General features: G+C 38.6%; 46 protein-coding genes, 1 pseudogene and 1 riboswitch. Of the genes and pseudogenes, 10 read left to right on the forward strand and 37 right to left on the reverse strand.

Annotation, left to right across the window (positions count from 1 at the left end):
- The first annotated feature begins 81 nt into the window (after positions 1-81).
- Complete coding sequence (gene msrA / locus DO88_RS05880; RefSeq protein ID WP_033040061.1) at positions 82-618, forward strand: peptide-methionine (S)-S-oxide reductase MsrA; 537 nt, start codon at positions 82-84, stop codon at positions 616-618.
- 77 nt (positions 619-695) lie between these two features.
- On the opposite strand, the gene DO88_RS05875 is transcribed toward msrA, so the two are convergent.
- Positions 696-2,525, reverse strand: a complete 1,830-nt coding sequence (locus DO88_RS05875) for a TonB-dependent receptor domain-containing protein (RefSeq protein ID WP_033040063.1) — start codon at positions 2,523-2,525, stop codon at positions 696-698.
- A 37-nt stretch (positions 2,526-2,562) separates the two neighbouring features.
- A riboswitch (cobalamin riboswitch) is annotated at positions 2,563-2,745 on the reverse strand.
- A 164-nt stretch (positions 2,746-2,909) separates the two neighbouring features.
- Positions 2,910-3,392 carry a YajQ family cyclic di-GMP-binding protein gene (locus DO88_RS05870; RefSeq protein WP_007377833.1) on the reverse strand — a complete coding sequence of 161 codons (483 nt, stop codon included), beginning with the start codon at positions 3,390-3,392 and terminating at the stop codon, positions 2,910-2,912.
- A gap of 151 nt (positions 3,393-3,543) precedes the next feature.
- On the opposite strand from DO88_RS05870, the gene DO88_RS05865 reads away from it, so the two are divergent.
- Both DO88_RS05865 and DO88_RS05860 read left to right on the forward strand, forming a co-directional pair.
- A complete protein-coding gene (locus DO88_RS05865) occupies positions 3,544-3,897 on the forward strand; it encodes a VanZ family protein (protein WP_007377834.1) in 354 nt (117 codons plus the stop codon).
- Positions 3,890-4,792 carry a ketopantoate reductase family protein gene (locus DO88_RS05860; RefSeq protein WP_007377835.1) on the forward strand — a complete coding sequence of 301 codons (903 nt, stop codon included), beginning with the start codon at positions 3,890-3,892 and terminating at the stop codon, positions 4,790-4,792. Before DO88_RS05865 ends, DO88_RS05860 begins: the two co-directional genes overlap by 8 nt.
- A 24-nt stretch (positions 4,793-4,816) precedes the next feature.
- Here DO88_RS05860 and thiI read toward each other — a convergent pair whose 3' ends face one another.
- Together thiI and DO88_RS05850 are read right to left on the reverse strand one after the other, a co-directional pair.
- Positions 4,817-6,274: a tRNA uracil 4-sulfurtransferase ThiI gene (thiI, locus tag DO88_RS05855; RefSeq protein ID WP_007377836.1), complete on the reverse strand. Its 1,458-nt coding sequence runs from the start codon at positions 6,272-6,274 to the stop codon at positions 4,817-4,819.
- A 97-nt stretch (positions 6,275-6,371) separates the two neighbouring features.
- Positions 6,372-7,025, reverse strand: a complete 654-nt coding sequence (locus tag DO88_RS05850) for a TetR/AcrR family transcriptional regulator (protein ID WP_008134856.1) — start codon at positions 7,023-7,025, stop codon at positions 6,372-6,374.
- 194 nt (positions 7,026-7,219) lie between these two features.
- Between DO88_RS05850 and coaD the strand changes: the two genes are divergently transcribed.
- Positions 7,220-7,711 (forward strand): pantetheine-phosphate adenylyltransferase, encoded by a 492-nt coding sequence (gene coaD, locus DO88_RS05845; RefSeq protein ID WP_007377838.1) that lies wholly within the window; start codon positions 7,220-7,222, stop codon positions 7,709-7,711.
- Between the two features lie 33 nt (positions 7,712-7,744).
- On the opposite strand, the gene DO88_RS05840 is transcribed toward coaD, so the two are convergent.
- The 10 genes from DO88_RS05840 to argC all read right to left on the reverse strand — a co-directional run bounded on the left by DO88_RS05840 (position 7,745) and on the right by argC (position 16,090).
- The gene (locus DO88_RS05840; RefSeq protein ID WP_033040064.1) at positions 7,745-8,263 is read right to left on the reverse strand and encodes a hypothetical protein; all 519 of its coding nucleotides are present in this window, start codon (positions 8,261-8,263) and stop codon (positions 7,745-7,747) included.
- 1 nt (position 8,264) lies between these two features.
- A complete protein-coding gene (locus tag DO88_RS05835) occupies positions 8,265-8,780 on the reverse strand; it encodes a hypothetical protein (RefSeq protein WP_050482456.1) in 516 nt (171 codons plus the stop codon).
- On the reverse strand, positions 8,773-9,249 hold the full coding sequence (locus DO88_RS05830) for a hypothetical protein (RefSeq protein WP_232224817.1): 477 nt from the start codon (positions 9,247-9,249) through the stop codon (positions 8,773-8,775). Before DO88_RS05830 ends, DO88_RS05835 begins: the two co-directional genes overlap by 8 nt.
- 27 nt (positions 9,250-9,276) lie before the next feature.
- Positions 9,277-9,810 (reverse strand): hypothetical protein, encoded by a 534-nt coding sequence (locus tag DO88_RS05825; protein WP_033040070.1) that lies wholly within the window; start codon positions 9,808-9,810, stop codon positions 9,277-9,279.
- A gap of 14 nt (positions 9,811-9,824) precedes the next feature.
- Positions 9,825-10,028 carry a hypothetical protein gene (locus DO88_RS05820; protein ID WP_033040072.1) on the reverse strand — a complete coding sequence of 68 codons (204 nt, stop codon included), beginning with the start codon at positions 10,026-10,028 and terminating at the stop codon, positions 9,825-9,827.
- Positions 10,029-10,258: 230 nt separating this feature from the next.
- Positions 10,259-12,124 carry an argininosuccinate lyase gene (gene argH, locus DO88_RS05815; RefSeq protein ID WP_007377843.1) on the reverse strand — a complete coding sequence of 622 codons (1,866 nt, stop codon included), beginning with the start codon at positions 12,122-12,124 and terminating at the stop codon, positions 10,259-10,261.
- A 48-nt stretch (positions 12,125-12,172) separates the two neighbouring features.
- Positions 12,173-13,375, reverse strand: coding sequence for an argininosuccinate synthase (locus DO88_RS05810; protein ID WP_033040074.1), 1,203 nt, complete (start codon positions 13,373-13,375; stop codon positions 12,173-12,175).
- Positions 13,372-14,304, reverse strand: a complete 933-nt coding sequence (locus DO88_RS05805) for an ornithine carbamoyltransferase (RefSeq protein ID WP_007377845.1) — start codon at positions 14,302-14,304, stop codon at positions 13,372-13,374. Before DO88_RS05805 ends, DO88_RS05810 begins: the two co-directional genes overlap by 4 nt.
- Before the next feature lie 7 nt (positions 14,305-14,311).
- The gene (gene argB / locus DO88_RS05800; RefSeq protein ID WP_033040076.1) at positions 14,312-15,079 is read right to left on the reverse strand and encodes an acetylglutamate kinase; all 768 of its coding nucleotides are present in this window, start codon (positions 15,077-15,079) and stop codon (positions 14,312-14,314) included.
- Positions 15,080-16,090 carry an N-acetyl-gamma-glutamyl-phosphate reductase gene (argC, locus tag DO88_RS05795; RefSeq protein WP_033040078.1) on the reverse strand — a complete coding sequence of 337 codons (1,011 nt, stop codon included), beginning with the start codon at positions 16,088-16,090 and terminating at the stop codon, positions 15,080-15,082.
- A 221-nt stretch (positions 16,091-16,311) separates the two neighbouring features.
- On the opposite strand from argC, the gene argE reads away from it, so the two are divergent.
- A complete protein-coding gene (gene argE / locus DO88_RS05790; RefSeq protein ID WP_008134870.1) occupies positions 16,312-17,466 on the forward strand; it encodes an acetylornithine deacetylase in 1,155 nt (384 codons plus the stop codon).
- 280 nt (positions 17,467-17,746) lie between these two features.
- Here the strand turns inward: argE and panP are convergent, their stop codons facing one another.
- Positions 17,747-19,372 (reverse strand): pyridoxal-dependent aspartate 1-decarboxylase PanP, encoded by a 1,626-nt coding sequence (gene panP, locus DO88_RS05785; protein ID WP_007377849.1) that lies wholly within the window; start codon positions 19,370-19,372, stop codon positions 17,747-17,749.
- 274 nt (positions 19,373-19,646) lie between these two features.
- On the opposite strand from panP, the gene DO88_RS05780 reads away from it, so the two are divergent.
- Positions 19,647-21,530 (forward strand): bifunctional diguanylate cyclase/phosphodiesterase, encoded by a 1,884-nt coding sequence (locus tag DO88_RS05780; protein WP_007377850.1) that lies wholly within the window; start codon positions 19,647-19,649, stop codon positions 21,528-21,530.
- A gap of 13 nt (positions 21,531-21,543) precedes the next feature.
- On the opposite strand, the gene trmB is transcribed toward DO88_RS05780, so the two are convergent.
- The 8 genes from trmB to folB all read right to left on the reverse strand — a co-directional run bounded on the left by trmB (position 21,544) and on the right by folB (position 27,711).
- Positions 21,544-22,212 (reverse strand): tRNA (guanine(46)-N(7))-methyltransferase TrmB, encoded by a 669-nt coding sequence (gene trmB / locus DO88_RS05775; protein ID WP_007377851.1) that lies wholly within the window; start codon positions 22,210-22,212, stop codon positions 21,544-21,546.
- The gene (locus DO88_RS05770; protein ID WP_033040080.1) at positions 22,212-22,979 is read right to left on the reverse strand and encodes an ABC transporter permease; all 768 of its coding nucleotides are present in this window, start codon (positions 22,977-22,979) and stop codon (positions 22,212-22,214) included. The genes trmB and DO88_RS05770 overlap by 1 nt, the downstream gene beginning before the upstream one ends.
- Positions 22,980-23,909 (reverse strand): ABC transporter ATP-binding protein, encoded by a 930-nt coding sequence (locus DO88_RS05765; protein WP_033040082.1) that lies wholly within the window; start codon positions 23,907-23,909, stop codon positions 22,980-22,982. It abuts the gene before it with no gap.
- Positions 23,909-24,529 carry a flavin prenyltransferase UbiX gene (locus DO88_RS05760; RefSeq protein ID WP_033030926.1) on the reverse strand — a complete coding sequence of 207 codons (621 nt, stop codon included), beginning with the start codon at positions 24,527-24,529 and terminating at the stop codon, positions 23,909-23,911. Before DO88_RS05760 ends, DO88_RS05765 begins: the two co-directional genes overlap by 1 nt.
- Before the next feature lies 1 nt (position 24,530).
- The gene (gene mpl, locus DO88_RS05755; RefSeq protein WP_033040084.1) at positions 24,531-25,886 is read right to left on the reverse strand and encodes a UDP-N-acetylmuramate:L-alanyl-gamma-D-glutamyl-meso-diaminopimelate ligase; all 1,356 of its coding nucleotides are present in this window, start codon (positions 25,884-25,886) and stop codon (positions 24,531-24,533) included.
- Between the two features lie 179 nt (positions 25,887-26,065).
- Entirely contained in the window at positions 26,066-26,866 is an 801-nt protein-coding gene (locus DO88_RS05750) for an undecaprenyl-diphosphate phosphatase (RefSeq protein WP_033040087.1), read from the reverse strand.
- Complete coding sequence (gene folK, locus DO88_RS05745) at positions 26,863-27,351, reverse strand: 2-amino-4-hydroxy-6-hydroxymethyldihydropteridine diphosphokinase (protein WP_033040089.1); 489 nt, start codon at positions 27,349-27,351, stop codon at positions 26,863-26,865. Before folK ends, DO88_RS05750 begins: the two co-directional genes overlap by 4 nt.
- Positions 27,352-27,711 carry a dihydroneopterin aldolase gene (gene folB / locus DO88_RS05740; RefSeq protein WP_033030921.1) on the reverse strand — a complete coding sequence of 120 codons (360 nt, stop codon included), beginning with the start codon at positions 27,709-27,711 and terminating at the stop codon, positions 27,352-27,354.
- Between the two features lie 247 nt (positions 27,712-27,958).
- On the opposite strand from folB, the gene plsY reads away from it, so the two are divergent.
- On the forward strand, positions 27,959-28,570 hold the full coding sequence (plsY, locus tag DO88_RS05735) for a glycerol-3-phosphate 1-O-acyltransferase PlsY (RefSeq protein ID WP_033030919.1): 612 nt from the start codon (positions 27,959-27,961) through the stop codon (positions 28,568-28,570).
- Between the two features lie 11 nt (positions 28,571-28,581).
- Here the strand turns inward: plsY and tsaD are convergent, their stop codons facing one another.
- From tsaD to DO88_RS05720, 3 genes are read right to left on the reverse strand one after another with little or no spacing between them, the layout of a single operon-like run.
- Positions 28,582-29,595: a tRNA (adenosine(37)-N6)-threonylcarbamoyltransferase complex transferase subunit TsaD gene (gene tsaD, locus DO88_RS05730; RefSeq protein ID WP_007377860.1), complete on the reverse strand. Its 1,014-nt coding sequence runs from the start codon at positions 29,593-29,595 to the stop codon at positions 28,582-28,584.
- 40 nt (positions 29,596-29,635) lie between these two features.
- Positions 29,636-30,226 (reverse strand): YjaG family protein, encoded by a 591-nt coding sequence (locus DO88_RS05725; protein WP_008134889.1) that lies wholly within the window; start codon positions 30,224-30,226, stop codon positions 29,636-29,638.
- On the reverse strand, positions 30,219-30,572 hold the full coding sequence (locus DO88_RS05720; RefSeq protein ID WP_033040091.1) for a putative signal transducing protein: 354 nt from the start codon (positions 30,570-30,572) through the stop codon (positions 30,219-30,221). Before DO88_RS05720 ends, DO88_RS05725 begins: the two co-directional genes overlap by 8 nt.
- Positions 30,573-30,656: 84 nt before the next feature.
- Between DO88_RS05720 and DO88_RS05715 the strand changes: the two genes are divergently transcribed.
- From DO88_RS05715 to DO88_RS05705, 3 genes are all read left to right on the forward strand, one after another.
- Positions 30,657-31,079 carry a DUF2721 domain-containing protein gene (locus tag DO88_RS05715; protein ID WP_007377863.1) on the forward strand — a complete coding sequence of 141 codons (423 nt, stop codon included), beginning with the start codon at positions 30,657-30,659 and terminating at the stop codon, positions 31,077-31,079.
- 385 nt (positions 31,080-31,464) lie between these two features.
- Positions 31,465-32,349: a LysR family transcriptional regulator gene (locus DO88_RS05710; RefSeq protein WP_007377864.1), complete on the forward strand. Its 885-nt coding sequence runs from the start codon at positions 31,465-31,467 to the stop codon at positions 32,347-32,349.
- Positions 32,350-32,443: 94 nt separating this feature from the next.
- On the forward strand, positions 32,444-33,064 hold the full coding sequence (locus DO88_RS05705; RefSeq protein ID WP_007377865.1) for a 2OG-Fe(II) oxygenase: 621 nt from the start codon (positions 32,444-32,446) through the stop codon (positions 33,062-33,064).
- A gap of 12 nt (positions 33,065-33,076) precedes the next feature.
- On the opposite strand, the gene ubiA is transcribed toward DO88_RS05705, so the two are convergent.
- The 11 genes and pseudogenes from ubiA to DO88_RS19265 all read right to left on the reverse strand — a co-directional run.
- Positions 33,077-33,955 carry a 4-hydroxybenzoate octaprenyltransferase gene (gene ubiA, locus DO88_RS05700; protein ID WP_008134895.1) on the reverse strand — a complete coding sequence of 293 codons (879 nt, stop codon included), beginning with the start codon at positions 33,953-33,955 and terminating at the stop codon, positions 33,077-33,079.
- On the reverse strand, positions 33,952-34,503 hold the full coding sequence (locus DO88_RS05695) for a chorismate--pyruvate lyase family protein (RefSeq protein ID WP_008134897.1): 552 nt from the start codon (positions 34,501-34,503) through the stop codon (positions 33,952-33,954). Before DO88_RS05695 ends, ubiA begins: the two co-directional genes overlap by 4 nt.
- A 69-nt stretch (positions 34,504-34,572) precedes the next feature.
- Positions 34,573-34,773 (reverse strand): transposase, encoded by a 201-nt coding sequence (locus tag DO88_RS19260; protein ID WP_083829645.1) that lies wholly within the window; start codon positions 34,771-34,773, stop codon positions 34,573-34,575.
- A 241-nt stretch (positions 34,774-35,014) separates the two neighbouring features.
- Positions 35,015-37,183 (reverse strand): PKD domain-containing protein, encoded by a 2,169-nt coding sequence (locus DO88_RS05690; RefSeq protein ID WP_033040094.1) that lies wholly within the window; start codon positions 37,181-37,183, stop codon positions 35,015-35,017.
- A gap of 295 nt (positions 37,184-37,478) precedes the next feature.
- Positions 37,479-38,615: a hypothetical protein gene (locus DO88_RS05685; protein ID WP_033040096.1), complete on the reverse strand. Its 1,137-nt coding sequence runs from the start codon at positions 38,613-38,615 to the stop codon at positions 37,479-37,481.
- Positions 38,616-38,739: 124 nt separating this feature from the next.
- Positions 38,740-40,248 carry a hypothetical protein gene (locus DO88_RS05680; RefSeq protein ID WP_008134907.1) on the reverse strand — a complete coding sequence of 503 codons (1,509 nt, stop codon included), beginning with the start codon at positions 40,246-40,248 and terminating at the stop codon, positions 38,740-38,742.
- Positions 40,249-40,259: 11 nt separating this feature from the next.
- Complete coding sequence (locus tag DO88_RS05675) at positions 40,260-41,087, reverse strand: GEVED domain-containing protein (RefSeq protein WP_232224818.1); 828 nt, start codon at positions 41,085-41,087, stop codon at positions 40,260-40,262.
- 23 nt (positions 41,088-41,110) lie between these two features.
- Positions 41,111-42,358, reverse strand: coding sequence for a hypothetical protein (locus DO88_RS05670; RefSeq protein ID WP_033030905.1), 1,248 nt, complete (start codon positions 42,356-42,358; stop codon positions 41,111-41,113).
- A 56-nt stretch (positions 42,359-42,414) separates the two neighbouring features.
- Complete coding sequence (locus DO88_RS05665) at positions 42,415-44,367, reverse strand: Hint domain-containing protein (RefSeq protein ID WP_033040102.1); 1,953 nt, start codon at positions 44,365-44,367, stop codon at positions 42,415-42,417.
- Positions 44,368-44,377: 10 nt separating this feature from the next.
- The gene (locus DO88_RS05660; protein ID WP_033040104.1) at positions 44,378-48,055 is read right to left on the reverse strand and encodes a PKD domain-containing protein; all 3,678 of its coding nucleotides are present in this window, start codon (positions 48,053-48,055) and stop codon (positions 44,378-44,380) included.
- Positions 48,056-48,694: 639 nt separating this feature from the next.
- Positions 48,695-48,787, reverse strand: a pseudogene (locus DO88_RS19265) (IS5/IS1182 family transposase); the annotation flags it as partial.
- Positions 48,788-48,898: the final 111 nt, after the last annotated feature.

Genomic DNA, 48,898 nt, shown 5'->3' on the forward strand with positions numbered 1-48,898 from the left:
TTAATTGCGCCGTAACCTTGTTGTTGCGGCGCATACAATTTATGCTCGCCCTTAAACCCCATATACATTTTAGGAATACTTATGAGCTCAACAACGCAAGTAGCAACATTTGGTGGCGGCTGTTTTTGGTGTATAGATGCTGCATTTAGACGTGTAAATGGCGTACTAACCGTAAGCTCTGGCTACACCGGCGGTGAAACAAATAACCCAACATATGATTCTGTATGCTCAGGCACAACCGGTCACGCTGAGGTTGTTAAAATTGAATTTGACGCGACTGTAGTTAGCTTTGAAACACTCTTAGCAATGTTTTTCACACTGCATGATGCAACACAATTGAATCGCCAAGGTAACGATATAGGCACACAATATAGAAGTGTGGTTTACTATCGCGATGAAGCTCAACTTAAGCAAACCAACGAAATGATAGCTCAACTGCAAAGCCATGTTGCTGAGCCAATCGTGACAGAAGTCAGCCCTGCCACTACGTATTACCCAGCAGAGCATTATCACCAAGATTACTATAACGAAAACCCACAGCAGGGTTACTGTAGTATTTTAATAGCACCTAAGTTACACAAGTTTGAAACCGTATTTAAAGAGTTCTTAGCTGACTAGCTAATTTGAGTAGTTAAACTTAGCTACACATTAAAAAGCCCGACATATGTCGGGCTTTTTAATATTAATAAATACCGTTAAAACTGGTAGCTTGCGCCTGCAAAAAAGCGACGCTCTGGCGTGTTGTAGTAATACACTTCACCCGTTGTAAAATCAGCGTTTGAATCAACAGCGTTATACTCTTTATCAAATAAGTTTTCTACACGAAGCGAAACTTCAATATGTTCATTTACTTGATAATTACCCGCTAAGTTCCAAAGTGTATAAGAGCCTAAGCGAGTCACAGCACCTTGTCGGTCGCTACGGTATTGCATGTCTAAGCTTGCATCAAACGCACCAAACTGTCTTGCAAGTTCCCAGTTAAAAGTACGTTTAGCAACATTACGCAACTCTGCGCCCGTTTCTTCGTCTTCAGCGCTTAAGTAAGCAAAGTTAAGGTTGCTATCAAAACCAAAAAACTGCTGAGATAAGCTAAATTCAACCCCTTCGTAGCGTGCTTCATTTAAGTTGATAGGAAAAAAGTTAGAATCTAAAGATATCTTATCTTCAATATCATTTCTAAAAATAGCAACGTCAATACTTGCTATATCAAAATCTACATTTAACCCAATCTCTTGATTTAATGATTTCTCAGGCTCTAAATCAGGATTAGATGAAGGTGGAAAACCAGGAAAAGCCGGAAAGTATAAATCGTTAAATGTAGGTGCTTTAAAACCAGTGCTTTGGCTTATGCGGAACGTGGCGTCTTCAGATAAATGATAACCCACAGCAGCTGTATATGTTGTTTCGTCGCCAAATTGTTCATCATCGTCTTGGCGAATTGTTAAATTAGCTAACACTTTTTCAGCGTTGTAATAAGCCCCAACAAATACTGCTAATACATCACGCTCTTGCATATCATACTGCGTTGAACTGTGCGATACATCATCGTTGTACCAGTTAACACCACCGCTAATATTAAGCTCTTCAGATAATATATATTGACCGTTATAATCAAATTGCACACGTTTCGTTATAAAATCATTTACACCAAATGCTGAGGTATCGTGAGAATCATCTGTTGAAAGCGCTAAATCAATACTATGCGTTTGGTTAGTGTAGTTTTTACTCCAACCTGCAGAAAGCTGATAGTTTTTAAAATCACCTGTTTCTATAGTACTTGTGGCTGGACTAAAGCGACTGTCGTAATCTGCATAGCCTTCACTGTATTGGCCTAATAACTTAAAGTCGCCGTAATGTGCATCGGTGTAATTTACTTTAAAACCAAGGTTTTTATTTTCATAGCCATCTTCATCTGGTGCTACGCCTTGCAGTGCATCAAAGTTATCTGTTTTTTCAAAGCCTGCGTTAAATGCTGTTGTTATATCATCTGATTTTACAGAGCCTGCCACTTGATAATTTTGATAAGAGTCAGAACCAAATGTAGCGCTTAGGGATAAGTTATCTGACTCACGCGTAATAATATTAATAACACCAGCGAGTGCATCAGAGCCATAAACAGCCGCGCGAGAGCCTTTAATAATTTCTATGCGTTCAATACTATTTAGAGGGACATTATTTAGTGCTTTTTGACCAAGTGTTGCTGAGCCTGTACGTACACCGTCAATTAAAATCAACGTATCGCCAGAACCCGTACCACGAAGTGACACACCTGTATTTTGACCAAAACCACCGTTTGGATTAACCTGAAAACCCACTCGCGTGCTTAAAAGTGTAGGTAAATCGCGTACGTTACTTGCTTCTATTTCAGCACGTTCAATAACATTTACACTCGCTAAAACGTCGTTAATTGATTGCTCAAACTTATTAGCTGTAACGGTTATTTTTTCAATTGATTGCTCTGCACCAGACACAGAAAATGAAAGCGCAGCAGAAATTGCAACGCCTAGAGTTGTTTTGTTTAACATGATGTCCCCTACCTTTGCCCACCGCAAAGGTTTAAGTAAGTAAGATTGCATCAAGGCCGGTCTCCGGACTCAGCAAGCATATAAAACATGCAATACTTTACCGTTGCGGGGGCAGTGTTGGGCTTGTAGTCATCATGAAAACTCACCAACTTCCCGATTATCCTGCTAAAAAAATCATTACATGAAGTGGCTAGCAAGCACCTTGAAAATATGCCGCTATTGTGGGTATTTTGTTTATAAATGTCAATGGACGTCTATACAGCTAAAGATAGATTCATCTATGATAAATACGAAAAATAACCTCACAAAAAAAGCCAAACATTGCTGCTTAGCTTTTATTAATACATTTTACACACTCGTTAGCTAGGTTCTAGCTGGTGTACTTTAGTCGCGAAAGTTTTTAAACTGAAAAGGCTGACCTAGCTCAGCGCTACGCACTACTTGCATAGCCTCTTGAAGATCGTCACGCTTTTTACCAGTAACGCGTACTTCTTCGCCTTGAATAGCGGCTTGAACTTTAACTTTAGAGTCTTTAATGGCCTTAACTACTTTTTTAGCCATGTCTTTTTCGATACCTTGCTTTAAGCCAACGTTACGAAATACATTTTTACCTGCACGAGTAATATCTTGAAGCTCTAAGCTTGATACATCCATACCACGCTTAGAGATTTTGTTTGCCAAAATATCAAACAATTGCATAACTTGAGAATCAGCTTCAGCTTTTAATTTAATTGTTTTGTCATTTAATTCAATAGATGCATCAACACCTCTAAAATCAAAACGGGTCTCTAGCTCACGGTTGGCGTTATCAACCGCATTTTTAGCTTCGTTCATTTCTACTTCAGATACAATATCAAATGAAGGCATTGGTTTCTCCTAACTATTTAATCTTAATTTTATGTGGCAATTATAACGCTAAAATTATAATTCTTTACATTTTTCTGCACCTTGTTCAGGTGCGATACTAAATTAGTTTGATATACTTCGGTCTCTTTTTTAAGCGATTTTAGGATTTGTCGTGACAAGGCGTGTTTACCAAGCAATTTTTTTAATTAGCATTGTGGCTTTTACCCTTTTATTTGCTAAAGAAATAAAAGGTGGCGTTGTAAATTTATTCCCTCATGTTGATAAAGTCGCTCATTTTGGGATTTTTTTTATACTAGCCATAATAATGGATAAAGCGTTTAAACTTCCTTTATATGCGCAAATACTTTTATTGGCAGGCTATGGCGCATCTATAGAAATAATGCAAGACGCACTCCCGTATAGGCAGGCATCACTCGGTGATTTTTTTGCTGATTTTGCAGGTGCTGCAAGCTACTTTTTACTTAGAGTAATTTTTACATCTCGAAAAAAGAACCCATATGGCTAATATTTTAATCGTTGGCGATGGTGCTATTGGCTTATTACTTAGCCACTTTTTAAGCGCATCGCATAATGTCAGTGTTTTAACTCGTAAAAGCCCAACAAATACCCGCTTTTATAGTCGAGGTAAGGGCACCTCTAAAAAAATTGACGCTCAATTTATTTCATTAAATCAGCTAAATAAAGCTGCTGAATTTGATGTTGTTTTATTTACTGTTAAAGCTTTTCAAGTACTTGATGCGTTTTCACAAATAAAGCCATTTTTACCAATTCATTGCTCTATTGTACTTTCGCATAACGGAATGGGTAATGTTGATGAGGTAAATAGCCAACTAAACACCCATCAAGCACTCTACTTTTTAACGACAAGCATAGCGGGCTTTAAATCAAACCAATATATTGTGCAACACACTGGTGAAGGACAAAGCGTTATTGGTGGCTGTAATGAGCTAGCACTTCAAAATAGTGCGCCAATAGCTGATATTTTTAAAGTAATACCCAACCTAACATTTACTAATAATATTCAGCAGCTTCGTTTTGAAAAACTACTCGTAAATATTGCCATTAACCCATTAAGCGCTTTAAGTAATGTAAGAAATGGCGAATTACGTGCACCTAAATACAATACAATAATTTTTAATGCACTCACTGAAGCATGTAATATTGCAAAGGCTCAAGGGCTTAATATTCCATTAATTAAAGCACTCAATACCGCTTATAAAATAATGGAGTTAACCGCAAATAATTACTCATCCATGCAGCAAGATCTAACGTATAACAGAGAAACTGAAATCTCAGCTATATGCGGCTATATTAACCAGCAAGGTAAACTTCACGGTATTCCAACGCCTTACAACGATGAGTTACTTGTCAAAATTAAGGCAAAAAAAAGCGTGGTATAAACCACGCTTACATAAGCTTTAACTTTACGGGCGATAAACTTTTACAGTTTCGAAGCCCTGTTCGTGCAGCATAAGTGCCTGTAGTTGGCTCATTACGCCTCTGTCACAATATAAATAGTAGTCGGTGTCTTTTGGTAAATCACCAAACTTAGTCGCCAGACGAAAGAACGGTAAATGCACCACTTCAACACCGTCGATTTCTAGCGGTGCAGCTTCTTCTTCTTCTGGTGAGCGAATATCAACTACCACAGAGCCTAAAGGTAAATCAGCAACCGATTCCGCTTCTTTAAGTTCTTGTTTGGCTTCAACGTCAATATCACGCACATCCATTATACGTGCGTTATTTACTACGGTATCTAGCACATCAAAATCGAACTTTTCTTCTTCGGCTTCTATTACTTCAATCTTGGCTTTAACTGTCGGTTTTTTAGAAATAACACCACAGTATTCAGGCATTGTTTCTGCCATTTCAGCTGTACCAATTTGGCGAGCAAGATTAATAATTTCTTGTTTATCATTTTGAATTAGCGGGCGTAAAATAAGCGTTTCAGTAACACGGTCAATCACGCTTAAATTCGCTAATGTTTGACTAGATACTTGGCCAATACTTTCACCAGTGACAAGTGCCTGAATGTTTAACTTTTCAGCCACTACACTTCCAGCTCGCATCATCATACGTTTAAGCACAACACCCATTTGGCTGTTTTCAACGTTTTCTAAAATTTCAGCAACAACAGGTTCAAAATCAACCGTTACAAATTTAACTTTATGTGTAGAGCTGTATTTTTTCCATAAGTAGTAACTTGCTTGCTTAACACCAATTTCGTGCGCTGCGCCACCTAGATTAAAGAATAAAAAGTGCGTACGTGCGCCTTTACGAATCATTTGGTAACTTGCTACGCCAGAGTCAAAACCACCTGACATAAGAGAAAGCACGTCTTCTTGCGTTGGTAGTGGAAAACCAGCCATACCAAAATGCGTTTGCGAAACAATGTAAGCTTTGTCGTCTTTTACTTCTAAACGTATTGTTACTTCTGGACGGCTAAGTTTAACGCTTGCGCCTTCAATATGTTGATTCAATCCACCACCAACATAACGCTCTAAATCAGTTGAGGTAAAGTCATGTTGACCTATACGCTTAGCACGCACACAAAAGGTTTTACCTATAATTGTATGCCCAACTAACGCTATTGTTTTTTGGTAAATATCATCAAGAGTTTCGAATTGTGTTTCGGTTACTTCAATAAATTGAACGATGCCAGGTATGCGTTTAAGGCTATCGATAAAATCTAAACGAACTTGCGCATCTTCAAGCTTTGTAACAACTGAAATATTATCCCAGTTATTTCTAACTTGTACTTTTTCGTCAACACGGCGCAATACAATTTTAATGTTATTTTCTAACACTTTAGTAAAGCGTTTACGGACTGAACGGCTTTTAATGGCTATTTCAGGATGTAGTTTGACGATAAATTTAAGCATAGTTCACTCTTAGACTGCGGGAATTCGCGCTCCCAGGCATTTGGCGCGCGATTATAGCAAAAAATTCAGCGTCTAGGAAACAGCCAATGACTAGCGATTAGGCAACAGTTTGCGCGTGTTGTGCTAATTCAGTGTATTTTTTGCGTAGCAGGTTCATTTTATCGATACTTTTATCAGTACTATACGCTCTAAACAATGTGAGTACTTTTAAAATACCGTGATATATATCTTGCTCAGCAAGGGTACCGCTTGGCCTACGCGCTTTAATATAAGGCGTCCAAAAGCTAACCGTTAACTTAAGCGTATGTGCTAAATCAATGACATCTTGCTCATCAATTGCAATCATTTCACTGTCGCGAAGCCCCAGTATAATTTTTCGCACTTGTTCTAATAATTCGAGTTGGAAATCAATGTAAGCTTGCTTCAAATCAGCGTCTCTGGCGAGTATATCGCCGAGGTTGTCGTAAAAAAAATGATAGCGCCACATCAATTCAAACAACGAATCTAAATAAGCTGTTAAGTGGTTAAATGCATCGTCATTTTTGTTGATAGGTTTAAATTGCGTACTTAAATGATCGCGATATAACGCAAATATATGACGAATAATGTCTTCTTTATTTTTAAAATGGTAGTAAAGATTACCGGGGCTCATTCCTAAATGCGACGCTATATGATTGGTTGATATTGCACGCTCACCTTGCTCGTTAAATAACGAAATACTGGTGTGTATTATTTTATCCTTGGTATTCATACGCTAATACTCTAATTATCTTATGCACTACATTACACTAAAAATAGGCCACGCAGTATAAACAAATATTATCGATTAAAACACACTTACTCCTTAACCATCATTAGGAACTGAGTAAATAATCTATTTGGGCAAAGCTGATTTGTGCCCTAAACACTGTTAAACTAACGCTAAAATAATAAATAGTGAATATTATGAACGTTACTGCAATTTACCCAGGCACTTTTGATCCGCTTACCAATGGGCACACAGACTTGATTCATCGTGCTGCAAAAATGTTTGATACCGTATTAGTTGCTGTTGCCCACAACCCAAGTAAAAAACCCTGCTTTACCCTAGAAGAACGTGTTGAACTTGCTAATACCATTTTGAGCCATTTGGGTAATGTTAAAGTTATCGGATTTTCAGGCTTGCTGGCTGACCTTGCGCGCGATCATAATGCTAATGTGCTTATTCGTGGTATTAGGGCTGTATCTGATTTCGATTATGAATTTCAGCTCGCAAATATGAACCGTCGCCTAAACCCCGATTTAGAAAGTGTATTTTTAACACCCGCAGAGCGAAATTCATTTATTTCATCAACACTCGTTAAAGAAGTAGCACGTCACAATGGTGATGTAAGCGAGTTTGTGGACCCTGTAATTGTCAAAGCGCTAAAAACTAAATTGGGCTGTGGTGCCCAATAGTAATTTACTGCGTTAGCGCATAACTCGTATGCGCTAATTTAGCTTTGATATAGATGATGTCTTTAATTTTTTAATTAACCAAACCAGCTTCAGTAAGTCTTTATTGATAATTAATATTAGTGCCATCGTAATATCAATAACAGGCATAAAGAAACCATACAGCATCCACAGCCACCAAAAGTCCCAATTGCCATAAAGAGTATTATCAATATACATGCCCATAAACAGTGAGGCATTGATACAAAGCCCTACAATAAGATAATAAAATCCGTACGGTATTTTACGTCCTAAAAAAATACGCCACATAAAAATAGCGGCAATTGTTAGTACATCAAATATAAACAACTTTAAATGTGGAGCTGCAGTAGTTATGTCCATAAATAAACTAGATGTGTACGAAGCCATCATAATAAAGCAAAGGTGAACTCGGCTTTTATCTTGCTTATTAATAGCAATTGATAGAGTGAACAAAAAAGCAAAAACAAAAAGCCATGTAATAAGTATTCCAAAATATTCATTAATTGAATTTAATTGCCAAAATAGATCCTCCATTCTATTCAACCTTTTTATGAATGCTTTTTGTACTGCCAAATAAATAACGTTTTAATGCAACCAAACCTAAAAAGTCTTTATTAAAAAAGAGAATAGTTACCATTGTGAGATCGACTAAATTGATAACTATTAAATAAAAATTCCAAAGCCACCAATAATCAACATTATCTAGTACATAAATATCATAGTGCATAAAAAGGTGCAGGGTTGAATTTATAGTCAAACCAGTTAGAAGATATATATAGGCAACATCCCTTTTTAGAAATCGCCTTAGAAGTGTAAGAGCTATAATAGTTAAAATATCAAAACATAAAAAATCAAGATAAGTTACCGTATTCATATTTGTAAATATACTAAATGAATATGAAACACTCATAACCAAAGACAAATACACTTTTTCTTTATTAGACTTATTAATCGAATGAGCAAGGGAGTACAAAAAGGCCATAAGGAATCCCCATTGTACAAATGCACCTATGTACAAAGAAACTGTTGGGCTAATTAAAAGTTCATTCAATATTTTTCAACTTTTTAAAGTTCAATTCAGCCCCTCTTTTAAAAATGGTATTTTTATTGAATACTAGTGAAAGAATCATTAAAACATCGAACATATTTACACCAACAGAATAAACACTCCAATACCACCAAGGCTCATAGTTATATAAAACGTATAGGTCATAATATATTACGAGGGTGAGTACAGCATTTATTGTTAACGAAATTATGATTAAGTGAAAAGCTACAGAACGTTGGAGTACTTTGATGCACTGTAAAGTTAACAGAGCTAAAATTGTAATGAAATCGTAGAGTGCCCAGCTTAAATATAAATTTTCTAATAAATCTATGTAGCCACTAAAAATATATGAGCAGAGCATAAGCGCAGATAAATAAACAGGAGACTTACTTTCCTTATTTATATTAGTAGCTAAACAGCATAAGAAAGCCATTAAGAAACCCCATTGGGAGAAAGCTCCTACATAATCCATTAAGGCTTCAGTAACGTACATTTTAAACTAGATTAATTTGTGGGTATCGTTTGATTTGAAGTAACTGAGGGTTTTGCTCTTTAACTTATGAAGACCTAGGAAGTCTCTGTCAACGATAAGAGCTACAACCATTGTTAAATCTATAATGAAAACTGATATTGTATAAATATCCCAAAATATCCACGGTTTTTGATTACCATAGATAAACATATCTATATGCATAGATAAAGTTAAAAGTAAGTTTATACTTAATCCTATTATTAAATATAAAAAAGAGTCCGAAGTTTTTCTAATAAAGCCTAAAGATATAAATAAACATATAATAGTAGCCAAATCGTAAATAACCCAATCTAAATAGGTAATATTATAGATAGATAACCAAGTTAAGAAATAATCAGATGATGAATATGAAACCATCATAATGAATGAACTGAGTAATAAAGTTGTGCCTCTTTTAACATCTAAGCTATAAACAAAAACATTAAAGAAGAAGGCCATTAGAAAAGCCCACATAGTCAAAGCTGAAATCGAGAAAAAACCAAATAACTCAGTTAAAAACATTCAAAACCTTAAAATCACTTAGGGCGAAGACCACCTGGCAATATGATAGAACCACGTTGTAAGCTATCACTGCTTGCTGCAGAAATCGCCTCTTGGGAAATACTTACTGTATCAGATTGTAGGGTTTTAGGGCTAGCAGTTTGTTCCATTGCAGGCTTTAATTGTTGTGTTTTATTGTATGCTTGCATTTGTACTTGGCTATTCGCTGAAATTTGCATGTGATTTATCCTTATAAAGTTATATTTGGCGCAACTTTTATCACACCATTGTATAGGTAAACATGTTACCTGTTTTAATCTAGGTAGCCATTTTTGCCACCCACCTATAATAAAGCAACCAGTATGCCAACTTTATTTGACACTTTAAAAAATACAACAGATCAAACCAGTTTGTTTTAGATATAAAAAAACGCACAGGGATAACCGTACGTTTTTTGTATCCAGGGAGTTTAAGCCACGTATTTACACGGGATCTCCACACTTTTACTTGGCTTTAAAATAAATTCCATAGCAACTTCATCGCAATTCTCTTTACGAAGACAAAGCTCACAATCTTTCATTACTTTTTCTGGCAAACTGTCTTTAGTGCAAAAGGTAAAGCGCTGCTTTTCGAAAAAGTCTGGCACACGCGTTAGTACAATCACTCTATTCAACGCCAGTTTTTTAGCTTTAATTAATAAATGCTCAACGAGTTGCCGCCCCTGCCCAGTAACAACGCTTTGAGGATCAATACCTAAAGAGCGAATTTCAGCAAGACCTGTATCATATATATACAGCGAGGCACAGCCCGATACCTTACCGTTAATTTCAGTGACCGCAAATTCATTTATAGAATGCACCATGTCACTTTTAGCTCTAGGTAGATTTTCGCCAACTGTAGCCCAATGCTGAATGAGCTTAGCTATAGATTCAACGTCATCTAGATTTGCATCACGAACCGTTATTTGCTGTTTTTTTTTGGCTTCTTTAATTGCACCAGTTACTTGCTCAATCGATGTGCCGCCAAGAGCTTGGCGCGCTTTTATACACGCATCAATTTCTAATACCGGGTATACATCGTCTTCAAAAACATCATTAACTGATTTGTATTGCTCAAGCGAAAGCTCTTCTAGCGTTTTATTTTCGCTAATAGCAAGCTGAACAAGGACGCCTACAATGTGGTGCCCCTCTCTAAAAGGTACGCCTCTTGCGACGAGATAATCAGCAAGCTCTGTTGCATTAGCATGACCGCCTTTAGCAGCAGCAAGTGTACGATCTCCTCTTACCTTAACGCCCTTAATACAAGCTTGTGCCATATGAATACACGCAAGCCATGTTGGCATAGCGTCAAATATACCTTCTTTATCTTCTTGCATGTCTTTGTTGTAAGCAAGAGGGAGTGCTTTTAAGGTCATCATCATCGCACTAAACGCGCCAAATACACGACCCGTTTTACCACGGATAAGTTCTAATGCATCAGGGTTCTTTTTCTGTGGCATAAGCGATGAGCCCGATGTCACGTTATCTGCAAGCTCTATAAAACCAGCTTCACCCGAGTTATAAAATATTAAATCTTCTGACATACGCGATAAGTGAATCATCGAAATCGATGCACAGCTTAATAACTCTACAACAAAATCGCGATCAGAGACGCCATCAAGACTATTTTTAGTCGCACCAGTAAAACCCAAACCTTGCGCAAGTGCTTGACGATCAATTGGGTAAGCAGTACCGGCTAATGCACCACTTCCTAGTGGACAAAAATTCATGCGCGCTTTCGCGTCTTGCAAGCGACTTTCATCACGCTCTAGCATTTCTACGTAAGCCATACACCAGTGGCTAAATAATACTGGCTGTGCTCGCTGTAAATGAGTATAACCGGGCAATATAGTACCAAGTTCACGCTCAGCTAAAGATACAAACTCGCCTTTAAGTTGCTCAATTGCTTTTAAAATATGCTCAGCGGTATCACGGCACCATAATCTAAAGTCTGTTGCGACTTGATCATTACGGCTTCGGCCTGTATGTAATTTTTTAGCTAAATCACCTACTTTTTCGATTAATGCAGCTTCAACATGCGAGTGAATATCCTCTGCGCCCGATGTAGCTACAGCGAGTGGATCAGCTTTTACTTCTTCAAGTAACTCATACAATGCTGCAACGAGTTCTTTGTGCTCATCACTCGATAACACATTAACTTGCTCAAGTGCGCCAGCCCATGCCACAGAGCCGATAATGTCTTGCTCTGCTAACTGATAATCGAAGGGAAGAGAGTCGTTAAATTGCTTAAACGCCTCATCTGGACCCGTAGAAAAACGTCCGCCCCATAATGCCATGAAATATCTCCAAACCCTGTATTGCCCCTTTTACAGGGGCGTAATAATTTACTTTTTAGCGAGTGCTGAAATTCTGCTTGAAAGCGAGAATAAACGAATAAAGCCTTCAGCGTGTGATTGGTCATACACATCATCTTCACCAAATGTGGCAAATGCTTCGCTATATAAACTATTTGGCGACTGCTTTTGAACCGCAGTTACTTGACCTTTATATAATTTAAGTACGACTTCACCTGTTGCCACTTTAGAAAGCGCTTCTGCACCGGCTAAAATAGAATCTTTAAGTGGTGTAAACCAGCGGCCGTCATATACTAAATGCGAAAATTCACCACCCAGCACTTCTTTCCATTTACGGCTTGCTTTATCAAGTACTAGCTCGTCAATTGCTTGAAGTGCTGCCATGATAACTGTACCGCCGGGCGTTTCGTAGCAACCGCGTGACTTCATGCCTACTAAACGGTTTTCTACAATATCAACACGACCAACACCATGAGGTGATGCAATATCGTTTAATTTAACTAAACAGTCATATGGTTTAAGTTCTTCGCCATTTACAGCAACCACTTCGCCTTCAACAACTTTTAAAGTTACGAGTTCTAATTTATCTGGTGCTTGCTCTGGAGAATTAGTCCATGTCCATACTTGCTCAGTTGGTTGACACCATGGGTCTTCAAGCTCGCCACCTTCGTGTGAAATATGCCATGCGTTAGCATCACGGCTGTAAATTTTTGTCGCTGATGCTGAGCACGGAATGTCACGCTCCGCCAAGTAATCAAGTAATGACTCACGGCTCGATAAGTCCCACTCACGCCATGGCGCAATTACTTTTAAATCAGGTGCGAGTGCTGCAAAGCATGATTCAAAACGAACTTGGTCATTACCTTTACCAGTACAACCATGAGAAAGTGCATCGGCACCTACTTTACGCGCTATTTCAACTTGCGCTTTAGCTATAATTGGGCGCGCCATAGAGGTACCTAATAAATAAGTGCCTTCATAAATTGAGCCCGTTTTAAGTGTTGGGTAAATGTAATCACTTACCATTTCATCTTTTAAGTCAACTACATAACATTCAGATGCACCAGAGGCAATTGCTTTAGCTTCTACGCCTTCAAGTTCTTCTGCCCCTTGACCTACATCTGCTACAAACGCAACAACTTCACAGCCGTAGTTTTCTTTTAACCATGGCACAATAGCCGATGTATCAAGACCACCTGAATAGGCTAAAACGACTTTTTTAATTGAACTCATAGGTGTTCCTTAACAAAATTTGGATTTAATAATGTAACTAGCAGAGCATTTTGCGCATGCATACGATTCTCTGCTTGTTGAATAATTTTAGATGCTGGACCATCCATTACCTCTGAGGTAATTTCAAATTCACGGTGCGCCGGTTGGCAGTGTAATACCGTCGTAGCACCAGTTTGATCTAGCAATGCCTGATTTAGCTGATATGGCATATACTTGGCTTTAACTTGCTCAATTGGTGTTGTATTACCCATTGATACCCAAGTATCTGCGTAAACAACATTTGCGCCAACAGCAGCTTCAACGCGATCGCTCACCATAACTGATGCACCGTTCATTGCTGCAATCTGCTCTGCTTTTTTAAGTATTTGTGAATCTGGTGAGCACCCTTTTGGTGTTACAGCTACAAAATCTGTACCTAGTGTAGCTGCTAACAACATCAATGAATGAGTTACGTTATTACCTTCACCTAAGTAAGCAACTTTAAGCTCACTTACATCTCCATGTACTTCTTGAAGCGTTAAAAAATCAGCGAGTGCTTGGCACGGGTGGTACAAATCACACAAACTATTAACCACCGGTACCGATGAATATTCACCTAATGTAGTTAGCGTACTGTGTTGATTAACACGCGCTACAATCCCGTCAGCCCATGTAGAAATATTAAGTGCGAAATCTTTGATTGATTCGCGTGCACCCATTGCACCATTTTGCTGATCTAAATAAACCGCGTGGCCACCCAGGCGATTAATACCAATATCAAACGACAAACGCGTACGTAAACTTTGTTTTTCAAATAACGTTACAACCGATTTACCAGCTAATACTTGGCTGTATTTCTCTGGTTTTACTTTAATGTCTTGCGCTAACTTTAGTAAATTAAGTGCGCCTTCTTGGTCTAATTCTAAACCGGTTAAAAAATTCTTAAACATAATAAACCTATGGTGTAATTTTAGTTCCGACATGCTTGCCTTCAAGCAAGTCAGTTAAATTTTCTGGCTTTTGCCAGCTGGAAATATACACACCGCGTCGTAAATGTTGGGCAGCGTGAAGGCTGGTCTTAACTTTGACCTCCATCCCGCCCACAATTACTCCTTCATCTATTAAAGTATCAATGTGTTTTGTGTCAAGTTGATGTAAGGGCTGCTTATTTGCGTCAAGCACCGCTTCTACATCAGTCATAAAAATAAGTTCTGCGTTTAAATTACTAGCAATAGCCGCTGCAGCTTCATCAGCATTTACGTTATACCAAAGGCCTTGCTCATCAAAACCGATAGAGCTAACGATCGGTAGCCTGCCAATTTCAAGTAAATCGTTAATAATAGAATCATCGTTACTTGTGCATTTACCTACTAAACAAAGTGCTTTTAACTTTTGAGTAGCAGTAACACCCGCTTCATACAAACTTAACCCAACCGGTTTATGCCCTGCACTAATAGCCTGAGTCATTAATTGTTTATTGGCACAACCTGCTAGTGCACCTACGATGTAAGGCATTTGCTCTGCAGGGCTGATACGCAAACCTTGGTGCTTAGCACTGGCAAAACCAGCTTCTTTTAGCCAAGTATCAACAAGTGCACCGCCACCGTGTACAATTACAAACTGAGCATTTTGTTGCTCATTAAGTACATCAAACAATGCTTTTGCTGCATTTTCTGTATTAAGTACTGCACCACCGAGCTTAATTACCCACGTTTTTTTACTCATTTAAAACGCTCCTTTTAAACCAGTGGTATGATCTAAATTCATAGAAATATTAATACACTGCAAAGCTTGTCCAGCAGCGCCTTTTAATAAGTTATCAATAGCAGACATCACAATTAACTGCGTACCTTGTTGCTGCCAGCCAATATCAACAAATGGCTGCTTAGCTACACCTTTAATTGACGGTATTTTATCGCCTAATAAACGAATTAATGGCTCGCTCGCAAGTACTTGATAAGCCGATGCAACGTTTTCCTTGGTAACGCCTGGCTTAAGCTGTACATAAATAGTTTCTAAAATACCACGTGGAAAATTACCTAGATGCGGTGTAAATAACACTTTGTGGCCAAGGTGTTGTTCAATTTCAGGGCCGTGGCGATGGTTAAACAAACCATAAGGTGCAAGCGACACTTCACAAAAATGCGTTCCTACACTGGCTTTACGCCCTGCGCCTGTAACGCCCGAAACCGCATTAATAATAATACTCTGTTCGCTTAATAAACCGGCTTGTTGCAAAGGCTTTAATGCATTTAGTGCGGCCGTTGGGTAGCATCCAGCAACAGCGACTAACTGTGCATTGGCAATAGCTTCACCATTCCACTCAGCTAAACCATAAGCAGCTTTATTTAATAGCTCAGGATGTTGGTGCTCAAAACCATAATATGTAACGTAATCATCATTGCTTGCAAGGCGATAGCCACCAGATAAATCAAATACCTTTTTACCCATTGCTAAAAAACGCGGTGCTAAATCAACACTCACTTTATGGTCTGTACATAAGCACACATAGTCAGCACTAGTTTGAATGTCATCAAAAGCTGATTCACCAAGAGGGAGTAATGGTAAGTCGAGCAAGCCTAGATGTTCAGGATATAAATCACTTAGCAATTTATTTTTATCTAAGCTACCTTCTGATACATAACAACCCGCTAAAGTTAAGTTTGGGTGTTTAGCAACTAAACTTGCTAACTCTGCGCCGCTGTAACCGCTTGCGCCAATAATCACTACATTCATTTGTTACTCGTTATCTTAAAATTAGTTGTTACTTGTCTATCTTGTTCGCTTAAACTAGCCTTGGCGCTAATTTAGCCTTTTATTAATGAATTTTGATTATCGTCGCATTGTTTTCATAACGTTACTTTAATATATTTATGCTTAAAAAGTGAATTGATATTCATCATAAATACTTTTATATTGTTATGCAATTAAATTGAATACTTATTTTGGATTTTTTTATGCCTTTGCCATCGTTTATTTCTATGTATCAACAATTGATTGCAGCTCCGTCTATCAGTGCAATTGAAGATAGTCAGTGTATGAGTAATAAAAGCGTAATTGAACTACTTGCGAGGTGGTGCGAAACACTTGGCTTTACATGTGAAATCATTGAATTAGAAGGAGGTAAAGGTCGCTATAATTTATTAGCTAAACGTGGCAAAGGAGATGGTGGATTAATGCTCGCGGGCCACACCGATACCGTCCCGTTTGATGATAGTCGCTGGAATCATAATCCGTTTAAACTTACCGAACTCGACAATAAATTATATGGGCTCGGTAGCATTGATATGAAAGGTTTTTTTGCGTTTGTATTACAAGCAATTAGTGAACTTGATGAAAAGCAGCAAACCCAGCCTATCTTAATACTCGCCACTGCCGACGAAGAAACCACAATGGCAGGTGCACAGCAAATATGTAAGCACCCAAATTTAAAACCTGCGCGATGTATAATTGGTGAACCTACTGATATGACACCGGTATTTACACATAAAGGACATATGAGTACAGCGATTAGAGTAATTGGACGCTCAGGTCATAGCTCTGATCCCGAACGTGGTCTCAACGCCATAGAAATCATGCATAAAGTGACTTCAAAATTATTGATCTTAAAAGAGCAGTTAAAGCATAAATATTCATTAAGCCACTTTGAAATACCTTACCCAACATTAAATTTTGGTAATATTCATGGCGGCGACAACGCTAACCGAATTTGTGCTTGCTGCGAAATGCATATAGATATGCGCCCATTACCAGGTTTGAGTGTAAAAGAGTTACAAGCATTAGTACTTGATGCAACGAAAGAGATAAATCAACAATACCCTAATGCGGTCAGCGTAATTGATTTACACGAGCCAATACCGGCCTTTACTGGCAACACCAACAGTGCTTTAGTGATATTAGCTGAAAAAATAGCAGGGCAAAAAGCAATAGCTGTTAATTACTGTACTGAAGCACCTTTTATTCAGCAATTAGGGTGTGAAACAATCGTTATGGGGCCGGGCTCAATAAATCAAGCCCATCAGCCTGATGAGTTTTTAGCAATGGAAAAAATAAAACCGTCACAAAAAATTATCAGTAACATTATTAAAGCCAGTTGTTTTAATATCAATTAACTTAATTAAGTGCCCTATTTTGAGGTAAAAAAATCTTATCGATGACAACAGAAAATAATTATTTAGAACAACTAAATACAAAATTTTTGCCTAGTTCTAGCGTAATTTCCTTAACGTTAAATAGACCCCATATTTAAGCAGATTGGTATTACTCCAGTGTTCATACAGTTGTAAATAAAAAGTTAGCGTTAGGTTTAATCCCTCAAATTGATTAAGTAACCAAGTAAAAACAAAAAAGACGCAATTAAGCGTCTTCTTGTTTTAAATTACACCTTATTAGCTACATATACTTACTGAGGTACTTTTTAAATACAGGATCTGTTTTAGCTAGTTCTTTTTGCTCGGCTAAAATATCTTTTAAAATAGCGCCTGATGTAAGTGGGTTTGCAAGAACCACTCTAAATACAACAGTAGGTTGATTATCGTATTTAGATGGCGTTAGGCGTGTACGTGATACAAACGAGCGACCAGACTCCCGCTGGCGCTTTTGCATACTCGCAGTAAAACGATTAAGTGATGCAAAAATGTCTAAACGTGTTGTTGCATCAGCATCTTTTATTGCCTGCTTAATCTGTTTAGGTACATAACGATACGTTAGTAAACACAGCTCAGGCTCTGAAATAAGTTCGAAATCTTCATCTGCTTTAATTAAACCAGCAAAATAATGTGCTTTTTTTATACTACGATCGATTAACATCTCGTAGCCTTTACGACCAATAACACGTAAGCAAGCATGTACTAACATCGCCATACCTGGGCGACTACCTTCAAGCGTGTGACTACCTAAGTCTTTTGAACCTTTACGTAATATATACTCAGCATGGTGCTCTATTGCATCAGTTGCAGCGGGGTCTTTAAATAAAACTAAACCAGCGCCCATGGGTACATACATTTGTTTATGTGCATCAATGGTAATTGAATCTGCTCGCTCAATTCCTTTTAGTAAAGGACGATGCGTGTTTGATAAAAGCGTCGCTCCTCCCCATGCAGCATCTACATGAAAATGGCAGTTAATATCTTGTGCCAAATCGGCCATTTCGTCCAGTGGGTCAATATTCCCGGTTTCGGTTGTACCCGCCACCCCAATAATGGCCATTACTTTAATGCCTTGCGCTTCAAGCTCACGTGCTTTTTCGCGCATCGCTATTACATCGACTTTATTATTTTCGCAAGTTTTAATACCAATTAGGTTATCGCGACCAATACCGAGTAAATCAACCGATTTACCTAATGAATAATGTCCACGTTCTGATATTAATACCGCTAAACCTTTATAGCCATAATGCAGCATACCGGCAATTAAGCCTTGTGCGCCTATACCTCTAAAATCGCCATCCGGTTTTAATAAACGGTTTCGCGCAATCCAAAGCGCAGTAATATTAGCAACCGTACCACCAGAGCAAAATGCACCTAATGAGGTTTTAGCACTGTGCATCCATTTAGAATAAAATGAGTCTTCTTGCCCATAAGCTAGATGATGCATCATCCCAAGTACTTGACGTTCAAGAGGCGTAAACGCTTTAGATGTTTCTATTTTTACTAGATTTTGATTTAGCCCTACCATCAGTTTTGACAGTGGTAATAAAAAATGCGGTAAAGCAGAGGTCATGTGACCAATAAAGCTAGGCGCAGCTGTATGCACAGAATGCGCAACAAGTTGCTCCATAATGTCTTGGGCATAAGCAGATACAAACGTTGGATCTTCTGGGATCACTGCCGATTGAAAGTCTTTTTCTATTTCATGTAATGGTTTTTCAATTGCCGCAATATTTTCGTTTAAGAAACCTGCTAAATTACTCGAAATTTCAAGCTCGATTTTGCTTAAAGTTGAGTCTGGCGCTTCAGGTACAGTAAATATACGCTTAAGGCTTTCTTTAGAGGCGACGGCACAACGCTTTTGATCCATCTCAATACCTAGTGTGTGTGTAGCTAAAACACGTGTTTGTCTATGAAACACGCCAAACTAAGACGTTATTTTAAGTAACAGTGTTTTTAATTAATTGCGCTAACTTTACTGCAATATAACTAAAATGTCTCGCTTAAAGCCATAAAAGCAGACAAAGACATGACAAAAAAGTGATAATTTAATTAATATTTAAGCCTTGCCAATAAATAAGAATTAATTATTGGGCATTTATATATTTTGCGTATAATAAAAAAATAACAAAAAAGGGACGCACATGCTAAAAGGAAGAGTAAGGGTAAGTTGGTTAATGGCGGGTTTTAGTCTATTTTTAATCAGTTTACTTACCTACGTTTATTATACTTACCAAACAACACGCGCAGATATAATGCACTCTGTTGATACGCGCTTACTTAACGCAGCCACCAGTGTTAAGCATATACTCGGCGATACATACCTAAATAAAGTTAATCAGGGAAAAACGATTAGTTTTTCTGATTATCAAAAAAAGAGTAAGCAACTTTCTGACTTTGCCCAAGCACTCAACATTGCTTATGTATACGCGATGGTACTTCAAGATAACAAAGTCTACTTTAGTGCATCGAGTTATACAAAAGAAGACCAAAGCAATGGCAAAGTAACCCAGTTTTTAGATCTTTACCCTGAAGCCACTAAGGCGAACATTAGTGCTTTTTATTCGACAGAGCCTGTATTTGAAATATCAGCAGATCAATGGGGACATTTTAAAACTATTTTTATCCCTTATGTTGATAGCACTAATGGTAAAACCTACATAACAGGTGCTGATATCACCATTTATGATTTAAACCAAAAACTTAAAGAAAGTGTATCAAAGGCGGCCGCTATGGCGAGCTTCTTTTTCTTTATCGCTATACTTGTTGCAACTATTTATATTTACTTACTCAAACGATCTTTAGCAACAGACTCCAGTACGGGCTTTGCAAATCATATAGCGCTTGAATACTTCCTAAAGCAAAGTAATGCGCACCATATGCAATTAGCTGTTATTTGGATTAACGAAATTGAAGACATAAATAGCTTTTATGGCACTGAGGTGGGCGATAAAGTAATGAAAAACTTGCTCATGCATTTTAAAAGTCGCTGCTCTGCTCGTTGTCATATTTATCGCTTAGCGACCAATAAACTGGTATTACTTGCACCAAAAGAAATTCCGTACGATGAGTTTAACGACTTAATCGAAACCTACAACTTTAATACCCCACTATTAACCGACCCGTTTATTTATATTACGTTGTGTGCCGGTATAGCCAGCGGTAACAAATCTTTGTTATTAGAAAATGCCCATATTGCGGCACTGCAAGCCAAACAAGGTCGTCATACCGTTGTTAATTACTCAAAAGCACTTCACGATGTAAAAGTGCAATATCAATACAATGTAGAAATGGCTAAAGAGGTTCGCGAAGCATTTGATAACAATCGTATTGTCCCTTACTTTCAACCTATTATTGATATAAACACTAAACGCGTAGTGCAGTATGAATGTTTAGCGCGCATGGTTACAGCAAGTGGTGAAATACTCAAGCCAGAGGCTTTTTTAAATGTAGTTACCCGTTCAAGAATGGATGGCTTGTTGACCCGTACTATATTCTCACAATGTATTAGCCGCTTTAGAAAAACAGATATTTGCTGGAGCTTAAATATAACCGCGCAAGATATGCTTGATCCTAGTTTGAGCGAATTTATAGCCGACGAATTAAAACGTTATCCACACCCGAGTAACATCACCTTAGAATTATTAGAAACACAAGCTATAGCTAATTTTTCAGAGGTAAAAGCATTCATAGGAATGGTTAAAACAAAGGGTGTAAAAGTAATCATTGATGATTTTGGCAGTGGTTATTCAAATATTTCTAACGTACTAAAACTTGAAGTTGATGGTATTAAGTTAGATGGGGCCTTAATAAAACAAATTGTTAACGATAAAGATATCTATTTGTTTATTGAACACATAGCAAGCTTTGCAAACCAACTTGGCTTACAACTCACAGCCGGTTCAGTAGAAAATACAACCATAGTGACCGCACTGAAAAAAGCGAATGTGACGCTGATGCAAGGTATTTATTTTGCTCCCCCAGCGCCACATGTTAATTCTCAAAGTGATGAAGAATTAATGAGCTAAATTGGTCATCACATTAGGTTAAATTAATAATGAGTCGGTGGCTTTGCTGGCCACTGGCCCAATATTTACGCTCAAAAGGCGTAATTGCATCGTCTGACTCATAAAGCGTTACTTCGCAAGGGTTGCCTGTTAATTCAAGTGCCCTAGCAAACTCCTTAACGTAAATATCCCAATTGCTGCGCACTTCTAATTGACCACCTAACTTAACAATAAATGGAAAAATAGCCGCGCCATGCCAGCGTCTACGAATATGCTTAGACTTAGGCCATGGATTTGGATACAACAAGTAATGGTGCGTAGGTTGCCAATTAGCAGCAACCGCTAAACGCCAAAAATCATTTAAATCAGCTTGAACTAAAATATATTGCCCGCTGTCGGTTTGCTTGTACTCAACATCGTGCTTATCTAATCGGTGTGATGACTTATCAATACCAATGACAAGTGCATCAGGATGGCGCTTAGCTAAGTTAGCTGAGCTTTCACCCACGCCACAGCACGAGTCTAAAATAAGCGGGCCATTAAAGGCCTGTACTTTAGCGTTTACTTCATCAAATGCGGCCTGAGTATGCGCTGCAATCGGTTTTTTAAACTCAGCCTCTAAGTGCTTATTTACTATTTCATCAAGCTTTTCGTGAATACCCGCTTGATTAGATACAATACTACGTGAATTTGCATCACTCATTAGTGTCTTAGCCCCACACCTTTTTTAATTAATGTAAGCGCTAATGTAAATAACGCTGTTATAAATACTAAAATAACCCCAAGCGCCACGCTTAAATCGACATCCGACACGCCTAAAAAGCCATAACGAAATGCGTTAACCATGTAAATTATAGGATTGATTTGTGATACATTTTGCCAAAATTCAGGCAATAACGATATAGAATAAAACACCCCTCCTAAGTAGGTTAATGGCGTTAGTATGAAGGTGGGGATAATGCTTATATCGTCAAAGCTATTTGCATAAATTGCATTAATTAAACCACCTAAAGCAAATACAGCCGAGGTTAAAATAACGGTCGCCATAATTACAAAAATATTATGAATTTGAATATCAACAAATAACAACGACACACAGGTAACTATAAAGCCCACCATAATACCGCGCGTCATACCACCGCCCATATAACCAAGCACAATAATGTAGTTAGGCACAGGTGCAACTAAAAGCTCTTCAATGCTTTTTTGAAACTTTGTTGAATAAAAACTAGAGGCTACATTGGAATAGGAATTAGTAATAACCGACATCATTATAAGACCAGGTACAATAAACTCCATATAACTAAAGCCGCCCATATCACCAATACGTGAACCAATTAAGTTACCAAAAATAACAAAATATAAGCTCATCGTAATTGCCGGTGGCACTATGGTTTGCACCCAAATACGTAAAAAACGAATGCACTCTTTAATCCATAAACTCTTTAAGGCTACGCCATATTTAAACATTTATTCGCCCCGCCCTTGCTCTAATAATCCTACAAATAACTCTTCTAGTCTGTTTGCTTTATTTCGCATACTCAAAACAGTATTACCTTGAGTTGTTAATGCACTAAATACCGCATTTAACCCCTGAGATTTAGCGACTTCAACTTCAACAGTGTGATCGTCCGTCATGATAAATTTATAGCCTTCAAGCGTTACAGGATTTGCAGGCATTTTTAAATCTAAAATAAAGGTTTCTTTATCAAGCTTTGCAAGCAACGCTTTAATTGTGGTGTTTTCGACAATTCGGCCATTATCGATTATGGCGATGTTTTTACACAGTAACTCTGCTTCTTCAAGGTAATGTGTGGTTAAAATAATCGTTACGCCTTGCTCATTTATTTGGCGTAAAAAATCCCACATTGAACGGCGAAGCTCTATGTCTACACCCGCTGTTGGTTCATCAAGTATAAGCAGTTTTGGCTCGTGCATAAGTGCGCGGGCAATCATTAAACGGCGTTTCATACCGCCTGAAAGCGTACGCGCTTGTTTGTCTTTTTTCTCAAGTAAGCCAAGCTGCGCTAGGTATTTATCGGCGCGCTTGTGGGCTTCGCCGCGTGGCACACCATAATAACCGGCTTGGTTAACCAGTATTTGGCTAAGCGTTTCAAACTGGCTAAAATTAAACTCTTGCGGCACGAGTCCTAAATGCGCTTTTGCAGCTTCTAAATCAGTATCAATATCACAACCGAATACCTCTACTTTGCCTTTTGTTTTATTAACAAGTGACGAAATAACACCAATAGTAGTTGATTTACCTGCTCCGTTTGGACCAAGTAAAGCGAAAAAATCGCCCTCTTCAACTTGTAAATCAACGCCTTTAATAGCCTCAACACCATTTTTATAAACCTTGGTTAGACCTTCAATATTTAAAGCAATATTTTGCTTATTCATTATTTACCCTCACCATAACCCCAACGCTTTGTTAGGTTATGTTCAATGTTTAAATGATCTAAAATTCTCGCCACCATAAAATCAACTAAGTCTTCAATACTTTGTGGTTTATGATAAAAACCAGGCGCTGCTGGCATAATTGTCACCCCTAAACGAGATAACTTAAGCATGTTTTCTAAATGAATTTCGTTGAATGGTGTTTCGCGAGGCACTAAAATGAGCTGTCCGCGTTCTTTAATTACCACATCAGCGGCGCGTTCTAATAAATTATCTGACGCCCCCACTGCAATTGCAGAAACCGATCCGGCACTACACGGACATACCACCATTTTTTTAGGTGCAGCTGAGCCCGAAGCCACAGGGCTAAACCAGTTATCTTTACCGTATACTTTTAGCTGCTCAGGTTTGGCATTAAACAGCGTACTTAACTGCTCAGTGGCTTTATCTTCATTACCAGAGAGCTTGATGTTTGATTCTGTATCAAGCACCACTCGCGCAGCACTTGAGATAAGTACGTAAACTTGAAATTGCTGCTCAAGCAATACTTCAAGTAACCTAAGCCCATAAGGCGCACCTGATGCACCACTAAAAGCGAGCGTAATTTTATCTTTAAATTGCACGTTATTCTCCGCTGTATTTAGCAGCTAAACCATTAACAAGGTGTTGATGAAGGCCATTAAAACCGCCATTGCTCATAATTAAAATGTGTTGATTAGGCTCAATATTTTCAAGCACTGTATCAATAATTGTTTGTGTACTGTTAAAGCACTGCATACCCGCTTTATCTGCTTGTTCTTTTAGCGACCAATTTAGATTCTCTGGTTCAAAAAGTAGTACCTCGTCAGCATCACGCAGTGAATCTAATAATGTATGTTGGTGTACGCCCATTTTCATGGTGTTTGAGCGCGGCTCTAAAATAGCGATAATTTTTTCATCGCCTACTTTTGCGCGCAAGCCCGCAAGCGTTGTTTTAATTGCCGTTGGGTGATGCGCAAAGTCGTCATACACTTTAATATTATTTATATCAGCCTTAAGCTCCATACGCCTTTTAGGGCTAATAAATTCTCCTAACGCATCAATACTATGATCAATGGCTATACCCACATGGCGCGCAGCAGCTATAGCCATTATCGCATTTTTAACATTATGCTCGCCTATTGCTTGCCAGCGAACAACTCCCTGCTTTTCGCCATTAAGTAATACATTAAACTCACTACCATCGGCTTTTATTAGCTCATAATTCCAATCAACACCGAGCGTTTCGCTTTCGCTCCAAAGCCCTTGTGCTATTACGTCATTAAGCGCTACGTCTTGCTTTGGCCAAATTACCTTGCCGCTTTGGGGTAATGTACGCATTAAGTGATGAAATTGTTTTTTTATTGCGTTTAAATCTTCAAAAATATCAGCATGATCAAATTCAAGGTTATTTAAAATAAGCGTACGCGGGAGGTAATGCACAAACTTACTGCGCTTATCAAAAAAAGCTGTGTCGTATTCATCGGCTTCAATAACAAAAAATGGCGTTTCGCCCACTTTCGCTGATATACCAAAGTTTTGTACTATGCCGCCAATTAAAAACCCAGGCTTTAAGCCAGCGTATTCTAATACCCATGCCAACATACTCGCTGTGGTTGTTTTTCCATGGGTCCCTGCTACAGCAAGCACCCATGAGTTTTGCAATAAATTATGTTTAAGCCATTCAGGACCTGAAGTATAAGGCAGACCTTTATCAAGGACATATTCAACACACGGGTTACCACGGCTCATTGCATTACCAATAACCACCATATCAGGCTTTGGATCTAATTGAGATACGTCATAGCCTTGGGTTAATTCAATACCAAGATCTTCAAGTTGCGTACTCATTGGCGGGTAAACGTTTTGATCAGAGCCGGTTACTTTATGACCCAACGATTTAGCTATGGCTGCAATACCACCCATAAACGTGCCACAAATGCCCAAAATATGTATATGCATATACTTTCCTTAAATCGCGTGACCACTTTACAGTAATGTAAAGTTTAATGGCGCTATAATGCCAAAATTAGTGCTGAGTTACCATTGCGAGTAAGCATTTCACTCATGCCAAAAAACAACACTTTAATAACAAAAAAGCCTTCTTAAGTTAGAAGGCTTTTTTGTTCGTCGGTGGTTAACTATATTGTCAAAAATACAATCAAGCCAACACCTAGTAATAAGCGGTATATTACAAACGGCAGCATACCCATTCGCTCTATCACTTTCAAAAACATAAATATACATGCATAAGCTGATAGGAACGATAACCCCACACCTAGTAATAACGTGTTCCAATCTACAAGATGATCGCCTAGCGCAAGCTCTACTGTGTAATATAGCCCCATCATAGAAATAATAGGAATTGCCAGTAAAAACGAAAAACGCGCTGCGCTTTGCTTATTCATTCCAAGCATTAAACCAGCAGTCATGGTAATACCTGAGCGAGAAGTTCCCGGGATCATTGCAACAGCTTGTGCAAAACCGATGAGAAGCGCTGTTTTCCAATTAAGTTGGTAAATAGTTTTAATTTGCTTACCTTTTGCATCGGCGTACCAAAGGAGTAAACCAAATACAATGGTCGTTGTGGCAATAACCCATGCACTGCGTAAATACAATTCAACTAAGTCTTTTAGCAGTAAGCCTAAAATAGCCGCTGGAATAGTGCCTAAAATAATCCACCAGCCTAACTTACTATCATCTGTAGTACCTTGTGCGCCAAATGATTTAAACCACCCAGTAAGTATATCGGCCACCTCTTTACGAAAATAAATAACGACCGCAATTAAAGTCCCAACGTGAACAGCGACATCAAATGCAAGTCCCTGATCTTCCCAGCCTAAAACTTGCGATGGTAGAATTAAATGCGCTGAACTCGATATAGGTAGAAACTCAGTAAACCCCTGAATGAGGGCTAAAATAATTATTTCAATAATACTCATGGGTTAGAAAACTCCACCTTCCATAATTTTTGTTGAGGGTTATTATACGCACTCCATAACTGGGCAATTGTTTGTTTAGCTACAGGGTGATAAAAATCAGGAGCAACCTCGCTCAGAGGCTGTAATACAAATGCATTTTTAGTTATTTCGTCACGAGGCAGTTGTGCAGGGCTTTGGCAAATTACATCGTCGTAAAACAGTAAATCTAAATCCAGTGTCCGAGGGCTAAATTTTTTGTCACTGGCAGTACGGCCATTATCACGTTCTATTTGCTTTAGTAGAGCGCATACATCAGCCAATGCCATGCTTGTTGTCGCTGCAACCACTGAGTTATAAAAATTATTACCAGCAAACCCCACCGCTTCACTCTCAAAAACAGACGAGTGAATAATTTTTTTAAAGTGGCTCTCAAGTGCGATTAATGCAGACTGCATGTGATGTACTTTATTTATATTTGACCCAAGGCTGATATAAATCTGCGCCATTTAGTTACTTACCTTAGCGCGTGTAATTTCAACACCTACAGTTTGCGCTTGCGCCACTGCTGCGGGTTTACTTACTTTAATTGTTACTTGTGGAGTATTAAATTCAGTCAAAATAATTTGCGCTAATTGTTCTACTAATGTTTCGAGTAATTCAACTGGTTTTGCAGTGCAGTGCTCAATAACTCGCTCACTTACTTTTGAGTAATCAAGTGCTAAATTAATATCGTCATTCGCAGCTGCGGGTTTAATATCACTCAGCATTTCAATATCAAAATAAAGGCTCTGTTTACTTTCTTTTTCAAAGTCGTACACTCCAATAATAGTGTCGACGTGCAATTGAGATATAAATACCTTGTCCATTGATACTCCAAATAACCAAAACGACTGAACTTGTTATATAAAGCATCAAAAAAATTAATGCTGTATATGCTTTAATCAGTGTTTAAATATGTAAAAAATCCTTCTACAATAGCAAAATAGCTAGGTTAGCTAGTAATGAAAGAAGCATAATAATTTTTACGATAAATTTTGCCGCCAATAATAGCCCAAAAGCAATACCAATTGCATTAAATGTGGTTGGTATAACAATAAAAAAGTAAGGAAGCGTGTGTTAGCCATTTTGATATTTGTTTTAGCTTATTTACTCGGGTCAATTTCATCGGCCATATTGGTGTCACGACTATTCTCCCTTCCAGATCCTCGAAGCCATGGTTCTAACAACCCTGGCGCAACTAATGTTTATAGATTGGGAGGTGCATTACCTGCTTGCTTAGTGTTAATTTTTGATATTTTAAAAGGAACGATTCCGGTCTGGGGCGCTTATTTTTTAAAGTTTGAGCCATTTGAGTTAGGTTTGATTGCAGTTGCTGCGTGTTTAGGACATATGTATCCACTGTTTTTTAGTTTCAGAGGCGGTAAAGCAGTCGCTACAGCATTTGGGTCATTGTTACCTATTGGTTTATCGCTGGCGGGTTTACTTATTTTTACGTGGTTAGTTATTATTGCAGTTACACGTTATTCATCACTTGCAGCATTGGTTACGGTCTCTTTAGCACCTTTGTATACTTGGCTAATAAAACCACTTTATACGTTACCAGTCGCTTTTATTACGATCTTAATTATTTTTCGTCATCGCACTAATATTATTAGATTATTTAGTGGCGATGAACCAAAAGTGGGCACTAAAAAAGCACCCACAGATGAAAATAAAAACATTTAATATATCGAGTATCAAATAGCTTCCAAGCTATCTATTGGCCAACGCGGTTTTGTTTTCATATCAAGCGTGGCAAATTGCCCTGCTTTTAAACGCTGCATACCCGCATAAGCAATCATTGCTCCATTGTCGGTACAAAACTCAGTGCGAGGATAAAAAACCTCGCCTTTCATGCCCTTCATAACGCGCTCAAGCTGTAAACGAAGCTGTGTATTTGCACTTACTCCGCCTGCAATGACTAAACGTTTAATACCGGTTTGTTTAAGTGCTCGCTTACATTTAATAACAAGCGTATCAATAACTGCAGTTTGAAATGCATGCGCTATATCGGCTTTAGTTTGTTCGTCATCATCATTTTCACGAATAGTGATTGATGCAGCTGTTTTTAAACCACTAAAACTAAAATCAAGGCCTGGCTTATCGGTCATCGGACGAGGAAATACAAAGCGTTTAGCAACACCTTGTTCAGCCATTTTAGCTAAGCGCGGACCACCGGGGTAATCAAGACCAAGCAACTTAGCCGTTTTATCAAAAGCCTCACCTGCAGCATCATCAACCGACTCACCTAGTACTTCGTATTGTCCAATACCTGCTACTTTAACCATCATGGTATGACCGCCAGATACTAATAAAGCAATAAACGGAAACTCAGGGATATTTTCCTCAAGCATAGGGGCAAGTAAATGCCCTTCCATGTGATGAACCGCTACCGCAGGAATATCCCACCCGTATGCTAGAGAGCGGCCAATGGAGGTACCTACAAGTAGTGCGCCAACCAAGCCAGGTCCAGCAGTATAAGCAATACCATCTAAATCTTCAGGGCCACAACCAGCTTGCGCAAAAGCAGCATCTATAAGCGGTAGCGTTTTACGAACATGATCGCGTGATGCAAGCTCCGGCACTACACCGCCATAATCAGCGTGTACTTTTACTTGGCTATATAATTGATGAGCTAACAAGCCTTTTTCATCATCGTATATTGCTATACCCGTTTCATCACACGACGATTCAATGCCTAAAATTCGCACAGTATTTCTCCAGCCTTTTTAAATTATTACTAAACTATTTTTATAACGAAAGACCAATATTTGTTTGGCCATCTTCAAGGGCAAACTTTTTAAGTGCCTTTACGCTATCGGAGGTAATACGCCCCATATTCTCTACAAAATCAATTAGCTCACCCAATACTTCAATCTCGTACTGCATTAATGGGTGCTCTCTAACGGCGGTATTATCTGCGATTTCACCTTCAACTGTCATTTGGTATTCAATAAAACGCGCAACGGTCGCTTGCGATATTTTGCTTACACTAATGAACTCTTGCTCGTCTTGCGCCATTAAACCGTGCATTAAGCTAAGTAACGACGTTGCTGCATCAATAGCTGGATACGTACCAAACATATCAAAATCAGCAAGTTCAGGAACATTTGGCTCTATTTTTTCAACTTGTTTCTCGAGATCTATTTTACTTTTAGGTAGTAATATTTTTTCCCAACAAACATTAAGCGAATTTCGTAATAAGGTTTCGTCACCAAACCCTGTTGCTTCGCTAAATAAACCGTAATTTGGCAGCATTCGCTCAATTAAAGCACTCGCTAAAACGGCTTTTTGTAAATAGTTTAGCTCTCTAATACGCTGAAAATTATTTGCTTTAGTCATTCTTTAATGTCTCACATGACCAACAAAAATCAAATGTTGATCCATTATGCTCATTACAGTTAGGGCATACCCAATCTGGAGCGGATTGTTTTACTTGTTGATAGTTTACCAATATTTGTCGCGCATGGCGCTCTTTTATCGCATAAACCTGCACGCTAACTTGGGTTTGATCAAATGGGATTTCTCCCATTGCGCCTTGCAACATCTCTCCTTTAATTTGGCATTCAATACCACTTGTTTGTATTAAACCTTTAAGAATATTAGCTTCAAGGGTATTTTCGGCATTATAAATTGTTACCCATTGAAAAGAGCCTACTGTTTCGTTTGTATTATTAGTATTTTGCAATTTCCACCTCGTTTATTTTATGTATACAATATCTTGCGTTACGCTGTACAAATTAAAGCTAGTAATACCACTTAAGGATACATTATGACACTCACCACTCCAGGTTTACTTTTTCCTGCAATATCATTGTTATTACTTGCCTACACAAACCGATTTTTAGTATTAGCACAATTAATTCGGGAACTAAATGCACGAGAAGGAGAGTCAATTCGTCCCGTTGTCGTCGCGCAAATAACAAACTTGAGAAAGCGTATTAAGCTAATTAGAACTATGCAAGTATATGGTGTGGCATCATTTTTATTATGCACTTTATCCATGTTTGCACTATTTATTGAATTTAATACAGCGGGCATTATTTTATTTGGTGTTAGCTTAACTTGCTTAAGTTTATCGTTATTAACCTCTTTATTTGAAATCCACATATCATGTGATGCTATTGAAATAGAACTCCAAAGCATAGAAAACAAACCATTAAGCAACCGTGTTAATCGTAACTTTGTTAAATAAAAAGCTGATATGTGTCAATGTTCATTCAACTATTCGTAAATTGTGCTTAATCAATACCCTATTATGTGGCATACTTTTTTCTTAATTTAGAATGTTCGTCTTTACTAGAATATATAAAAAATTGATTACAAAGTCTTTTTTATGATTTACTTATCCCTAAAAAGGATACTAGGTAAGTAATAAATCATGAGTTTTAAGGCTAAAGGATAATACTTTTTAACAATTTACCTCTTTGATAAATATTAAAAGGGGGATATCCTGACCAAAATTTGTCATAAATTTGCAAACGCATTTAGATATTAAATTTTACTATTTTGTTTAGCTAAAAATTAATATAATTGATGTTCGCGGCATCCGCGACTTACTTATAAAAAGGGACTATAAAGTGAGATTTGAACAATTAGAACAATTTGTAGCACTCGGCATACTACGCCATTTCAGACAAGCAGCAGAACAAACCCAAATCAGCACCTCCGCACTTACGCGAAGTATTCAAACACTTGAGGATGAAATGGGATACGAACTAGTTAAACGTTCAACTCGTTCTGTAAAGCTAACTCAGCAAGGTGAGCTATTCCTTGATTACGCAAAAAACACTTTATCTGAGCTAGAGCTTACTAAAAAGCTTATTTTTCAATCCGTAAGTGGAAAAACAGGTGAGAAATTAATTATTGGTTACACCAATAAAGCAAGTAATGTTGTACCTATTTCTTGCGGGCAATTTTTAGCACAGTACCCACATGTAAAAATAGAAATGCAACTGCAAGAAGAACACGAACTGAGCCGAAAGCTTCAACTAGGTGAAATTGATATTAGCGTATATTCACAAGCGATTAATAGTATTGGCAGTGATATACATTTACCAGATCAACTCATTTTATTCGTATCTAAAAATCACCCATTAGCTCAAAAAAATGACATTAGTAAGCACGACCTTGATAGCTACCCGATGTATGGTTGCTTTTCGCAATCAAAACAAGTTCAAACAATGCTAAATGAAGCAATTGACTCTTTAAATAAGTCATCAAGCATTAAAGTGGGTAGTATTGAACAGGTCATAGCTGGTTTAGAAAAGTCAGACCACTTTGCTATTGCTAGCATAGAGCATACGAATGCTGTAGCAGAGCACTCTGAGTTAATTCAGCTAAAAACAAATAAGAGTTTAAGCCACGAACAGTTAGTCGTACAAACAAACAAACAGACAGCTGTTAATGAACATATAGATCAACTGTTATCTCTCATTAAAAAAGCCGCAACGACAATCAACTAACCTCGTTTTGTCTTGAGATAAGTGCGACACAAAGTGATAGCTTTTAACTTCTTTTGAGCTACACTGTCGCACCTTCAAAAAATGACCCACTTGAATGATTAACTTTTCAGCCGACGATACTTATTTAAATGATATCGAAGAGCTTGGCTACACTGTTATACCTAATGCTATAAATGAAGAGCTTATTATTGATTTAATGGCTGACTGTTATCGTATAAATCCTCAATTTAGCCTCGCTGGTATTGGCCGTTTAAATAATTTGCAAATTGACGATACTATCCGCAAAGATAAGACCTTTTGGTTTGATGGTACCTCACAAGCGCAATTAACTTATCAAGCGACTATGGAAAGTATTCGTACAACGCTTAACCGTACTTTTTTCATGGGCTTATTTGACTATGAATGTCACTATGCAAAATATACTGAAGGTGATTTTTATAAAAAACACGTTGATGCTTTTAAAGGCCGCTCAAACAGAGTTTTTACCAGTGTGCTTTACCTAAATACTCCTGCACAAGGTGGTGAACTCGTTGTCTACAAAACCAAAAGCAAAGAAATTGAAATAATAATAAAACCTCAAGCCGGTACATTGGTTTTATTTGAAAGTGAGCGTTTTGTACATGAGGTATTGCCAGCCATAGATAATCGTTATTCAATTGCTGGGTGGTTTAGAAAAAACGCATCTATCAGCGGCATTATTGATCCGCCTCGCTAAAGATGACTCAAACTAAATAGCCATTGGATACGAAAACAATAAACCTATAAAAATAGCTAATCCAACATAGTGATTATTTAAAAATGCTTTAAAACATGCCCCGCGCTCACGTTTGTGGATAAGTGTTTGCTGATAAAACAACAAACCAGCAGCGACACTTAATCCAACTCCAAATGCAGTTGATAGTTCATTAATAAAACCTATAAAAGCCACTATAACTACAAAGGTCATATTAAGGAAAAAAATGATGTGACGATCGTATTCACCAAACAAAATAGCCGTCGATTTAACGCCTATTTTTAAATCATCATCTCTGTCTACCATTGCATACATTGTGTCGTAGGCTACCGTCCAGCAAATATTAGCAATAAATAATAACCAAGCCTGTAAAGGAAGTGCATTTATCGAAGCCATATAAGCCATCGGTATTGCCCAGCCAAATGCTGCCCCGAGTACAACTTGAGGTAACTGTGTGTAGCGCTTCATAAACGGATAACAAAAGGCTAATGCCAACGCCCCAAAAGAAAGTAAAATAGTATTAAAACTGAGTATCAACACTAAAAAAAATGCTATGACTATTAATAGTAAAAACAAACTAAGTGCTTCACCACTGCTAACCAGCCCCGAAGCCAATGGACGCTGGGCGGTCCGCTTTACTGAGCCATCTATCTCTCTATCAGCAAAATCATTTATTACGCAACCTGCACTTCGCATAACAATAACGCCAAGCGTAAATACAACAAAGTTGACTAAGCTAGGCATTCCATCATTAGCAAGCCATAAAGCCCAATAGGTCGGCCAAAGTAACAATAGTGTACCAATTGGTTTATCTACACGCATAAGTTGTATGTAGTAAGGGAGATGCTGTGACTTTAAGGTTGCTAGCTTCATGAGTAAAGGTACGCTCCAGGTAAAAACACTTCACAGACCAAAAAATTGTAATCTTTAAGCGAAAATACGCTACGTCGGCCTAATAACTTTTGTATTGGTAAGTTTAGTTGTGATGCTAATTGCTGTATCGGATGCTCTGTATCAAAACGAGCGACTTCTATCTCTTTGCGCACGAGCTCTGGATTTTGAAAAATAACATCGCCTAATGGGCGATCCCCCATATTATGCAGAGGGTTTTTTGGTTGATTTGATAATTGATTATCTGGCAGCCAGCTTTGTGCATATACCATGGGAATATTATCGCACAATAAAAGTACTTCTCGGTTTAATGCCGTTGAGGCTTCGCAGCCAAGTAATGCTTTTTGCTCAAGTGTTAAATCAAAAATTTTTTCACTGAGCACTTTTACGCTAAATACTTGCGCCCTGCTTTTTAATTTAACTGTTAAGGAATGTGGCTCAAAAAGCCACTCACGTTCAGAGGATGATAAATCACTTACTTGTGATGTGCATTGCCAATTGACTAATAACGAAATAGGGAAAGTAATCACGATAACTCTATTAAATAAAATCCAACGCGATAATAACATTGCCAAAGCATTTGAAAAAGTGATCATTCATTATCGTAAATAACGAGGGCGTGTTGACCTTGCAAGATGGAAAATGGTTCGACTTAGGGAGGATTTAATCGCAGCGCGAGATAATAAGCGAAACAATTCGTTCAAAATATCTTTTTTAGTCCATAAGTTAAACCGCCTCCATATGGCACTCCATGCACCAAAGTAAGAAGTCAGATCTCGCCATGGAATATCTGTGCACAAATTATAATGCTTTCAAGCGTTTTTCTATGATCAAACTGATTATAAATTAGACCACTTAAGCACATTACTTTTGATAAGATATCCATGACGCCTGTGAACATTAATCTTGGTATTAAGATTAGGTGTATCGTTTTCTAGCGAGTTCAATTATGCCTTTCTTTCATGCTATTTATTTTCATACCTCAAAGTTCAGCGCGCTCTAGTATAAATAGCTCGACTCAATAGGGTGTATTAACCGAATTTACTGCCAACTCACACGTAAATCTAGTGCTTCCCCTATACTCGAAGAACAAGGACCAAAAACGGCATAGTCGCCAATAATTCTCATAAATTTAGCCTGACGGCTCCTTGGCAGCGTTGATAAATCGAGTATAGTATTAAGGCCATAAGGTTGCCCCTCTTCGACAAATTCATCTACGACAAGCTCATTAACCTCATCGCCATAAATTCCATTATCGTTGAGGTCAATCCAGACTTTCCATGAGGTAGATCGCTCTGTTACTTCAGTATCTCCTTGAATATTAATGATAGTATTGCTGGGATCTATTAGCTCTATAGGCATTTGGGTATAGTCCCATGCTGTTGAACTATAATTAATGTTGTTATCACCAATTAAAACATGAGTGATGTGCTTATCGACGCGAGCTGAGTTTATTGAACAATACTCATCTGTTACCTGAATAAGCCGTTCAAAGGTATCCTGATCATCGGATTGATCAGTTACTGTCAACTTAACTGGGTAGCTTCCAGATTCTGCGAAGATATGCTCGGGGCTTGCTTCTGTTGAAGTTTGGCCGTCTCCAAAATCCCATAACCATTGAACTACTTGACTCGTTGAGCGGCTATCATCGGTAAACTGAGTGCGTAATTTAATTTTCTCTGCATTAAAATAGCTAAGCACGCCTTGGTCAAAAAGTTTTATTTTTACCACCTTAAAAGCTTCAACAACATCTTCTTCAGATAAGCCAGCTACACCTGCTTGCTGTTTAATACATTCAGCAGCTTCAGTTAGTGTGGTCAACGCACTCCAACAGACCTTCGCTGAATTTAAATACACTTTATAGGTAGGCTCTATTCCCCATTGATTTGATAGTAAATAAAATGGGTAGGTGATCATACCAATGCGTAAATAGAAATTATCACCAGCCTCTTCATAATCAAGAAAGCTATCAATTGCACCATTTTCAGTTTTTATCTGATCGAGATGACGAATAAAGCCGCCATTCTCTTGGCCGTGAATCCAATTATCTGAATGTCCCGTAAACTCGTATTTTGCCATTACACCTGAGATATCGCCAAAGGCTTCATGCAAGGTACGAGCATCAGTACTAATTTCATGATCGAATCGATTTAAATCAGATATTCTATTTAAAACTCCATGGCCTACTTCGTGCGCAATGATGTCAAGTGAAGCCATAGAGTAAAATAATGGATACGCATCACCAAAGTTGGCATATGCGCCATCCCAAAAGGCGCTTTGTTCATATTGTTGACCATAGTGGACACGGATTCTAATTTTGTCCTCCAGTGGCGGCTCCCCTAGGTATTTAACAAAGCTATTGTAAACTAGTGTGCCGTAAAACATGGCGTCATTTAGCGTTGAATACGTCCAAACCCCAGTCTCATCAGAAATCATATCTTCGGAATGTGTTGGCTGCGTACCACATAAAAAGGAATAAGGAGGGAAGGCATTCTCATTAATATCGTTAGGGAGCTCGTTACGATTATAGCTCTCCCCAACTTCATCCTTAGTATTATTCATATGCGTAATACTAACTAAACCATTATCAAAAATACATAATCCACCTTGCTCTTCTGTGCGTTGAATTGAAATTTTCTTGCGACCAACGCCATAATCCCAAGTGTGAACTTTATTTCCACCAGGCCCCGATAATTCAGCATTACCGATGAAATCATGAAAGGGAATAAGGGTACCTTTCGTGGCCTGTCCAATGGTGTTTATCGGCAAAAGAAGTAACGCATTGGTATTTTCAGGTATACTTGTATCCTCTGGAATATCAAGATCGTAAACCGATTCTTTCATAGTTTTTAACCAAGCATCACCCTGTTTATTTCCTTGCTCATCTACCCAATAAGCCCATACAGACTCAACTCTAGCGGGGTCACTATCAATAACTTCAGGCGCGACAATAGTTACTGTGCCAGATAGTTTGCCAATAGAACTATCTTGATCACGAAAAAACGCATGTAATATTTGATTTGTTGGTACTTCAGTAACAGAGTTTAGCGGTTCTTCAATTGGCGGTAGTTTCATCTCAGGAGAGCCAGAGCTGCCGCCCCCACACGAAACGAGGAATAAAGTAATAAATATAGAGGTGAATTGTTTAAATCGAATAAGATTTAATTGGATGAGATTTGTCGGCAATAAAAGTGATTTAAAAAAAGTCATTGGCTATCCTTAGTCGATGGGCATATAAAAAGACATTATAAATCAATGAAATATGAGTTAACTTTAGCTTTTTATCATTAAGTTTACACTCTAGAACAAGTACGCTATTTTTTCAATTTATTAGGCTAAATTATAGACTATAGTGTGTAAGTAACTTGAGGTTTCGATTAGCCTGTTTTTCATCCAAAGTTCAGGTTAAATAACCCCATTAGTTAAAGAACAATCTAACTAATGTGGCTAGACAACGAGTTAAGAGCGTGCAGTATCGCAGATATTCTTCCAAATATTCGTTCAACTAGTCAACGTTCGCTATCGCAGACTCAATACGGCTTTCGCAAAGAGTTGTTCCGGGCAAAATTGCACAATACTCGCCAGCTTGCTCAAGTCCGATACGTTGAGTATTACGTGCAGTAATACGCGCTGCTAATTGCTCGATTTCAAGCGGCTCTTCAGATACCGCTTTAAACGCACTCAACCTCTCTATCTCGTCATAAACTAAATCTTGATAACTTCTGAGCCTTGCGGAAAGCGCAATATAGCGCTCAGATATTGCAGCCTGACCAGCATAGGCTAAGTCATAATGGCCAGAATCCTCGTAACTTTCGACTTCATACTTTAAAATATTTAAATGTTCGTCTTTAAGATCATCAACATAGTCACCACCATTAAATAAATAGCTAAACAAATTATCGGCATACGTTATACAAGGAGTTAGATTATCGGTTTTACAATGCATAGTGCCATTTTTACTTAGCCCTGCTAGTTCTGGCGTCATACCACCATCGGTGTTCACCTGAATAGTATATACAGCATCTTTGGTAACTTCTTGAAATACTTTAGTTTTAGTAAAAGTCTTACTAAAAAAAAGAAACTTCACTTTGATTTTAGTCTGAAACCATTCGTATTTAGCGCGATCTTTAAAATGGAGTTTGGCTGTTACATAGATACGCGAGCCGAGTTTGATATTGTGGATAAAGCTGTCACCACAGCGGCTTCTTACTTGATTTGGATCTGTATTTAGTAGCCCTTGAATAGCCATTTTAGTCGTTCTATTTTCAAAGTTATAACTTCCTTTTTCATAGGTTAATTCTACTGCCGAGGCGGCAGAATTTCTATTTTTTGTTACTTTCCTGCGCATGGAAAATTTGGCTGAACCTCCAAAAATAACCAAGTTGATACCAGCCTTTACGCTGCCTGTGATGGTATTGATCATGGTATCTGAGTCAAAGTCGCCACGATAAGCCAAATCGCCCATACTACCGCCTTGAAATTGCCACTGACCATCGAGGCATGGTTCAAGCGGTATGCCTAATTTCTGCTCAAACCCGTGTCCAAGCTGTTCTTGTTCGGTATTTAAAGAGTAATAGGTATGTCCATTTGCGTAAAAGCTTAACAGGCCACAGAGCACTATTAATATGGTTATTAAGTGCATACATAAATTCCTGTAAATGGTTTGCAGAGGCAAAGGGCGAGGAAGCAATAACTCAATATTCGATTGTTTATTACTTACCACGTCCCAATTTTACTAATTGAATCTTAGCATTTTTTATTACTCGCTAATTTTCAAAAGCAGCTCCATAGGTTGGAAGGGCTGATTTACATGGTAGCCATGCCATCACACCCACAGCGGGGTCATTAGCATCAACGAATGATGGTGCCCAACCTAATTGCCTAAACCCAAGCGATACATGGTTTTCTTCAATACCAAAGTTCGCGGTTGCCTCTCGAGCATTTTCGCATTTGAAATATTGGCTCATGTTATCCGCTGGTATATTCAGATCAGCAAGCGTGTAGCTTTGTATGCAGCCGACACCGCTACCACCACAGGTGTTGAGGTAATCATTCCATGCATCTGAACATGCTGCCCCGTAAGGGTTATCGCGACAAACTCGGGCATATTGCTCATAAATCCAAGCGTTATTGTAAGCGGCTTCCTGCACACTTTCTGCTTTTTGACGCTGTACATCAGTCATCCAGCTAGCGTATTGTGCAAGCACACCACGAGCACGGTGCTCATGATTAACCGACTTTTTGAATTGATCTTCAAGCCATAAAGTACGGTAGGTAGTTTCAAAGCGAATATCTTTATTACCGGAGTCTAAGCGACGTAAATCCTGTGAACTGATCTCGTAAGGAGTTGCTTTGTAACGCACAACATTATAATCAGAGAGTGCATTAAACTGATTGCCAAAGTCGTTCTTCGCATAGTTCACCGCTTGCTCAAATAAGGTAAAGCAAGGCTCATAGTTATCAAGTGAACAAGTGATAATATTGTTAGGAATTATACTTAGCAGCTGCTTAGGATCCCCCCCTTTTTGCAATGCTCTGACGGTGATACGCACACTTTTCTTAAGATCTTCGTCAATATAATTAAGCTTACCATCGACGCTAATACCAATATTTCCTGCGCCATAGCTAACGCCTAAATAACCGCCAATTTCACTTTTGTGCTGCTCACTTAAGTACTCAATTTTCATGTTAATAAGTAACTGAGCACCGTATTCAATCTCACTAATAAAGGCATCACCAGCCATGCTCATTAGTTTACTTTGATACTCATTTGCTAGCGTATTACCTGAAGGTGTCAATGTATAACCAATATTGGCATCTGTTGGCATAAGAACACGTTTTTTGGGTGTCAACGATGCTTGGAAGGTATAAGTATTCGAAAACTCAGTAGAGGACATTTCCTTGGCTAAATGACCACCCGCTTTAATACGAATAACAGGAAAGCCAACATCTACATCAACATTACCATTTAGCTGACGAAGAACTGCGTCGTAGCTGCCATTATTTACTAACTCAAATTGCACACGAGTATTACCAAGGGTTTCAATGGTTTCACCTGCGACAGTTTGAACATTCAAAAAGCGTTTTTGATCGCTGTTATAGGCTGTACCCAACACAATGTGATCGTTCACCAATCCAGGTATTTCACTTTGGAAGGTATTCACATTGAGTGCTTTTTGCATTAGCTGTGCTTCATTCACAAAATTTGAATCTGCGAATGCGAAAGGTGTAGTGCAGGCAATAAGTGCCGCGATAGTCTGTTTGTATAAGTTCATGTTGCCACCTATTACTTCACGTAAAGGAGGTAATCTTCTACCTCTCCGGAGTCTACTTCTTTACATGCATCATTGCTGCCACCCAAGTAATCCATGGTAACGCGCATTTTCGTCATGCCCTTTTTTGCACCTGTTGGTGGGGTAATTTCGACCTGAGTTGCTTGCTCAGAAACACCAGCAAACAAGGTTTCTTTTGTATCGTTGAAATCACCGTCTTGGTTCCAATCAATAAACACATGCCAAGTTTCAGGGTATGCTTCTGCACTACTAAATCCTGGGGTTAATGTTAACTGGTAGCTTTTATCTGCATATATTTTCGCGGTATCGCCAACATAGTTACTGTAAAATGTGTTGCTGCTGGTGTTCTCAATATTGGAAAACTTCACCGATTGGATGAATTCGTAGGTTCGCTCACGAGACTTTGTCGTACAATAGTTTGGCATTGTAGGGGTGACCATAACAGCACTGATCCGATAGTCAGACGGGATCTGAAAACAAGAGGTAGTTGGTAATTTACCCGCAAACCAGTTCTTAGGATTCGCATTATCTTCGTCACCAAAGGTGAGGTATTTAGCATCTCCCCTAAGGGTATTATTTTCGTATAACATCACTTTTTTAAGATCCGCTATTTTCTCATCGTTTGGAATGGGGGTTGTGGGGTCGAAAATATTATCAGAGACCTCAACCAATAATCCTGAATAGCACTTTTCCAACCATTGAAAGCGACCTAACGCTTGCTGTGGTGTGAGTAAATCTCGAGATTCAAATAAAGTCGTATTCGCTTGTACTGATGGCACTATTATGGCAGCAAACGAGGTAATTAATGTGCTGGTTAGCATGACTTTTAACATAGTCTTATTCCTTATAATTCTAGCCATTTACGGTCATATTGATGAACGCGGCCACGAGTCTGTAGCTCTCTATCGCGGCAATAATTACCTATTGGATTACGCTTACAAAAATCAACGGCGTCCGCCAAAATAAAAGAGTTAAAGAGTGAATTATCGCGAATGGTTTCTAATGCAGTTCGATGTGAGTTATTCAACTCACTGGCGTAGTAATTGAGTACGTTATCCGCACGACGATTATCGAGAATTGCCTGCACCCAATCATCACTCATGTTTTTGAGCGCCAATTTAGTCAAGATGCTTTTAGCTGGGTACACGTCATCAGGTACTAAAGGAGATAGACTTGGCCCTGAATCGGTGTAACTTTGTGTCAATACTCTACCGACGTTATATTTATCCAAGGTATCAAACTGAGCAACGTAGTTGGTTTTGATGTAATCGATGCTGTTTTTAAAAACATCAAAGCATGGTGTCGGGTTTTCCATCGTACAGTTGACGAGTTGATTTGGGATCACCTTCAAAAGCTCTATCGGGTCGCCACCAAACTGTAATGCTGAAACCGTAATTTTGATATTACGTTTCACGTCTTCGTCTACTTTTTGCAATTTACCACTGACATTGACTTTACCAGCCCAATCGACACCAAGCTGTCCCCCCCATTTTACTTTGTCTTCGTCATTTTTATATTGGAACTTGAGGTTGATCATCACTTGAGATCCATATTCAATCGCTGACACGAACTCATTACCAATATTATTGAATTTGTCTCCTGGATTAGCATTGGCCAAATCAAGCGCGGCTTGTGTAGGTTTAAACCCTGTTTGAGGATCTGCAACTAACAGCCGTTTTTTTGGCTTTAAGGAGAGAAATAGTGTGTAAGTACCGGTGTAGTTATCTGCAGTATTTTGTTTTGCGTAGCTTGCGCCAACCCCCACTTTTATTACGGGAACATCAAGGGCCGCTCCTAAGTTACCATCAAGCATACTCGATAGTTGGCTATAACTCATGTCAACACCGACAACAAAATCCATTTCAGTATTACCATAGGTTTCATCTACTTGACCAAGTACACTTTGCAGTGCATAAAAACCTTCTTTTTCACTGTGGTAAGCGGTACCTAGCGTGACTGAATCTAAGTCAGAGTTACTTGCTTGAGTAGCAAAGTTAAAATTGCCTATTTGCTCAGCTGCGGTTGAAAAACTACAGGCAAAAAAAACCGCTACCCCCATGGCACGTGCCAATGGAGAATATGTAAATTTCATATTTAATTCCTTACAGAGAAGTATGGCCTTTCGAATAGAAAGGCCTAGTGGCCTGATTAATCCAAACTGTTGATATAGTCAGTTTTCCACTTTTCAGGAAGGCGTTGAAGAATCTCTTCTTCTGACATGCGAATATTCTGATCTTTGTAGTTCAATTCGTCTTGAGTAGCCAAATCCCCTACCGCCATGCCGTTTGCAAACATTGCAAAATTACGAGACTCAGCGAATTTCGAATTTTCTGTAGGCGCCAGTTTCAAATTGTAGATTTTGTCTTTGTACTTCTCTTTTGTTACATTAGTAACAAGCACGGAACCTGTTTCCGTAAGAATACGATCACCTATTTGCAGTTCTTTCGCCCAAATAAGACCTTTATTAGAGGTAGAAATTGGGTGGGTTTCAGTTGTTAAGATATCAGAGCCATCAGCGCCTTTTATGCGATACATCTTAATCGCTTCAATTCCTACTGACACATCAACAACTTGCATAGGTTCTTTAACTTGAGTATTCGAAGCTAGTGCACCTAATACTAAATCGCCTTTCGCAATATCTTCAATAGCGCGTTGCTTGCCATCGGCCATAGTGATCATTGTACCGGTTGCTAAACAACTGTAACCAAGCTTCATCATAGGCAACACTTCACTATAAAAGTTACCAAAACGCGCTGATGTCTCTGACGTTAACGATACTTGGAATGCATTCGCGCCACCACGCCCCCTTTTAAAGTACGGATAACCTTTAACAGCAAATGTCATATACCAGTTTGCTTGGGCGATATTCGAGAAAAGTTTGGCATTGCCAAAACGACCTTCTGAACGCGGGATGTTCCAGCGGATGATCGACTCTTGGTTTGCACTATCAACTTCAAATTCTAAATAGTCAGAAAATTGTTTAACTGCATTTTCGAGTCCTTTGTAGCTTTGCTTTGTCGCGCCACCATAGATACCTTCTTGTAAATAGATATTTGTTGGCTCATCTATACCGTTTGGTAAATCACCTATAGTTGGATAAATATCAGTGATCTCGTGAGGAATGCGTAATTCACCGTTGAATGGGATGTTTACATCCGTAATCTCGTTAGGATCTCCAATTTGATCTGCTGCGTAGTCACAGTCTGCATGACTACGGTTTAGACAGATTTTAATAACAGCATCATTGTTTTTATCGATAGGTGCAGTTGCATTGTATTTTGGACGTGTGTCCAATGATGAACTGATCCCAACGTTAAGTGCAGATACCGGAGCGTCGCCCTTTGCAGCTGGTGAAGCTGAGCCATAAAGTGCTTCAAAATGCTCCCATGAGAAGGGGTATTCAGTATACTTCATCGTTGTACTGATGGTGCCATCTTCTTGCTCAAGTTCCACATATGAACTGGCATAAATGGTATCTAAATTTGGGAAGTTTGCCTTCAATGATTTCAGTGAAATAGTCGAAGTTGCAAGCGTGTCTTTGCCATACAACACATTAAATGTAGAGCCCAAAGGAGCAAGCTGATTGCCGTTTGCATCTTCTAATAATAAGTCGATGTAAGTCGCTTTTGTACCGCCAAAACGTGAGCTTTTTGCACGTACAATAATATATGGCTCGTTTGTATCTGATGAAATGGCTAAGTTCATATCCAAGAAGAAATGCGCTTCTTTGATGATATCGACTTCAGCTTCACTAACCGGTGGCACTTCAGACGTTGTCATGTTCATTTTTGCTGATAAATGCTGTCCTTTAGCTACATCTAGCGTTTTATGTAGTTGCGGATAATCACTCTCAATACGATTTGCTTTTATCAATCGTGACTTTGCCAATTGATAGTGCTGTGGATTTGACATATCTAGCTTGCGGATCCCAAATTGATCCGGCTGTGTTACCGCTGTGCCCTTCGTTGCTGCAGGCCCAGACTTCTGTTTTGACGCGGTGGTAACTTGTTGTTCATTAATATAGTTGCTAGCAGCTACCGCGTTACTGATTGCTAAAGCGATTGCAAGCGGCATGAGCACCTTTTTATTTAGTTTTTTCATGTTATTTTCCTTAATTTTTATAGATTTCGACAAGGTAGTCTTCAATTTCTCCGCTCCCCGAGGTTGCGGCACTGCTATAGTCAGAGCAAGGATTAATACTATTTACTCTGCTAAATCCGTAATACTGCAAAATTCTCATACGAGTCGTCGTGATAGGCTGTGACAACTTATTGCTTAAAATGCTAAATTCCCCTTCAACATAACCTTTACCGTAGTCTTGGTTAGTCTGGTCGAAGTCCATTATTAAAAGCTCTGATTTGTCGTTTCTCCAGTCACCATTACCAAATTGGCCATCACTATTTAAATCAATCCAGACATGGTAATTCTCAGCGAATGTTTCACTGCCTGCATAACCGGCTTCAATACGATAGGTATTACTCTGTGTGGCATATAGTTTGATTGGATTATTCGGGTTAACGACGCCAGATTGCTGCGCATTGCTAAACGGACCATCTTGATTGAAAGTCACTTTACTAATGTGTTCATAGTCTGTGAGATCCACCGCCGTGCAATATTCAACAGATTGTTCTGATTTAAGCTCTAGCAGCATATTTTTGGTGCCAGTAGCTCGGCTTCCCCAATCATCCCACAAAGGTTTGTCGTAACTAATAGTTAAGCTAGCGGTATAGGTTCCAGCGACTTGATATGTATGCTCTGTGTCTTGGCCAAAATTACTGTTTTGTGTAAGTGTTGTGCCGTCTCCAAAATCCCAAACTAGAGTAACATCGGGATCCCAAGCTGCATTTTCAGGTTTTGTGGTAGTGTTATTAAAGCTTACCTTAAACGTACCATCTGCTTGTTCGTTTACCGTATAGCTCACTTCAGGAGTAAAATTGCTCTCGCCAATTTTTACCGTTTCACTGGCCGATTGCGTACCATCGACATGTTCAATTGTGAGTGTAATAGTGTACTCACCATCGGCTTGGTAGGTGTGCTGAGTATCTCTAACCGAAGAGTTATCGCCATCACCAAATTGCCACTGTATCGTACTGTTTTGGGGTATAATACTTTGATCTGTATTTACAGAAATAGTGTTACCAGATCTTTGTGGTGTAAATTTTGCTGTGATTGTCGTATCAAACTGAACTTGTTTGTTCCAACTTCCTATCTCTTTGCTGAATCTATCATACGCTTTTAGTTCTACCTCATAGTTTCCAGACTGCGCATATCTATAAACAGGAGATTTTTCGCTACTAGTGGTGCCGTCGCCAAATTTCCACTGCCAACGCTTAACACGCGCATCTACCGTGCTGTTATCAAAACTCATTTGATTAACGCCTTGATTAGCGGTAACTCTCAAATCAGCAGGGTCATTGTTTTCGATTAGTTTAACGGTGTAATCTTCAACTTCACCCCAAGACATATCCCCACACGCTGATTTTACTAAACCAAATGACACCATAGTACGAATGCGGTAAGTTTGGTTTAACTCGCCACTCAATGATATCTCGCCAGTCAATTGCGTCTTAGTGCTTCCATAGAGCACGAGCTCTTCAGTCTTGTGGAATAAACCATCATTGTCTTTGTCTAACCAGACATAAAAGTTCTTTGTTTTGTCTTGAGTATCTGGATGTGGTGCTGCGGTTAGCGTTACATTGAGTGCTTTACCGTCCTCCACGTCGACGATATTATATGAGTAGTCACTGTAATTGCTTGAAGTAGAGTCATTTTTGTAGTTATTTAACGAAACTGACGATAAGTAATACTTACTATGATTAATGCCTTGCGCTAGACAATAGTCGTCAAAAACGTCAATAGGCAACATGAAAGTATCTGATTGACCAGAAGGGTCGATAGCCGTAAGTTCAATGTTGTATTCGCCTGCAATAGCAAAGTTATGTTTAGGCTCAAAGACGCTACTTTGCAAACTGCCATCACCAAAATTCCACTGCCATTGCCAGCCCTCGCTGTTGGCAGCCGTAACTTGCTGACCATCTTTACGGGTCAAATTTTTAAAATCAAAGGCCAAAAATTGGCGGTCATAACCAAGTTCGCTTTCGAGCCCATGGTCAACTTTCAGGCCAATACCTACTTGCGCAAACGCCTTACGTACATGGTTTTGTAATTCAATGATTTGCCATTGGCTACCATCTTGCTTTTTAATCCCATCTTGAGTCAACTGATCACGTACCGTGTGGGTTTGTCGCATTACACAATCTGCGCCAGTAAGATAATTACTATTGCTGGTCCAGCAGTTTTTATTTGCGTTAGCAAACAGGATAAAGGAATATTTTGTATTCCAAGGTGAGGATTCATTATCTAAATCAGTTGTAGTGAGGTAGTAAAAAGCTTTGTTAAATACCCCTGCGCCATGATGAGAAGTTACTGAGTCATCATAGTCATCAACATGATCAATTGAATTTCCATCGAGTGTAGGTGTTTTGAAATAACGCAGTGCATCATCGAGGCGAAATGTTTCGTGATTGCTTTTCCAATCATTGGTTCCCAAGTAAAAATATTTAGCTGCTTCACCCGCCATATCAGAAAACGCTTCATTAATAGCACGAGCCTGTCCTGTCAGCATTGACTTTGGCGTATTTGAGCCAAATTCCTCAGTAAAACCATGAGCGATTTCATGCGCAACTACATCTAAGGAAACCATAGGATAGAAGAGGTAGTCACCATCACCAAAATATACCTCGCCGTTTTCGTAAAATGCCTGATCCATATTAAGACCATAATGGACATTTTGAGTTATCTTTTTATTAAAGTAAGGCTTATGCCCAAGGTAAGCTTCAAACATTAAATTCGCTGTTTGTCCATGATGATGGGCATCATTCAAGGCAGAGCGAGCACCGTGATATTCTTTATAATTGTTACGAGTTGAATCTGAGCAGTTGTAGCTATAAGGGTTATTAACTTGCGCTGTGCCGTGATTATAGTTTCTAGTCTCAACGTTTTTTGCATCGAATAAACAGGTGGTTTGCTGATTGTCAGTTTCCATTGCAACAACAAAAGTCTTTGGTGGATAAGAAACATAATCTACTTGCTTATAATCTGGACGTGAAACCTTGTCATTGCCTGATGGGCCGCTTCCTCCCTCATAAACGATCCGCTGTAATACATCGGATTGGCTGATGAGTTCGTTTGTCGTTAAGTCTATAAAAGAGATAATTCTTTGTGGTTTAAAGGGCCCTGACTCGAAATCGGTGAAAAAGGCAATTTTAGCAGCGTGCCGTGCTTTTCCTTGAGTATCTATATAAATGACTTCCTCTGCTGATTTACGTCTATACACTCTGGGGCGTTCATTATTAAACTGAGAAATTATTGAATCTAGAGCTACGCTTAGCTGTTCTTCTGACGCGGGAGTTAGAGTTGATATATCTTTAGCAACATTAACAATGAGATCGCCATAAACTTGTTCAACTACACCACTCTCGTCAGTCAGTACAACAAGGTCTTGATTCCAAATAGGAATATTTTGGTACTTTTGGGTAATTGTATGGCTTTGCTTGGTTTGACTAATTTGGCTTTGGTGAAATGTAAGCGTGTGACCTGAGTATTGCGCTGCAAATACTTTTAGCGCGAGTAGATAGTTTTGATCTGAAGCATTACTAAATATGGATTGTTTTTTTTGTAAAGAAGGCGCTATTTTTTGCGTGTCGTTGAATAAAGATACACGTTCTGTTGCATGGCAATGCGTACTTATCGCTAATGCTAAAACGCAAAGAGACTTTAATCCTTTCATATTAACTCCATAAGTATTTGAAGATACCTTTCCACTTGAACGCAATGACTCAATAATTAAAACAGTCGAGCGAATAAGTGCTGTTAAGAATAAAACCCTAGCCCAGTAACTAATTTAAAACAAGTGAATAACATAAAATAAATAAAAACTTAACACAAAGTTCACACATAAAATTAGAGATTAATTTCACTTTTTTTGTTCTGTTTATTTAACCTGTTATTATTGTTGAATAAATCTAAATTTTTTTGAGAACTAATAAAGATGTGAAAAGGTCTGTACGATGCGAAGCACAGTCATCATTTTGTAATTTACAGTGAATTTGAAAACGGAAGCGTTAGCTAGCCATTTTTGTATTGGGATCATTGACGCAATATTGAGGAAGTAAAATGAGTAATAAACGTCGTTCTAGATTGGATGATTGTAAAATAATTACTCTGGTAAAAAGACTAGAGCCATTTAATCTTTCAGGATTAAGGTTTACTTAACCCAGACGAAACCCTTCAGGCGGCATATATTTGGCATTTATACTATTTTATCGCCTATTTATGGGGAATAACCACATGCAGCTTTACCTAAAAACCAACATACGGTTTATCTTTGTAGTACATAACAACCCATATAAGTAAGCACAGCAAAGGCATACCTTGTAGCTATTTCTCTATATTGCTTAATTCGATCAAATGCATTGCCAACCAAGTGCCTATATTTTTACGTGCACCAGTCAATCTTTTCATTACCAACCAAGCTGTTACACTTACGTGGAATAAAAGGTGTAGCGCTGTTATTACAAACGAACGCTCTCAGTTTTTCACTATCGTAGCCTTTATACCAACCTGCATAAAT

It is taken from the genome of Pseudoalteromonas sp. S3431 (assembly GCF_000690035.1).
In the GTDB taxonomy this organism is placed as follows: Bacteria; Pseudomonadota; Gammaproteobacteria; order Enterobacterales; family Alteromonadaceae; genus Pseudoalteromonas; species Pseudoalteromonas fuliginea.

Excerpts from the sequence above, each read along its gene's own strand:
- DO88_RS05810 (WP_033040074.1), bottom strand. The coding sequence starts at position 13,375 with ATGAGTTCAATTAAAAAAGTCGTTTTAGCCTATTCAGGTGGTCTTGAT.
- DO88_RS05770 (WP_033040080.1), bottom strand. The coding sequence starts at position 22,979 with ATGTTTAAATATGGCGTAGCCTTAAAGAGTTTATGGATTAAAGAGTGC.
- DO88_RS05875 (WP_033040063.1), bottom strand. The coding sequence starts at position 2,525 with ATGTTAAACAAAACAACTCTAGGCGTTGCAATTTCTGCTGCGCTTTCA.
- DO88_RS05750 (WP_033040087.1), bottom strand. The coding sequence starts at position 26,866 with ATGAGTATTATTGAAATAATTATTTTAGCCCTCATTCAGGGGTTTACT.
- DO88_RS05830 (WP_232224817.1), bottom strand. The coding sequence starts at position 9,249 with ATGGATTATGTAGGAGCTTTCTCCCAATGGGGTTTCTTAATGGCTTTC.
- DO88_RS05805 (WP_007377845.1), bottom strand. The coding sequence starts at position 14,304 with ATGTTTAAGAATTTTTTAACCGGTTTAGAATTAGACCAAGAAGGCGCA.
- folB (WP_033030921.1), bottom strand. The coding sequence starts at position 27,711 with ATGGACAAGGTATTTATATCTCAATTGCACGTCGACACTATTATTGGA.
- argE (WP_008134870.1), top strand. The coding sequence starts at position 16,312 with ATGCCTTTGCCATCGTTTATTTCTATGTATCAACAATTGATTGCAGCT.
- DO88_RS05665 (WP_033040102.1), bottom strand. The coding sequence starts at position 44,367 with ATGAAAAAACTAAATAAAAAGGTGCTCATGCCGCTTGCAATCGCTTTA.
- coaD (WP_007377838.1), top strand. The coding sequence starts at position 7,220 with ATGAACGTTACTGCAATTTACCCAGGCACTTTTGATCCGCTTACCAAT.
- DO88_RS05820 (WP_033040072.1), bottom strand. The coding sequence starts at position 10,028 with ATGCAAATTTCAGCGAATAGCCAAGTACAAATGCAAGCATACAATAAA.
- trmB (WP_007377851.1), bottom strand. The coding sequence starts at position 22,212 with ATGAGTGATGCAAATTCACGTAGTATTGTATCTAATCAAGCGGGTATT.
- mpl (WP_033040084.1), bottom strand. The coding sequence starts at position 25,886 with ATGCATATACATATTTTGGGCATTTGTGGCACGTTTATGGGTGGTATT.
- DO88_RS05860 (WP_007377835.1), top strand. The coding sequence starts at position 3,890 with ATGGCTAATATTTTAATCGTTGGCGATGGTGCTATTGGCTTATTACTT.
- DO88_RS05840 (WP_033040064.1), bottom strand. The coding sequence starts at position 8,263 with ATGGAGGATCTATTTTGGCAATTAAATTCAATTAATGAATATTTTGGA.
- argH (WP_007377843.1), bottom strand. The coding sequence starts at position 12,124 with ATGGCATTATGGGGCGGACGTTTTTCTACGGGTCCAGATGAGGCGTTT.
- panP (WP_007377849.1), bottom strand. The coding sequence starts at position 19,372 with ATGGATCAAAAGCGTTGTGCCGTCGCCTCTAAAGAAAGCCTTAAGCGT.
- DO88_RS05870 (WP_007377833.1), bottom strand. The coding sequence starts at position 3,392 with ATGCCTTCATTTGATATTGTATCTGAAGTAGAAATGAACGAAGCTAAA.
- DO88_RS05660 (WP_033040104.1), bottom strand. The coding sequence starts at position 48,055 with ATGAAAGGATTAAAGTCTCTTTGCGTTTTAGCATTAGCGATAAGTACG.
- DO88_RS05825 (WP_033040070.1), bottom strand. The coding sequence starts at position 9,810 with ATGTTTTTAACTGAGTTATTTGGTTTTTTCTCGATTTCAGCTTTGACT.
- argB (WP_033040076.1), bottom strand. The coding sequence starts at position 15,079 with ATGAGTAAAAAAACGTGGGTAATTAAGCTCGGTGGTGCAGTACTTAAT.
- DO88_RS05680 (WP_008134907.1), bottom strand. The coding sequence starts at position 40,248 with ATGAACTTATACAAACAGACTATCGCGGCACTTATTGCCTGCACTACA.
- argC (WP_033040078.1), bottom strand. The coding sequence starts at position 16,090 with ATGAATGTAGTGATTATTGGCGCAAGCGGTTACAGCGGCGCAGAGTTA.
- DO88_RS05725 (WP_008134889.1), bottom strand. The coding sequence starts at position 30,226 with ATGACTAAAGCAAATAATTTTCAGCGTATTAGAGAGCTAAACTATTTA.
- DO88_RS05850 (WP_008134856.1), bottom strand. The coding sequence starts at position 7,025 with ATGAATACCAAGGATAAAATAATACACACCAGTATTTCGTTATTTAAC.
- DO88_RS05690 (WP_033040094.1), bottom strand. The coding sequence starts at position 37,183 with ATGACTTTTTTTAAATCACTTTTATTGCCGACAAATCTCATCCAATTA.
- folK (WP_033040089.1), bottom strand. The coding sequence starts at position 27,351 with ATGGCGCAGATTTATATCAGCCTTGGGTCAAATATAAATAAAGTACAT.
- DO88_RS05670 (WP_033030905.1), bottom strand. The coding sequence starts at position 42,358 with ATGAAATTTACATATTCTCCATTGGCACGTGCCATGGGGGTAGCGGTT.
- DO88_RS05675 (WP_232224818.1), bottom strand. The coding sequence starts at position 41,087 with ATGCTAACCAGCACATTAATTACCTCGTTTGCTGCCATAATAGTGCCA.
- DO88_RS05685 (WP_033040096.1), bottom strand. The coding sequence starts at position 38,615 with ATGCACTTAATAACCATATTAATAGTGCTCTGTGGCCTGTTAAGCTTT.
- DO88_RS05765 (WP_033040082.1), bottom strand. The coding sequence starts at position 23,909 with ATGAATAAGCAAAATATTGCTTTAAATATTGAAGGTCTAACCAAGGTT.
- DO88_RS05780 (WP_007377850.1), top strand. The coding sequence starts at position 19,647 with ATGCTAAAAGGAAGAGTAAGGGTAAGTTGGTTAATGGCGGGTTTTAGT.
- msrA (WP_033040061.1), top strand. The coding sequence starts at position 82 with ATGAGCTCAACAACGCAAGTAGCAACATTTGGTGGCGGCTGTTTTTGG.
- thiI (WP_007377836.1), bottom strand. The coding sequence starts at position 6,274 with ATGCTTAAATTTATCGTCAAACTACATCCTGAAATAGCCATTAAAAGC.
- DO88_RS05705 (WP_007377865.1), top strand. The coding sequence starts at position 32,444 with ATGATTAACTTTTCAGCCGACGATACTTATTTAAATGATATCGAAGAG.
- ubiA (WP_008134895.1), bottom strand. The coding sequence starts at position 33,955 with ATGAAGCTAGCAACCTTAAAGTCACAGCATCTCCCTTACTACATACAA.
- DO88_RS05715 (WP_007377863.1), top strand. The coding sequence starts at position 30,657 with ATGACACTCACCACTCCAGGTTTACTTTTTCCTGCAATATCATTGTTA.